This window comes from Oxalobacteraceae sp. CFBP 8761, assembly GCA_014841595.1.
In the GTDB taxonomy this organism is placed as follows: domain Bacteria; phylum Pseudomonadota; class Gammaproteobacteria; order Burkholderiales; family Burkholderiaceae_D; genus Telluria.
Genome location: JACYUE010000002.1, coordinates 229031 through 286701, shown reverse-complemented (window position 1 = coordinate 286701; position 57671 = coordinate 229031). Strand labels below are relative to the sequence as shown.

Annotated in this window: 52 protein-coding genes and 1 other RNA gene (2 of these 53 running past the window's edge); 14 read left to right on the top strand and 39 right to left on the bottom strand. The window is 64.5% G+C overall.

From position 1 onward, the window contains the following. The 5 genes from IFU00_13725 to secA form a co-directional block, all read right to left on the bottom strand. Positions 1-430, bottom strand: partial view of a D-amino acid dehydrogenase gene (locus tag IFU00_13725; protein ID MBD8543339.1) — the start only. The gene continues 872 nt to the left of window position 1, outside the view; 430 of the gene's 1302 nt are visible here — the first part of the coding sequence; its start codon is at positions 428-430; the stop codon falls past the left edge of the window. Between the two features lie 10 nt (positions 431-440). Beyond that, positions 441-860 carry an NUDIX domain-containing protein gene (locus IFU00_13720; GenBank protein ID MBD8543338.1) on the bottom strand — a complete coding sequence of 140 codons (420 nt, stop codon included), beginning with the start codon at positions 858-860 and terminating at the stop codon, positions 441-443. Then, positions 857-1744, bottom strand: coding sequence for an ATP-binding protein (locus tag IFU00_13715; protein MBD8543337.1), 888 nt, complete (start codon positions 1742-1744; stop codon positions 857-859). Before IFU00_13715 ends, IFU00_13720 begins: the two co-directional genes overlap by 4 nt. Positions 1745-1746: 2 nt before the next feature. Continuing rightward, the gene (argJ, locus tag IFU00_13710; protein ID MBD8543336.1) at positions 1747-2985 is read right to left on the bottom strand and encodes a bifunctional glutamate N-acetyltransferase/amino-acid acetyltransferase ArgJ; all 1239 of its coding nucleotides are present in this window, start codon (positions 2983-2985) and stop codon (positions 1747-1749) included. A gap of 330 nt (positions 2986-3315) precedes the next feature. Beyond that, positions 3316-6102, bottom strand: a complete 2787-nt coding sequence (gene secA, locus IFU00_13705) for a preprotein translocase subunit SecA (protein MBD8543335.1) — start codon at positions 6100-6102, stop codon at positions 3316-3318. A gap of 280 nt (positions 6103-6382) precedes the next feature. On the opposite strand from secA, the gene IFU00_13700 reads away from it, so the two are divergent. After that, positions 6383-6874: a DUF721 domain-containing protein gene (locus IFU00_13700; protein MBD8543334.1), complete on the top strand. Its 492-nt coding sequence runs from the start codon at positions 6383-6385 to the stop codon at positions 6872-6874. A 15-nt stretch (positions 6875-6889) separates the two neighbouring features. Here the strand turns inward: IFU00_13700 and IFU00_13695 are convergent, their stop codons facing one another. From IFU00_13695 to mraZ, 18 genes are all read right to left on the bottom strand, one after another. Continuing rightward, complete coding sequence (locus tag IFU00_13695) at positions 6890-7825, bottom strand: UDP-3-O-acyl-N-acetylglucosamine deacetylase (protein MBD8543333.1); 936 nt, start codon at positions 7823-7825, stop codon at positions 6890-6892. Between the two features lie 52 nt (positions 7826-7877). Beyond that, complete coding sequence (locus IFU00_13690) at positions 7878-8720, bottom strand: DMT family transporter (protein ID MBD8543332.1); 843 nt, start codon at positions 8718-8720, stop codon at positions 7878-7880. A 243-nt stretch (positions 8721-8963) separates the two neighbouring features. Then, on the bottom strand, positions 8964-9467 hold the full coding sequence (locus IFU00_13685) for a peroxiredoxin (GenBank protein MBD8543331.1): 504 nt from the start codon (positions 9465-9467) through the stop codon (positions 8964-8966). A 126-nt stretch (positions 9468-9593) separates the two neighbouring features. Beyond that, positions 9594-10793 carry a cell division protein FtsZ gene (gene ftsZ, locus IFU00_13680; GenBank protein MBD8543330.1) on the bottom strand — a complete coding sequence of 400 codons (1200 nt, stop codon included), beginning with the start codon at positions 10791-10793 and terminating at the stop codon, positions 9594-9596. Positions 10794-10956: 163 nt separating this feature from the next. Then, a complete protein-coding gene (gene ftsA / locus IFU00_13675; protein MBD8543329.1) occupies positions 10957-12189 on the bottom strand; it encodes a cell division protein FtsA in 1233 nt (410 codons plus the stop codon). 13 nt (positions 12190-12202) lie between these two features. Then, on the bottom strand, positions 12203-13039 hold the full coding sequence (locus IFU00_13670) for a cell division protein FtsQ/DivIB (GenBank protein ID MBD8543328.1): 837 nt from the start codon (positions 13037-13039) through the stop codon (positions 12203-12205). Between the two features lie 5 nt (positions 13040-13044). Then, positions 13045-14034, bottom strand: a complete 990-nt coding sequence (locus IFU00_13665; GenBank protein MBD8543327.1) for a D-alanine--D-alanine ligase — start codon at positions 14032-14034, stop codon at positions 13045-13047. 2 nt (positions 14035-14036) lie between these two features. Next, positions 14037-15425: a UDP-N-acetylmuramate--L-alanine ligase gene (locus IFU00_13660; protein ID MBD8543326.1), complete on the bottom strand. Its 1389-nt coding sequence runs from the start codon at positions 15423-15425 to the stop codon at positions 14037-14039. Next, on the bottom strand, positions 15422-16492 hold the full coding sequence (gene murG / locus IFU00_13655; GenBank protein MBD8543325.1) for an undecaprenyldiphospho-muramoylpentapeptide beta-N-acetylglucosaminyltransferase: 1071 nt from the start codon (positions 16490-16492) through the stop codon (positions 15422-15424). Before murG ends, IFU00_13660 begins: the two co-directional genes overlap by 4 nt. Before the next feature lie 11 nt (positions 16493-16503). Continuing rightward, positions 16504-17721: a putative lipid II flippase FtsW gene (gene ftsW / locus IFU00_13650; GenBank protein MBD8543324.1), complete on the bottom strand. Its 1218-nt coding sequence runs from the start codon at positions 17719-17721 to the stop codon at positions 16504-16506. Then, positions 17721-19214, bottom strand: a complete 1494-nt coding sequence (locus tag IFU00_13645; GenBank protein ID MBD8543323.1) for a UDP-N-acetylmuramoyl-L-alanine--D-glutamate ligase — start codon at positions 19212-19214, stop codon at positions 17721-17723. The genes ftsW and IFU00_13645 overlap by 1 nt, the downstream gene beginning before the upstream one ends. Further along, a complete protein-coding gene (locus tag IFU00_13640; protein ID MBD8543322.1) occupies positions 19214-20383 on the bottom strand; it encodes a phospho-N-acetylmuramoyl-pentapeptide-transferase in 1170 nt (389 codons plus the stop codon). The genes IFU00_13645 and IFU00_13640 overlap by 1 nt, the downstream gene beginning before the upstream one ends. 1 nt (position 20384) lies before the next feature. Continuing rightward, positions 20385-21755 (bottom strand): UDP-N-acetylmuramoyl-tripeptide--D-alanyl-D-alanine ligase, encoded by a 1371-nt coding sequence (murF, locus tag IFU00_13635; GenBank protein MBD8543321.1) that lies wholly within the window; start codon positions 21753-21755, stop codon positions 20385-20387. Continuing rightward, positions 21755-23290 (bottom strand): UDP-N-acetylmuramoyl-L-alanyl-D-glutamate--2,6-diaminopimelate ligase, encoded by a 1536-nt coding sequence (locus IFU00_13630; GenBank protein MBD8543320.1) that lies wholly within the window; start codon positions 23288-23290, stop codon positions 21755-21757. The genes murF and IFU00_13630 overlap by 1 nt, the downstream gene beginning before the upstream one ends. Next, entirely contained in the window at positions 23290-25065 is a 1776-nt protein-coding gene (locus IFU00_13625) for a penicillin-binding protein 2 (GenBank protein ID MBD8543319.1), read from the bottom strand. The genes IFU00_13630 and IFU00_13625 overlap by 1 nt, the downstream gene beginning before the upstream one ends. Next, positions 25062-25334, bottom strand: a complete 273-nt coding sequence (gene ftsL / locus IFU00_13620) for a cell division protein FtsL (protein ID MBD8543318.1) — start codon at positions 25332-25334, stop codon at positions 25062-25064. Before ftsL ends, IFU00_13625 begins: the two co-directional genes overlap by 4 nt. Beyond that, positions 25331-26290, bottom strand: a complete 960-nt coding sequence (gene rsmH / locus IFU00_13615) for a 16S rRNA (cytosine(1402)-N(4))-methyltransferase RsmH (protein MBD8543317.1) — start codon at positions 26288-26290, stop codon at positions 25331-25333. Before rsmH ends, ftsL begins: the two co-directional genes overlap by 4 nt. Before the next feature lie 7 nt (positions 26291-26297). Further along, the gene (gene mraZ / locus IFU00_13610; GenBank protein ID MBD8543316.1) at positions 26298-26726 is read right to left on the bottom strand and encodes a division/cell wall cluster transcriptional repressor MraZ; all 429 of its coding nucleotides are present in this window, start codon (positions 26724-26726) and stop codon (positions 26298-26300) included. A 503-nt stretch (positions 26727-27229) separates the two neighbouring features. Between mraZ and IFU00_13605 the strand changes: the two genes are divergently transcribed. The 4 genes from IFU00_13605 (at position 27230) to udk (ending at position 29694) form a co-directional block, all read left to right on the top strand. Beyond that, positions 27230-27865, top strand: a complete 636-nt coding sequence (locus IFU00_13605) for a response regulator (GenBank protein MBD8543315.1) — start codon at positions 27230-27232, stop codon at positions 27863-27865. Positions 27866-28025: 160 nt separating this feature from the next. After that, positions 28026-28415 (top strand): response regulator, encoded by a 390-nt coding sequence (locus IFU00_13600; GenBank protein MBD8543314.1) that lies wholly within the window; start codon positions 28026-28028, stop codon positions 28413-28415. A 283-nt stretch (positions 28416-28698) separates the two neighbouring features. Beyond that, the gene (locus tag IFU00_13595) at positions 28699-28956 is read left to right on the top strand and encodes a hypothetical protein (protein ID MBD8543313.1); all 258 of its coding nucleotides are present in this window, start codon (positions 28699-28701) and stop codon (positions 28954-28956) included. A 96-nt stretch (positions 28957-29052) separates the two neighbouring features. Beyond that, positions 29053-29694, top strand: a complete 642-nt coding sequence (gene udk, locus IFU00_13590; protein MBD8543312.1) for a uridine kinase — start codon at positions 29053-29055, stop codon at positions 29692-29694. 32 nt (positions 29695-29726) lie between these two features. Here udk and IFU00_13585 read toward each other — a convergent pair whose 3' ends face one another. Continuing rightward, positions 29727-30134 carry a response regulator gene (locus IFU00_13585; protein ID MBD8543311.1) on the bottom strand — a complete coding sequence of 136 codons (408 nt, stop codon included), beginning with the start codon at positions 30132-30134 and terminating at the stop codon, positions 29727-29729. 159 nt (positions 30135-30293) lie between these two features. Beyond that, positions 30294-31853 carry a diguanylate cyclase gene (locus tag IFU00_13580; protein MBD8543310.1) on the bottom strand — a complete coding sequence of 520 codons (1560 nt, stop codon included), beginning with the start codon at positions 31851-31853 and terminating at the stop codon, positions 30294-30296. A 270-nt stretch (positions 31854-32123) separates the two neighbouring features. Here IFU00_13580 and IFU00_13575 point away from each other — a divergent pair, with 270 nt between their 5' ends. Beyond that, positions 32124-34463 (top strand): EAL domain-containing protein, encoded by a 2340-nt coding sequence (locus IFU00_13575; GenBank protein ID MBD8543309.1) that lies wholly within the window; start codon positions 32124-32126, stop codon positions 34461-34463. Here the strand turns inward: IFU00_13575 and IFU00_13570 are convergent. From IFU00_13570 to IFU00_13535, 8 genes are all read right to left on the bottom strand, one after another. Then, on the bottom strand, positions 34427-35410 hold the full coding sequence (locus IFU00_13570; GenBank protein MBD8543308.1) for a spore coat U domain-containing protein: 984 nt from the start codon (positions 35408-35410) through the stop codon (positions 34427-34429). The genes IFU00_13575 and IFU00_13570 overlap by 37 nt on opposite strands. A gap of 4 nt (positions 35411-35414) precedes the next feature. Then, entirely contained in the window at positions 35415-37874 is a 2460-nt protein-coding gene (locus IFU00_13565) for a fimbrial biogenesis outer membrane usher protein (GenBank protein MBD8543307.1), read from the bottom strand. Between the two features lie 14 nt (positions 37875-37888). Continuing rightward, on the bottom strand, positions 37889-38614 hold the full coding sequence (locus tag IFU00_13560) for a molecular chaperone (GenBank protein MBD8543306.1): 726 nt from the start codon (positions 38612-38614) through the stop codon (positions 37889-37891). Between the two features lie 12 nt (positions 38615-38626). After that, on the bottom strand, positions 38627-39136 hold the full coding sequence (locus IFU00_13555) for a spore coat U domain-containing protein (GenBank protein MBD8543305.1): 510 nt from the start codon (positions 39134-39136) through the stop codon (positions 38627-38629). Between the two features lie 180 nt (positions 39137-39316). Next, a complete protein-coding gene (glpK, locus tag IFU00_13550) occupies positions 39317-40810 on the bottom strand; it encodes a glycerol kinase GlpK (GenBank protein ID MBD8543304.1) in 1494 nt (497 codons plus the stop codon). Positions 40811-40868: 58 nt separating this feature from the next. Further along, an RNA gene (rnpB, locus tag IFU00_13545) (RNase P RNA component class A) lies at positions 40869-41216 on the bottom strand. Between the two features lie 88 nt (positions 41217-41304). Beyond that, on the bottom strand, positions 41305-41862 hold the full coding sequence (locus IFU00_13540) for a hypothetical protein (GenBank protein ID MBD8543303.1): 558 nt from the start codon (positions 41860-41862) through the stop codon (positions 41305-41307). A gap of 10 nt (positions 41863-41872) precedes the next feature. Beyond that, entirely contained in the window at positions 41873-42298 is a 426-nt protein-coding gene (locus tag IFU00_13535) for a hypothetical protein (protein MBD8543302.1), read from the bottom strand. Between the two features lie 251 nt (positions 42299-42549). On the opposite strand from IFU00_13535, the gene IFU00_13530 reads away from it, so the two are divergent. From IFU00_13530 to yghU, 6 genes are all read left to right on the top strand, one after another. Continuing rightward, entirely contained in the window at positions 42550-44247 is a 1698-nt protein-coding gene (locus IFU00_13530) for a thiamine pyrophosphate-binding protein (GenBank protein MBD8543301.1), read from the top strand. A gap of 99 nt (positions 44248-44346) precedes the next feature. Continuing rightward, positions 44347-45477, top strand: a complete 1131-nt coding sequence (ftsY, locus tag IFU00_13525) for a signal recognition particle-docking protein FtsY (protein ID MBD8543300.1) — start codon at positions 44347-44349, stop codon at positions 45475-45477. Between the two features lie 23 nt (positions 45478-45500). Then, the gene (locus IFU00_13520) at positions 45501-46172 is read left to right on the top strand and encodes an ATP-binding cassette domain-containing protein (protein MBD8543299.1); all 672 of its coding nucleotides are present in this window, start codon (positions 45501-45503) and stop codon (positions 46170-46172) included. Continuing rightward, positions 46169-47089 carry an ABC transporter permease gene (locus IFU00_13515; GenBank protein MBD8543298.1) on the top strand — a complete coding sequence of 307 codons (921 nt, stop codon included), beginning with the start codon at positions 46169-46171 and terminating at the stop codon, positions 47087-47089. The genes IFU00_13520 and IFU00_13515 overlap by 4 nt, the downstream gene beginning before the upstream one ends. 585 nt (positions 47090-47674) lie before the next feature. After that, a complete protein-coding gene (gene rpoH / locus IFU00_13510) occupies positions 47675-48565 on the top strand; it encodes an RNA polymerase sigma factor RpoH (protein ID MBD8543297.1) in 891 nt (296 codons plus the stop codon). Between the two features lie 287 nt (positions 48566-48852). Continuing rightward, positions 48853-49695, top strand: coding sequence for a glutathione-dependent disulfide-bond oxidoreductase (gene yghU, locus IFU00_13505; protein ID MBD8543296.1), 843 nt, complete (start codon positions 48853-48855; stop codon positions 49693-49695). Positions 49696-49765: 70 nt separating this feature from the next. Here yghU and IFU00_13500 read toward each other — a convergent pair whose 3' ends face one another. The 6 genes from IFU00_13500 to pstS all read right to left on the bottom strand — a co-directional run bounded on the left by IFU00_13500 (position 49766) and on the right by pstS (position 56906). Further along, positions 49766-50284: a hypothetical protein gene (locus IFU00_13500; GenBank protein MBD8543295.1), complete on the bottom strand. Its 519-nt coding sequence runs from the start codon at positions 50282-50284 to the stop codon at positions 49766-49768. After that, positions 50251-51723, bottom strand: coding sequence for a hypothetical protein (locus IFU00_13495; GenBank protein MBD8543294.1), 1473 nt, complete (start codon positions 51721-51723; stop codon positions 50251-50253). Before IFU00_13495 ends, IFU00_13500 begins: the two co-directional genes overlap by 34 nt. Positions 51724-51728: 5 nt before the next feature. Beyond that, positions 51729-52298, bottom strand: a complete 570-nt coding sequence (locus tag IFU00_13490) for a hypothetical protein (GenBank protein MBD8543293.1) — start codon at positions 52296-52298, stop codon at positions 51729-51731. 111 nt (positions 52299-52409) lie between these two features. Continuing rightward, positions 52410-55103, bottom strand: coding sequence for an EAL domain-containing protein (locus tag IFU00_13485; protein MBD8543292.1), 2694 nt, complete (start codon positions 55101-55103; stop codon positions 52410-52412). 21 nt (positions 55104-55124) lie between these two features. After that, complete coding sequence (locus tag IFU00_13480; GenBank protein MBD8543291.1) at positions 55125-55787, bottom strand: winged helix-turn-helix domain-containing protein; 663 nt, start codon at positions 55785-55787, stop codon at positions 55125-55127. A 90-nt stretch (positions 55788-55877) separates the two neighbouring features. Further along, a complete protein-coding gene (gene pstS, locus IFU00_13475; GenBank protein MBD8543290.1) occupies positions 55878-56906 on the bottom strand; it encodes a phosphate ABC transporter substrate-binding protein PstS in 1029 nt (342 codons plus the stop codon). Between the two features lie 177 nt (positions 56907-57083). On the opposite strand from pstS, the gene IFU00_13470 reads away from it, so the two are divergent. Both IFU00_13470 and ggt read left to right on the top strand, forming a co-directional pair. Continuing rightward, the gene (locus tag IFU00_13470) at positions 57084-57512 is read left to right on the top strand and encodes a hypothetical protein (protein ID MBD8543289.1); all 429 of its coding nucleotides are present in this window, start codon (positions 57084-57086) and stop codon (positions 57510-57512) included. A gap of 56 nt (positions 57513-57568) precedes the next feature. Beyond that, positions 57569-57671, top strand: the beginning of a protein-coding gene (gene ggt, locus IFU00_13465) for a gamma-glutamyltransferase (protein ID MBD8543288.1). 1610 nt of this gene lie beyond the right edge of the window; only the first 103 of its 1713 coding nucleotides appear in the window; the start codon lies at positions 57569-57571; the stop codon falls past the right edge of the window.

The following is a 57671-nucleotide window of genomic DNA, read 5'->3' as shown; positions in this document are numbered from 1 at the left end:
GGGTGCGAAACAGCTGCAGCGTGCCCTGGCTGCGTTCATCGTAGGCAATGCCGGTGTCACGCCGCAGCTGCACCAGCACGTCGCGGCTGTATTCGGCCAGGCGCACCATGCGCGTCTTGTTGATCTGGTAGCTGTGTGTATTGCAGTTGGCAAGCATCTGCAGGATCCAGCGCCACTGGTGCACATCGAGCTTGGGCCGGATCACCAGGGGGCTGTGCTGCATCGTCAACCACTTGAGCGCCTTGGCCGGCACGCCCGGCCCGGCCCACGGCGTTGCATAGCCGGGCGAGATTTCGCCGGCGTTGCCGAAGCTCGTTTCCAGCCCCGAACCGGGCTGGCGATCGATGACGGTCACATCATGCCCGGCCTGGGCCAGGAAATACGCCGATGCGGTTCCGATGACGCCACTGCCGAGAATGATGATCTTCATGCGATGAACTTTACGTTATAGAGTCCGGATAGCGGACGCGGTCGAGCCATTGGAGCAACGGGATCGTTGCCGGCAGCAGCGGGCTGACGCCGTACGCGCCCTGCCAGGCAAACGCCTGCCCTTCCAGGCTTTGCGGCTCGCCAGTCCACTCGCGGCAGATGTAGAAATACAGGCGCACATGGGCGTGCTCGTAGACGTGTTCGACGCAGCACCAGGCCTCGCCGCTCACGACCTGGACCCCGAGTTCTTCCATGAACTCGCGCTGCAGCGCCGCGAAAATGTCTTCGCCGGCTTCGACTTTCCCGCCCGGGAATTCCCAGTAGCCGGCGTAGGGCTTGCCGTCCGGGCGCTGGCCGAGCAGTACGTCGCCATTCGGGCGCATCAGCACGCCGACGGCGACATCGACGGGTTTGGCTTTCACATTACTCATGCGTCTTGATCCGGCAACTTGCCCGCATAGTCCTTCGCGAACTGCCACGCTACGCGGCCCGAGCGCGAGCCGCGCTGCAAGGCCCACTGCAGCGCTTCGGGCCGCGCCGCCGTGATCTGCCCCGGCGTGCAGCCGAAGCTGGCGAGCCAGTGGCCGACGATGCCCAGGTAATCATCCTGGCGGAAGGGGTAGAACGACAGCCACAAACCAAACCGCTCGGACAGCGAGATTTTCTCTTCGACCGTCTCGCCCGGATGCAGGTCACCATCGGCGCCATGCTGGTAGCCGGCGTTGTCCGACATTTTCTCGGGCATCAGGTGACGCCGGTTGGACGTCGCGTAGATCAGCACATTGTCGGACTGCGCCGAGATGCTGCCATCGAGCGCCACCTTCAGCGCCTTGTAGCCGGCCTCGCCCTCTTCGAACGACAGGTCGTCGCAAAAGATCACGAAGCGCTCGGGCCGGCCCGCCACCAGGTCGACGATATCGGGCAAGTCGGCCAGGTCGGCCTTGTCGACTTCGATCAGGCGCAGGCCCTGGTCGGCGTAGCCATTCAGGCACGCTTTAATGAGCGACGATTTGCCGGTGCCACGCGCGCCGGTCAGCAGCACGTTGTTGGCCGGGCGGCGCGCGACGAACTGGCGCGTGTTCTGCTCGATCTGGCGCTTTTGCGCGGCGACATGGTGCAGGTCGTCCAGGTTGATGGTCGACGCGTGCAGCACCGGCTGCAGGTAATTGCCGGCGCCGCCAGCGCGCCGGCGCCAGCGGAAGGCCGTGCTGCGCTTCCAGTCCGGCTCGCGGGCATGCGCGGTCGGCAGCACGGCCTCGAGGCGCTCCAGCAGCCCTTCGGCCCGGCGCAGGAACTGGTCCAGTGGCGACGTCACGATCAGGACCGGTAGTCGGCGTTGATCGTGACGTAGTCGTGCGACAGGTCGCAGGTCCAGACCGTGGCCGTGGCATCGCCGCGCGCGAGCTTGACGCGTACCGTGATCTCGGACTGCTTCATGATGCGCTGGCCGTCTTCTTCCCTGTAGTCGGGATTGCGACCGCCCGCCTTGGCGACCCAGACGTCGTCCAGGTACAGGTCGAGCTTCGTCACATCCAGATCGTCCACACCGGCGTAACCGACGGCCGCCAGGATGCGGCCCAGGTTCGGGTCGGATGCGAAGAATGCGGTCTTCACCAGCGGCGAATGCGCGATCGCGTAGGCGATCTTGCGGCACTCGGCCACGTCGGCGCCTTCGTCGACGGTGATGGTCATGAACTTGGTCGCGCCTTCGCCGTCGCGGATGATCTGCTGCGCCAGGTTGCGCGAAATGTCGGTGACGGCGTCTTTCAACGCTTCGTAATCCGCACCTTCGGCCTTGTCGATCACGAGCGAACCGGCGCCGGTGGCGACAATGATGAACGAGTCGTTGGTCGACGTGTCGCCATCGATCGTGATCGCATTGAACGAATGGTCGGCCGCATGCTTGACCAGTTCATCGAGCACCGGCTGCGCAACCTTGGCATCGAACGCCAGGTAGCCCAGCATCGTGGCCATGTTCGGCTTGATCATGCCGGCGCCCTTGCTGATGCCGCTCATCGTGACGGTGTGCCCGCCGATGGTGACAGTGCGCGACGCGGCCTTCGGCTGCGTGTCGGTGGTCATGATCGCCTCGGCGGCGTTGTACCAGTTGTCGGCTTTCAGGTTCGACACCGCGGCAGGCAGGCCGGCGACGACCTTCTGCAGCGGCAGCTGTTCCAGGATCACGCCGGTCGAAAACGGCAGCACCTGGCCCGGCTCGATATCGAGCAGCTTGGCCAGCTCGGCGCAGGTGGCCTGCGCATTGGCCAGGCCTTCTTCGCCCGTGCCCGCATTGGCATTGCCGGTATTGACCACCAGCGCGCGAATCGGCGCGCCGCCATTCTTGACGGCGGCCAGATTGGCTTTGCTGACCTGGACCGGCGCGGCGCAGAAGCGATTGAGCGTGAACACGCCGGCGACCGTGGCGCCTTCGGCCACGCGCATGACGAGGATGTCCTTGCGGTTGGGCTTCTTGATGCCGGCTTCGGCGAAACCGATCTCGATGCCGTTGACGGGTTTCAGGTCGGCTGCGACTGGCAGGGGGGAATTGACGGCCATGGTGATCTCGTTGGAAAAATTGCGAATCTCTTATTGTAACGGCACGATCCTCCGGTACGAAATTGCGGGTCAAAATAAACCGGCCGCGCTTCCCACGTTTCCCGATGCTACGTAGGGTGGACGGGTCTTCCCGTCCACGCGGTGATGGTTGGCCGCCCGGTCATCCGGCAATAAAACGAAGGGCCGTTCGTGGTAGCAACCGATAACGATCACCGCGTGGACGGCATAGCCGTCCACCCTACGCCAGCCAGACCGCCGGAATATCAGCGCCGCCAATGAAAAACGGCCGGGTTTCCCCGGCCGCCTTTACATGCTACTTGCAATCTGCGCTTACGCCAGCTTGCCGTGGCACTGCTTGAACTTCTTGCCGCTGCCGCAAGGGCATGGATCGTTACGACCGACCTTCACGCCCATGTAGCTGCTGTGGTCTTCGGCCGAGACCGCGTCGCCTTCGCCACCCTTGTTCGGGTTCGGATTGAACAGTTCTTCCGGCGCGGCCGACGGGTTGTAGTCGGCGTGCTGGTAGTTGACGTTCTCGAGCTGGGCCGCCTGCGCCGCCATTGCCGCTTCGGCTGCTTCGACTTCTTCACGCGACTGGATGTGCACTGTCATAACGGTGCGGATCACTTCGTTCTTGATCAGGTCCAGCATGTTCGAGAACAGCTCGAACGCTTCGCGCTTGTATTCCTGCTTCGGGTTCTTCTGTGCGTAGCCGCGCAGGTGGATACCCTGGCGCAGGTGATCCAGCGCTGCGAGGTGTTCACGCCAGTGGGTGTCGACGCTTTGCAGCATGACGTTGCGCTCGAAACCACCGAACGATTCGCGGCCCACGATGCCGACCTTGCTGTTGTACGACGTTTCCGCCGCCGTCAGCACGCGCTCGAGCAGGTCGTCGTCGTTCAGGTTCGGCTCGTCCTGCAACATCTGCTGCAGCGGCACGTTCAGGCTCCACTCGCCCGCCAGCGTCGTTTCCAGCGTCTTGACGTCCCACTGTTCTTCGACCGATTCGGCCGGTACATGGAGGCGCACCTGGTCGGTGAACACGCCCACGCGCAGCGAATTGATCATCTCGCTGATGTCGGTCGCTTCGAGCAGTTCGTTACGCTGGGTGTAGATCACCTTGCGCTGGTCGTTGGCGACGTCGTCGTACTCCAGCAATTGCTTGCGCACGTCAAAGTTGCGGGCCTCGACCTTGCGCTGGGCCGACTCGATCGAGCGCGAGACGATGCCCGCTTCGATCGGTTCGCCTTCCGGCATCTTCAGGCGGTCCATGATCGCGCGCACGCGATCGCCCGCGAAGATGCGCAGCAGCGCGTCGTCCAGGCACAGGTAGAAGCGGGACGAACCTGGATCGCCCTGACGGCCCGAACGGCCGCGCAGCTGGTTGTCGACGCGGCGCGATTCGTGGCGCTCGGTGCCGATGATGTGCAGGCCGCCGGCATTGACCACGTGGTCATGCAGCGATTGCCACTCGTCGCGCAGCGTCTGCGACTGGGCGGCTTTTTGCTCAGGGGTCAGGTTGCTATCGGCTTCGATGAGCTGGATCTGCTTGCCCATATTACCGCCCAGGACGATGTCGGTACCACGGCCGGCCATATTGGTGGCGATGGTGATCATCTTGGGACGGCCCGCCTGCGCGACGATTTCCGCTTCGCGTGCGTGCTGCTTCGCGTTCAGGACGTTGTGCGGCAGGTTAGCCTTGGTCAGGATGCCTGACAGCAGTTCGGAGTTCTCGATCGAGGTGGTGCCCACCAGGACCGGCTGGCCGCGCTCGTAGCAATCGCGGATGTCCATGACCATCGCGTTGTACTTCTCGTCGGACGTCTTGTAGACCTGATCCTGGCGGTCCTTGCGCTGCGACAGCCGGTTCGGCGGGACGACGACGGTTTCGAGCCCGTAGATTTCCTGGAATTCGAACGCTTCGGTATCGGCGGTACCGGTCATGCCGGCCAGCTTGCCGTACATGCGGAAATAGTTCTGGAACGTGATCGAGGCCAGCGTCTGGTTCTCGTTCTGGATGCGCACGCCCTCTTTCGCTTCGACGGCCTGGTGCAGGCCATCCGACCAGCGGCGGCCCGTCATCAGGCGGCCGGTGAATTCGTCGACGATCACGACTTCATTGTTCTGCACCACGTAGTGCTGGTCCTTGTGGTACAGGACGTGGGCGCGCAACGCCGCGTACAGGTGGTGGATCAGCGTGATGTTGCCGGCGTCGTACAGCGACGCGCCTTCAGGCAGCAGGCCCATCTCGGTCAGGATCGCTTCGGCGTGCTCGTGGCCCGATTCGGTCAGCAGCACGGTGTGCGCTTTTTCGTCCTTCAGGTAGTCGCCCGGGACTTCGATCTTGCCCTTGCCGTCCGGGGTTTCTTCGCCGATCTGCTGGACCAGCTGCGGCGGCACCGCGTTCAGGCGGATGTACAGGTCGGTGTGGTTCTCGGCCTGGCCCGAGATGATGAGCGGCGTACGCGCTTCATCGATCAGGATCGAGTCGACTTCATCGACCACCGAGAAATTCAGGCCGCGCTGGACGCGCTCGCGCAGGTCGTAGACCATGTTGTCGCGCAGGTAGTCGAAGCCGAATTCGTTGTTGGTGCCGTACGTGATGTCCGAGCTGTAGGCTTTCTGCTTGCTGTCGTGGTCGAGCTGCGACAGGTTGACACCGGTCGTCAGGCCCAGCCAGCCGTACAGTTCGCCCATCTGGTCGGCATCGCGCTGCGCCAGGTAATCGTTGACGGTAATGACGTGCACGCCCTTGCCCGACAAGCCGTTCAGGTAGACCGGCAGCGTGGCCATCAGGGTCTTGCCCTCGCCCGTGCCCATCTCCGCGATCTTGCCTTGGTGCAGGACCATGCCGCCGATCAGCTGCACGTCGAAGTGGCGCATCTTCATCACGCGCTTGGCCGCTTCACGGCAGACGGCGAATGCTTCCGGCAGGATCTCGTCGAGGGTCGTGCCCTTGGCCAGCCGGTCCTTGAATTCAGGCGTCTTGGCTTGCAGTTCCGCGTCCGAGAGCTGCTCCATCTGTGGCTCGAGCGCGTTGATGACACGCACGGTCTTTTGATATTGCTTGAGCAGTCGCTGGTTGCGACTGCCGAAAATCTGGGTCAGGAATGACATGCTTGGTTTCTAGTATTAAATACGCCGCAATAGACGCCAATGAGGGAGCCAAGATGATATCAAACAGATTTCACCAAAGACCGCGTTAGGCAAATAACCACTGATTTTATCATGCGATTCGGCCACACTTGGGGATCGTGGGCAGGATAACAAGTCCCGCAGGGACAGAAACGTTATCAGACTGCCTCGTATGGCGTGCAAAATCCCACCCTGCATTGCCCGGAAGCCGACGCTGCGCCGGGGTTTCCCCATCTGCCGCGCGCTGTGGTATGTTCCGAGCATGCAGCAACCTCCCCCAAAGCGCCCGGTCCATATCTTCGGCACCAAGAACCGGCAGACCTCGCACGCCGCCACCGACTTCCTGCGCTCGAACGACCGCCTGGCCAGCCTGATGCCGGCCATCACGCGCATGGCGCGCCTGCAGGCCGACTGCGCCGCGGCGCTGCCGGCCGTGTTTCACAACTGCGATGTGCTGTCGTTCCAGGAAGGGGTATTGATTCTGGCCGTGCCCAGCTCGGCGCTGGCGGCGCGGCTCAAGCAGATGCTCCCCAAGCTGCAGAGCACACTCATCGGGCGCGGCTGGCAGGTAGAATCGACCCGCATCAAGGTGCAGGTCACGCGCGCGCTGCCCGACAAACCCGAGATGCGCACGCTGGAGCTGCCGCCGACAGCGGTGCGCGCGTTCGAGGAACTGGCTGCGTCACTGCCGGACGACAAGCACAATCACGACCTGGTGGCAGCGCTCAGGGCGCTGGCGGCAAAAAGAAGATAGACGGCAGCGCCGGGATCAGCTCTGCGCCCACTCCCGCGTCATCTGCTTGACGTACGACGGCGGCGCTGTATCGAGCGCATCGAAGCTGACGATCTCGTACGAATCCGGCTGCGCCAGCAAGGCGCGCAGCAGGTCGTTGTTGAGTGCGTGGCCCGACTTGTGGGCCGTGTAGCTGGCCAACAGCGGATGGCCCACCAAATACAAGTCGCCAATCGCGTCGAGGATCTTGTGGCGCACGAATTCATCTTCGTAGCGCAGGCCGTCGGCATTCAGGATGCGGTATTCATCCATCACGATCGCGTTCTCGAACGAGCCGCCGCGCGCCAGGCCCATGCCGCGCAGGCTCTCCACGTCCTGCATGAAGCCGAACGTGCGCGCACGCGCCACGTCGCGCACATAGGTGATGTCGCCGAAGTCCACGCTCGCGCGCTGCATCGTGCCATCGACCGCCGGATGATTGAATTCGATGAAGAAGTCGAGCTTGTAGCCATTGTGCGGCGACAGGCGCGCCCACTTTTCGTTCGCGCCGCTGCCCTGGCGCACTTCGACGTCCTTCAGCACGCGGATGAACTTGCGGGCCGACGACTGCTCTTGCACGCCGGCCTGCTGCAGCAGGAACACGAACGACGATGCCGAACCGTCCATGATCGGGATTTCCTCGGCCGTCACGTCGATGACGAGATTATCGATGCCCAGGCCGGCGCAGGCCGACATCACGTGTTCGACAGTCGAGACGCGCGCATCGTCCTTGATCAGGACCGACGCCATGCGCGTGTCGCCCACGACGTGCGCGGAGCTGGGAATGGACACGATCGGGTCGAGATCGACCCGGCGAAACACGATGCCCGTGTCCGGACCGGCCGGGCGCAGCGTGAGTTCGACCTTGCGGCCCGAGTGCAGTCCGACGCCCGTGGCGCGGACCAGTTCCTTGATGGTTCGTTGTTTCAGCATGGATCGATTATAGCCCAGCGTCTCCGGCGCTGCTGCGCCCCTCCCCTGCTCCTCAGGGATGCTCGGCTTCGACGTGCTCTTTCTCATGGCGGATCAGATACAGGCCGCTGCCGATGATGATCGCTGCGCCCAGCAACGTGTAGCTGTCGGGCAGCGCGCGCCACAGCAGCCAGTCCAGGCCCACGCCCCAGGCCAGGGCTGAATATTCGAATGGCGCCACGCTCGACGCTTCACCGCGCGAAAACGCTTCGGTGATCGCCAGCTGGCCGATGAAACCCGACACCGCCAGGCCGCACAGGATCGGGATTTCACGGGCCGACAGCGGCACCCAGTCGGGCGCCGCCAGGGCGCCGGCGCCAATGGCGATCAGCACCATCAGCCAGAACACCGTGTGTTCGCTGCGGTCGGTCCGTGACAGCACCCGCACCGTGATCGCCGAGACGGCGTAGCAGGCGGCCGACCCCAGCACCGCCAGGCCGCCCACCGTCAGGAAGCCCGCGCCGCTGGGGCGCAGCACGACCAGTACGCCAATCAGCCCCACGCCAATGGCGACCCAGCGCGCCAGGTCGACGCGCTCGCGCAGCAGCAGGACCGACAAGGCCGTGATCAGGGCCGGTGCGATGAAGAAGATCGAATAGGCTTCGGCCAGCGACAGCTTCTGCAGGCCGAAGGCGAACAGCGCCAGCATCAGGATGCCCAGCCCGGCGCGCAGCAGGTGCATCGGCCAGCGCACCCGGAAGATGCCGGCAAACGCCCCGCGCCAGGCCACGTACAGGGCAATCAGGGGCAGCGAACAGATAGCGCGCAATGCGGCCACCTGCAGCGCCGGATAGCGCGCCGACAGCAGCTTCATGGCCGTGTCCATCAGCGCGAACATGAAGACGGCGAGCAGCATCGCGTAGATGCTGTACAGGTTTCCGGATGGGCGCTTCACGGTGCGGCGTTCCTTGTTGGCAGTGATAAAAAAACGGCGCCGCGGCGCCGTTTGTCATGGGGGGGCGTAGGGTGGACGGGTTTTCCCGCCCACGCATCCAACGAACCTCAACGCGCCACAAAATCAGCTTGATCTGAACGCGTGGATGGCACAGCCATCCACCCTACGGCCAGCTGGATGCCGCGCCGGTCGTTGCAACAAAAATCAGCCCAGCTTTTCCAGCATCGCTTCGGCGCTCGACGCTTCGACGCCCTTGGCGTCGAGGTCCAGCGTCTTGACCACGCCGTCGTCGACCAGCATCGCGTAGCGCTTCGAGCGCACGCCCATGCCGTGGGCCGAGTAGTCGTTGTCCAGGCCCAGCGCCTTGGTGAACGTGGCGTTACCGTCGGCCATCATGCGCACGATGCCGGTGGCTTTCTGGTCGCGGCCCCAGGCGCCCATCACGAACGCGTCGTTGACCGAGATGCACCAGATTTCATCGACGCCCTTGGCTTTCAGCGCGTCAGCATGCTTGACATAGCCCGGCACGTGCTGCACCGAGCAACCCGGCGTGAACGCGCCTGGCAGGCCGAAGATGACGATCTTCTTGCCCTTGACCAGATCGGCGACCTGGAACGTGTTCGGGCCCAGGCTGCAGCCTGCGGTTTCGTTCTCGATGAATTCGGCCAGCGTGCCGTCGGGCAGGCGTTCGCCAATCTGGATGCTCATGTTCGCTCCTGTGAAGGTTGTGTGAATCCGGCCATTATCGCCGATCCCGGCCCCGAACGTAAAAAGGGCCAGCTCACGCCGGCCCTTTCAACGGCGGCTGGCTCGCGCCAGCCGTCATGCCAAAACTCAGTCCGCCTGCTTGCGCAGGAACGCCGGAATGTCGTAGGTCTCGACGCCATTGCGCTGCATTGCCTGCACCTGCTCGGATGCCTGCTCGCGGCGCCACACGGCCGGCTGCTTCATGCCGCCCAGCGCGTCGGCGCTGGCCTTGCCGGCGGTCAGGCCACCGGCCACCGCTGCGGCGCCCTGCATCACTGGCGCGTCGTAGGTACCGGTGCGCATCACTTGCTGCGGCTGGACCAGCTGGATCGACTTCTTGTTCTTGCCCAGGCCCGTTGCGACCACGGTCACGCGGATCTCGTCGCCCATCGAGTCGTCGTAAGCGATACCCTGTGCGATCGACGCATCCGGCGCGGCGAAGGCGCGCACGGCGGCCATGACTTCCTTGATCTCTTTACCTTTCAGGCCACGGCTTGCGGTCACGTTGACCAGCACGCCCTTGGCGCCCGACAGGTCGATACCGTCGAGCAGCGGCGAAGCGACAGCCTGCTCGGCGGCGATGCGTGCGCGGTCGACGCCGGCGGCGGTCGCGGTGCCCATCATGGCCTTGCCCTGCTCGCCCATGATCGTCTTGACGTCGTTGAAGTCGACGTTAATATGGCCCGGCACGTTGATGATCTCGGCGATACCGGCCACCGCGTTGTTGAGCACATCGTCGGCGTGCTGCATCCAGTCAAGCATGCTTTCGTCTTCGTAGATGTCTTCGAGCTTTTCGTTCAGGATGACGATCAGGGAGTCGACGTGCTTGGTCAGTTCTTCGAGGCCCGCTTCGGCCACGTCCATGCACTTCTGGCCTTCGTACGAGAACGGCTTGGAGACGACAGCGACGGTCAGGGCGCCCATCGACTTGGCCACTTCGGCCACGATCGGTGCGGCGCCGGTACCGGTGCCACCGCCCATGCCGGCTGCGATGAAGACCATGTGCGCGCCGCGCAGTGCGTCTTCGATGCGCGAGCGCGATTGTTCGGCGAGCTGGCGACCGACTTCAGGACGCATCCCTGCGCCCAGGCCCGAATCACCGATCTGGATGATGTTGCCGGCGCTCGATACGGCCAGCGCTTGCGCATCCGTGTTCGCGGCGATGAACTCGACACCGGATACACCTTTATTGATCATGTGCTGAACCGCGTTGCCGCCGGCGCCACCGACGCCCACGACCTTGATCACGGTCCCCAGTGCTGCGTTATCGACCATATCGAACTCCATGATGTGCTCCCTAATTTTCAAAGTGCAGTTACGGGAACGAGGCCTGTGCGTATCTGGTTCGCCGCCTCAAACCGGTATCTGCGATTGTATGTAAAAAACTGTAATTCGTGATGAAATTTCGCTACCTAATTTGTTACCAAGTGCTAGTGCGATTGCATGTGCGTCAGAAGTTCCCCGCGATCCACTCCTTCATGCGCTGCCAGACTGCCTTCACCGAACCATCCTGGCGCGTGACGATGTGTCCGCGCAGGTACTGTTTCTTTGCTTCGAGCAGCAAGCCAAGCACGGTGGCGTAGCGGGGGCTGCGCACCACATCGGCCAATTGCCCGCGGTAGTCCGGCGTGCCGAGGCGTGCCGGTTTGAGGAAGATGTCTTCCGCCATTTCGATCATGCCGGGCATGATTGCGCTGCCGCCAGTCAGGACGATGCCGGACGACAGCACGCCTTCGTAGCCCGATTCGCGCACGGCCTGGTGCACCATCGCGAACAGCTCCTCCACCCGGGGCTCGATCACGGCCGCCAAAGCCTGGCGCGACAGGGCGCGCGGGCCGCGGTCACCGAGACCTGGCACTTCGAGTGTCTCGCCCGGGTCGGCCAGCACCTGCTTGGCCACGCCGTAGCGGATCTTGATATCTTCGGCTTCGCCGGTCGGCGTGCGCAAGGCCATCGCGATGTCGCTGGTGATCTGGTCACCCGCGATCGGGATCACGGCCGTGTGGCGGATCGCGCCATCCGAGAACACCGCGATGTCGGTGGTGCCGCCGCCGATGTCGATCAGCACCACGCCCAGTTCTTTCTCGTCGACCGTCAGCACCGCGTCGGCGGACGCCATCGGCTGCAGGATCAGGTCCGAGACCTCGAGACCGCAGCGGCGCACGCACTTTACAATGTTTTGTACCGCAGAGACCGCACCGGTGACAATGTGCACCCGCACTTCGAGGCGGATGCCGCTCATGCCGATCGGCTCGCGCACGTCTTCCTGGTTGTCGACGATGAATTCCTGCGGCACCGTGTGCAGCAATTGCTGGTCGGTCGGGATGTTCACTGCCTTGGCCGTCTCGATCACGCGCGCCACGTCGGTCGCCGTGACTTCTTTCTCCTTGATCGCCACCATCCCGCTCGAATTGAACGAACGGATATGGCTGCCGGCGATGCCGGCGTAGACGTTGCGGATCTTGCAATCCGCCATCAGCTCGGCCTCTTCCAGCGCGCGCTGGATCGATTCGACGGTGGCCTCGATGTTGACGACCACGCCTTTCTTCAATCCCCTGGACTCGTGCTGACCCAGCCCGATCACCTCGTGGCGTCCGTCGGACATCACTTCGGCGACCACGGCCACCACCTTGGAGGTGCCGATGTCGAGACCGACGATCAGGTTTTTCGCGTCTTTTGTCATTGCTGTAGCCTGCTCAGATTTGCTTGGTTGTTGTATTGGTTTTTGTATTCGGTGCGGCTTTGGGTTTCTTGGCTGCCTTGACCGGCTTCGTCGCATCCAGCGGCACGTTCAGCGCCGCCGACGACAAGGCCAGTCCGTTCGGATAGCGCATATCGATCGTATCGATACGGCCCTCCTGCAGCCGGGCCACCAGCTGCGGGTACACGCCGACCAGACGCGCGACGCGCTTGTTCAACGTGTTGCGATCCTGTTCGCGTCCCAGTTCGACGCTCATGCCATTATCCAGCTTCACGGTCCATGCATAGCGATTCGATAGCGACAACGCGTGCGGCACCAGCGCCACCTTGGCAAACGCCGTGCGCAGTTCATTGAAGCGCGCCAGCACATCCTTCTCGCTGCCCACCGGTCCATCGAACTCCGGGAGCGTCTGTTCATCGTCGGCTTCGGCAATATTGGCCGTAAACACGTCGCCCTTGACCGACAGCAGGCGGCCTTCGTCGCCCCAGGTGCCGAGCGCCTCGTGCTCTTCGACTTCGACCACCAGCGCATTGGGCCATTCGCGGCGCACCGTGGCGCGGCGTACCCAGGGCACGGTCTCGAACGTCGCGCGCACCTGTTCCAGGTCGGCGGTAAAGAAGTTGCCGCGAATTTTACCGACCACGCCGTTGCGCACGGTCAGTTCGTTCACGTGTTTCAGGTCGATCCCGTACATGCTCTCCACCGTCACCGAGCCCAGTGCGAACATCGGGCGCTGCGACAGCCACCAGACGCCGGTCACCAGCGCGGCGAGCACCGTCAGCGCCGTCAGGAAGCTGGCGGTTGCATTGAGGGAGCGGACGTCATGCCACATTGCGCTCAGTCCTTCACGTCGGGTTTCGCACCCCGGTTGCCCATCTTGAGCCGGGCCGAACGCAGGATCTCGACGCACAGGTCTTCGTAGCCGATGCCCACCGCGCGCGCCGCCATCGGCACCAGCGAGTGCGTCGTCATGCCCGGGGACGTGTTCACCTCGAGCAGGAACGGCCGCATGTCGCTCTCGCGCACCAGCACGTCAACGCGGCCCCAGCCTTCGCAACCGATCGCGCGGTAGGCGTTCACCGCATGACGCTGGATCTCCTGCGTCAGTTCGTCGGGCAGCGGCGCCGGGCAGTGGTATTGCGTGTCGTCGGTGAAGTACTTGTTCTGGTAGTCGTACTTGCCTTCGGGCGCGACGATCTCGACGATCGGCAGCGCGCGGGCGGCGGCGCCCTGCCCCAGCACGGCGACCGTGAATTCACGGCCGGTCACGAACTGCTCGGCCAGCACCGCGTCGTCCATGCTGGCCACGAGCGCGATCGCGTCGGCCAGCTGGTCACGCTCAAGGACCTTGGTGATGCCGATGCTCGAGCCTTCGAGCGGCGGCTTGACAATCAGCGGCAGGCCCAGTTCGGCGACCAGCGCATCCAGGTCGGTATCGGCGTCGACCGTCGCGTATTTTGGCGTTGGCACGCCTTCCATCAGCCACAGCTTCTTGGTGGTGATCTTGTCCATGCCGACGCTCGAGGCCATCACGCCGCTGCCGGTGTACGGAATGCCCAGCTGCTCGAGGGCGCCCTGCAGGCTGCCGTCTTCGCCATAGCGGCCGTGCAGCGCGATGAACACGCGATCAAAACCCTGCGCAGCCAGGTCGGCCAGGCTGTGCGTGCCCGGATCGAACGGGTGCGCATCGATGCCGCGGCTTTTCAGGGCCTGCAGCACGCCGCTGCCTGAAATAAGCGAGATTTCGCGCTCGGCCGAGCGGCCGCCGAACAGGACGCCGACCTTGCCGAAGACGGTGGCATCGAGAAGTTGAATGGTCGTCGTCATGCTCAGCCTTTCGCGTTGGTCAGTTGTTGCGGAATGCCGCTGATCGAGCCGGCGCCCATCGTCAGCACGACGTCGCCGTCGCGCGCCACGTTCAGGATGGCGTCGCGCATGTCGGCGATCGACTCGACGAAGATCGGTTCGATCTTGCTGGACGTGCGCAGTGCACGCGCCAGCGCGCGGCCGTCAGCGGCCACGATCGGCGCTTCGCCGGCCGGATACACGTCGGCCAGCAGCAGCACGTCCGGCGTGGCCAGCACCTTGACGAAGTCTTCGAACAGGTCGCGCGTGCGGCTGTAGCGGTGCGGCTGGAAGGCCAGCACGAGGCGCCGGCCCGGGTAGGCGGCGCGCGCCGCGGCCAGCGTGACTTCGGTTTCCACCGGGTGGTGGCCGAAGTCGTCGACCAGCGTGAAGCTGCCGCCGGACGCCAGCGCCACGTCGCCGTAGCGCGTGAAGCGGCGGCCCACGCCGCGGAACTCCAGCAGGCCCTGGGCGGTGGCAGCATCGTCGATGCCGATTTCGCGCGCGATGGCAATCGCCGAGCAGGCATTGAGCACGTTGTGCATGCCGGGCTGGTTCAGCACGAACTTGGTGTCGGCATAGCCTTCCTGGCGCACGGTGAAGTGCATGTGCGTACCATCGGCGTACGCATCCAGCGCGCGCACTTCGGCTTCTTCCGAAAAGCCGTAGGTGGTAACCGGCTTGGTCACCTGCGGCAGGATCTCGCGCACGTGCTTGTCGTCGATGCACAGCATCACGCGGCCGTAGAACGGCAGGCGGTGCGTGAAATTGACAAACGCGCTCTTGAGTTTCTCGAAGTCGTGCTCGTAGGTTTCCATGTGATCGGCGTCGATGTTCGTGATCACTTCGATCATCGGCGACAGGTTCAGGAACGACGCATCCGATTCATCGGCTTCGGCCACGATGTAGTCACCGCTGCCCAGCGCCGCATTGGCGCCGGCGGCAGTCAGGCGGCCACCGATGACGAAGGTCGGATCGAGCCCGCCCTGCGCCAGCACCGATGCGACCAGGCTGGTGGTCGTCGTCTTGCCGTGCGTGCCCGCAATCGCGATGCCGCGCTTCAGGCGCATCAATTCGCCCAGCATGATCGCACGCGGCACCACCGGCACTTTATTTGCGCGCGCCGCAACCACTTCCGGGTTGGCTTCGTTCACGGCGGTCGAGGTCACGACGACGTCCGCGCCCGCCACATTGTCTTCGTGGTGGCCCAGGTGCACGGTCGCGCCCAGGTCGGCCAGGCGCTGGCTGGCGGTATTGCTGCCCAGGTCCGAGCCCGACACCTGGTAGCCGAGATTGAGCAGCACTTCGGCGATGCCGCTCATGCCGCTGCCGCCGATGCCCACGAAGTGGATGTTCTTGATCTTGTGTTTCATGCTGCTTTTACCCTTGCTGCCAGTTGTTCGAGTTCGCGCGCGATCGCCTCATTGGCGTCGCGCTGGCCGACGCGCGCTGCCGCCTGCGCCATGACCAGGCACTGCTCGCGCGTCGTTTGCAGCAGACTTTTCAGTCGCTGCGGATTCAGTTCACCTTGCGGCAGGTGCACGGCCGCGCCTTGCCCGTCCATCCAGATCGCGTTGTCGCGCTGGTGGCTGGTGGTGCTGGCCACGAACGGCACCAGCACGCTGGCCACGCCGGCCGCCGTCAGTTCGGACACCGTGATCGCGCCGGCGCGGCAGATCACCAGATCGGCGTCGGCGTACGCCGCCGCCATATTGTCGATGAAGTCGACCACATTGGCCTGCACGCCAGCCTGTGCATACGCGGCGCGCAGCGCATCGATATTCTTCTTGCCCGACTGGTGCGTGACGATCGGCCGTGCCGCCGGGTCGATCAGGCTCAGGGCCGCCGGCACGCCATCGTTGAGCACCTTGGCGCCCAGGCTGCCGCCAACGACCAGCACGCGCAGCACGCCGGTGCGGCCGGCGAAGCGTTCGGCGGGCGCTGGCAGATCGAGGATCTGCTGGCGCACCGGATTGCCCGTGACGACGGCCTTGCCGGCCGCCTTGCCGAAATCGGCCGGGAAGCCGAACAGCACGCGCTGCGCCAGCGGCGTGAGCGTCTTGTTCGACAGCAGCAGCGCGGCGTCGGCATTGATCAGGGCCAGCGGAACGCCGGCGGCGCGCGCCATCATGCCGCCCGGCACCGTCACGTAACCGCCCATGCCCAGCACGACGTCCGGCCGACGCGCAGCCAGGTAGCGCCGGCAGGTCGCAAACGCGGCCGCCATCTTGAACGCGCCCTTGATGGTGTGCGCCAGGCCCTTGCCGCGCAGGCCGGCGAAGTCGATCGTGTCCATCGCGATGCCGGCTTTCGGCACCAGATCGGTTTCCATGCCGTGAGCGGTGCCCAGCCAGCTCACGTCCCAGCCGCGCGCGCGCATTGTCTGCGCGATTGCGATACCGGGGAAGATGTGGCCACCGGTGCCGGCGGCCATGATCATCAGCTTCTTGGTCATGTGCGGCCTCCGCGCATGCGCACGCGATTTTCGTAATCGATGCGCAGCAGGATCGCCAGGCCGACGCAGTTGAACAGCACGCCCGAACCGCCAAAGCTCATCAGCGGCAAGGTCAGGCCCTTGGTTGGCAACAGGCCCAGGTTCACGCCCATATTGATGAAGGTCTGCACGCCGATCCAGATACCGATGCCTTTCGCGGCCAGGCCGGCGAATACCTGTTCGAGCGCGATCGCCTGGCGGCCGATGTCGAAGGCGCGCTTGACGAGCCAGTAGAACATCGCCACCACGACCAGCACGCCGACCAGGCCCAGTTCTTCCCCGATGACCGCCATGATGAAGTCGGTATGCGCTTCGGGCAGGTAGAACAGCTTTTCGACCGAGCCGCCCAGGCCCACGCCAAAGAATTCGCCGCGACCGAACGCGATCAGCGAGTGCGTCAGCTGATACGCCTTATCCAGCGCATTGCCCTCTTCCCACGGGTTCAGGTAAGCGAACATGCGCGCACGGCGAAATGGCGAGAGCGCGATGATCGCGCTGAAGATCACGACCAGCAGCGCGCCGATGCCGCCGAACCAGATGATGTTGATCCCGCCCAGGAACAGGATGCCCATTGCGATGCAGACGATCACGCCGAAGGCGCCCAGATCCGGCTCCATCAGCAGCAGGCCCCCCACCAGGCCAATGGCCACGACCATCGGCACGAAGCCCTTGGTCAGCTTGTGCATGTACTCTTGCTTCCTCACCGTGAAGTCGGCCGCGTACAGCACCACGGCGATCTTCATGATTTCGGACGGCTGCACCATGAATACCTTCAGCGACAGCCAGCGGCGCGCGCCGTTGACCGACACGCCCAGGCCCGGAATCAGGACCAGCACCAGCAGCACCAGCGTGCCGATGAAGATCATCGGCGCATGGCGCTGCCAGACCGCGATCGGCACGCGGAACACGACGGCCGCCGCCACCATCGAGACGAGGATGTAGACCGCCTGGCGGTACAGGAAGTATTCGTTGCGGTCCTGCAGATAGCGGAATTTCGGCGAATCGGGCAGCGCGATCGACGCCGAGTACACCATCACCATCCCGAACAGCATCAGGAGCAGCGTGACCCAGACCAGCGGCTGGTCGTAATCCATCATTTTCGACGGCCGGCTGCGCCCGTCGACAGTGGCGTCGACGGCGTTGCCGGAAAACTTGAAGGGCAGCTGGAAGGCCATCAGATCTCCTGCCCTTTATCGAGTGCGATGTCGCGCACGGTGTCGACGAACACCTGTGCGCGGTGCGCGTAATTGGTGAACATGTCCAGGCTGGCGCACGCTGGGGACAGGAGCACTGCGTCCCCGGAACGCGCCAAACCGGCCGCGCGGCGCACGGCCTGCGGCAAGTCGTCGAGGTCGAACGCCGGCACGCCGGTCGCATCGATCGCGGCGCGCACGGCGGGCGCATCGCGGCCGATCAGCAGCACGGCGCGGGCATATGCCGCCACGGGCTGGGCCAGCGGCGAAAAGTCCTGCCCCTTGCCGTCGCCACCGGCGATCAGCAGGATCTGCTGGTCGGCGCCAGCAAAGGCCTTGCCCAGGCCCTGCAGCGCAGCGACGGTGGCGCCGACATTGGTGCCCTTGCTGTCGTCGTAATAGTCGACGCCGTCGATGGTGGCCACCAGCTCGACGCGGTGCGGCTCGCCCGCATACTCGCGCAGGCCGTGCAGCAGCGGCGCCAGCGGCAGGCCGCAGGCGCGGCACAGGGCCAGCGCGGCCAGTGCATTGGCGGCATTGTGCAGGCCGCGAATCTTCAGCGCATCGGCCGGCATCAGGCGGCCCACGATGGCGTCGACCTGTTCGCGGATTTCACCGCGTTTGAGTTTCTTGTCACTTGCCTCGCCCGCAACCGCATTGGCCAGCCACAGCACGCCGCGCTCGTCGATCAGGCCGAAGCTGTCGGCGTCCTTCGGTTCATCGGTGCCGAAGGTGAACAGCGGCGCATCGACCGCCATGCGCATCACGCGCGCATCGTCGCGATTCAGGACGCGCACGGTATCAGGCCCGAAGATGCGCGCCTTGTCGGCTGCATAGGCATCCATCGTGCCGTGCCAGTCGAGGTGATCCTGCGTCAGGTTCAGCACCGTCGCAGCGTCGGCATTGAGACTGAATGTTGTATGCAGCTGGAAGCTGGACAACTCCAGCACCCAGGCTTGCGGCAATTCGTTCGCATCGATCGACTCGCGCAGCACGTCCAGCGCGGCCGGGCTGATATTGCCAGCCACGCGCGTGGTCAACCCCGCGCGGCGGCACAGCAGGCCCGTTAGGCTCGTCACCGTCGTCTTGCCGTTGGTGCCCGTGATCGCGATGACTTTCGGTGCATAGCCGCTCTTCTCGCGCAGCTGCGCCAGCGCCTGGGCGAACAGTTCGATTTCGCCCCAGACGGGAATGTCGCGGGTAGCAGCGGCAGGCATGATGGCGGCCAGTTCGCGATCCGGGGCCAGGCCCGGGCTGACGGCGACGAAGTCGACGCCATCGAGCAGGTCGGCGCCAAATTCGCCGGCGACGAATTGGGCATCCGGCGCGGCCGCGCGCAGCGCCGGCAGACGTTGTGGTTCCGCACGCGTATCGGCCACGCGCACGCGTGCGCCACCCCGCGCCAGCCAGTGCGCCATCGCGAGCCCGGATTCACCGAGGCCAAGTACCAGTGCGAGTTTGCCGTCGTAGTTCATTAACGCAGTTTCAGTGTAGAGAGACCGACCAGGATCAGCACGATGGTCACGATCCAGAAGCGGACCACGACCTTGGTTTCGTTCCAGCCCTTTTGTTCAAAGTGGTGATGCAGCGGCGCCATCAGAAACACGCGGCGGCCGGTGCCATAGCGCTTCTTCGTATACTTGAACCAGGTCACCTGGATGATCACGGACAGCGTTTCGGCCACGAACACGCCGCCCATGATGAACAGGACGATTTCCTGGCGCACGATGACGGCGATCGTGCCCAGCGCGCCGCCAAGGGCCAGCGCGCCGACGTCGCCCATGAACATCTGGGCCGGGTGCGCGTTGAACCACAGGAAGGCCAGGCCCGCGCCGGCCATCGCGCCGCAGAAGATCAGCAGTTCGCCGGCGCCCGGGATGTACGGGATCAACAGGTATTTCGAGAACGTCACGCTGCCGGTGAGATACGCGAACAGGCCCAGGGCCGCGCCGACCATCACGGTCGGCATGATCGCCAGGCCATCGAGGCCGTCGGTGAAGTTCACGGCGTTGGACGCACCGACGATCACGCAATAGGTCAGCGCGATGAAGCCCCAGACGCCCAGCGGATAGCTGATGGTCTTGAAGAACGGGACGATCAGGTCGGCCTTTGGCGGCAGGCTCATCGAGAAGCCCGACTGCACCCAGGCGTAGAACAGTTGCGCGACTTCCCATGGATTGGCGGCCGAGACCGAGAATGCCAGGTACAGGGCCGAAGCGATGCCGATCAGCGACATCCAGAAGTATTTTTCGCGCGAGCGCATGCCTTCCGGGTCCTTGTAGACCACCTTGCGGTAATCGTCGACCCAGCCGACGGCGCCAAAGCCCATCGTCACGACCAGCACTGGCCAGATCAGGCGGTTCGACAGGTCGCACCACAGCAGCGTCGAGATGCCGATCGCGATCAGGACCAGCACGCCGCCCATCGTCGGGGTGCCGTGCTTGGTCAGGTGGCTTTGCGGGCCGTAGGTACGCACGGCCTGCCCGACTTTCAGTTCGGTCAGTTTGCGGATGACGATCGGGCCGGCCACGAGGCCGATGGTGATGGCCGTGATGGTGGCGAACACCGCGCGGAACGTGAGGTAATTAAACACGCGCAGCGGACCGAGATAGTCCTGAAAGTATTGTGCGAGCCAGAGAAGCATATTAGTGGGCGTCCTTGCCAAGGGGGGTTGATCCGGTCAGGTGCAGGACCACGCGTTCCATTTTCATGAAACGCGAGCCCTTCACCAGCACAGTCGCGTCCGTATTGCTGCCCAGTTTTTTATCCAGTGCTGCCAATAACTCGTCGAACTGCTCGTAATGCTGTGCTCCCGACGCGGCCAGATGGCGCGCCAGCTCGCCTGTCGCGAGCACGGTGTCGATGCCACGCGTGTGTGCGTAAGCCCCGATTTCTTCGTGAAATTCTTTGCCCTGCGCGCCGACCTCGCCCATGTCGCCCACCACCAGGATGCGCGGCGCAGGATACGCGGCCAGCACGTCGATGGCAGCGCGCATTGAATCGGGATTGGCGTTGTAGGTATCGTCGATGACGGTCGCGCCGCCGGCGGCCTGCTTGCGCTGCAGGCGCCCGCCGACCGGTGCAAAGGCTTCGAGGCCGCGCACGATGGCGTCCGGTTTGACACCGGCGCCGAGAGCACAGGCAATCGCGGCCAGCGCATTGCGCACATTGTGTTCGCCGGCCGCGGCCAGCTTGATGGCGAACTGCGCGCCGCGTGCGCTCACCTGCAGGTCGCTGCCGAAACCATTGCTCGTGTAGTCGGCGCGCACGTCGCAGGCGTCAGTCAGGCCAAACGTGATGACGTCGCAGGCAGCCAGGCCGCGCCACAGGTCGGTGTACACGTCGTCGCCCGGGAACACGGCCACGCCGTTTGGCGCGAGGGCTTGCAGCACCGCGCCATTTTCGCGCGCCACCGCTTCCACGGTGTGCATGAATTCCTGGTGCTCGCGCTGCGCATTGTTCACCAGCGCGACCGTCGGCGCGGCGATGGCCGCCAGGCGGGCGATCTCGCCCGGATGGTTCATGCCCAGCTCCACCACCGCGGCGCGATGGGAGGCCGTCAGGCGGAACAGCGTGAGGGGCACGCCGATCTCGTTGTTCAGATTACCCTGCGTGGCCAGGCGCGCTTCTTCGCCCACTGCCGCCGCCAGGATCGATGCGATCATTTCCTTGACCGTCGTCTTGCCGTTGCTGCCGGTGACGCCGATGACGGGCAGATCGAACCCCGTGCGCCAGGCATGCGCGATGCGGCCCAGCGCAACCAGCGTGTCGGGCACGACGATCGCCGGCAGCGTCCAGCCTTCCGGCAGCGCCGACACGACCACCGCCGCGACGTCGCGCGCGGCGACCTGGTCGAGGAAATCGTGGGCGTCGAACGACTCGCCGCGCAGCGCGACGAACAGCGCGCCGGCGTCGACCTTGCGGCTGTCCGTCGACACGCCACCAAAGGCGACATCCGCGCCGACGAGGCGCGCGCCGGGAATGGCCGCCACGAGTTGTGCCAGGGTACCGCGCATCAATGCGTCCTCAACATGGTAAGCCGCGCCGTCAATGCGAGCGAAGCGTGGTCCGTATCCGAAAACGGCATCTTGCGTCCCTTGATTTCCTGGTAAGGCTCATGGCCCTTCCCGGCCAGCAGGATCACGTCCTGCCTGGCGGCCTGTTTCACGGCCAGCAGAATGGCCGACGCGCGGTCTTCCACCGTCTGCAGGCGCGAGCCTGGTGCGTTGGCGTCCATCCCCGCCACGATCTGGGCGATGATGGCCGCCGGCTCTTCGCTGCGCGGGTTGTCGCTGGTGACGAGCACCTGGTCGGCGGCCTGCGCGATGCGGCCCATTTGCGGGCGCTTGCCCGGATCCCGGTCGCCCCCGCAGCCAAACACGCACCACAGCTGCCCGCCGCGGTCAGCCGCCACCTGGCGCAGCGCATCCAGGGTTTTTTCCAGCGCGTCCGGCGTGTGCGCGTAGTCGATCACGACCATCGGCGCATCCTGCCCGCCCATCTGCTGCATGCGGCCCGGCGCCGGGACCAGCGATTCGATCGCCTCGACCGCGCTTTTGAGCGCCACGCCCCGCGCCAGCAAGGCGCCCAGCACCGCCAGTGTATTGCTCACGTTGTAGTTGCCTACCAGGCGGCTGCGGATGGTCGCGCTGCCCGCGGGCGTCTCGACCTGGCATTCGGTGCCGGCGTTCTTGCTGCGCATGCCGCTGGCGCGCAGGACGGCCACGCCATCCGGCACAGCAGCAGTGGCGTCCAGCGTATAGCCCGTGACGGCCAGCGCCGGGAAGTTCGCGCGCAGATGCGCCACCAGGCGCTGCCCGGCTGCGTCATCCAGGTTCACGATCGCGTGCTTCAGGCCCGGCCACTCGAACAGCGTGACCTTGGCCGCCTCGTAGCTCGCCATGTCGCCATGGAAGTCGAGGTGGTCGCGCGTCAGGTTCGTGAAGATCGCCACGTCGACATGCATGCCGGCCGTGCGCTGCTGCACCAGGCCGATGGACGAGGCTTCGATTGCCAGCGCCGTGGCGCCCTTGCCATTCAGCTCCGCCAGCGTCTGCGCCAGCAGCACGGCATCCGGCGTCGTGTAGCCGGTGACGTCGAACTGCGCTTCAGTCTTTGCCTTGGGCGCGATGACGCCCACGCCCAGCGTGCCGATCACACCCGCGGTCTCGCCCAGGCGCGCCAGCGCTTGCGCGGTCCACAGCGCGCACGAGGTCTTGCCGTTGGTGCCAGTGACGGCGACGGTAAACATCGCGCTGTCCGGCTGGTCCAGCACCGCATGCGCGATCGGCCCGGCCAGCTGTTTGAGGCCGGCCACGGCCAGGTGCGGCGTCGTGACGGTGTCAGGCCAGGTGAAGTCCTGGTCGTCATACACGATGGCGGCGGCGCCCGCGTCGGCAGCCGCGCCGATGAAGCGGCGGCCATCCTGCGCATCGCCCGGATAGGCAAAGAACACGTCGCCCGGCTGCACGCGGCGCGAGTCGGAAACGAGACGGCCGCCCGGTGCGGCGGCAGCGATCCAGTTGCGGATGTCGTTCAGGCTTGGGCTCATCACATGCTCTCCTCTAATGGGACTTCAGGAATGATGATGTCCGTGATGGAGGAATCGGGCGGCACGTTGGCTGCGCGCAGCGCGCTGGCAAACAGGTCGGCAGCCGTCGGTGCGGCGACGCTGCCGCCGGTGCGCAGGGCGCCGCTCGGATCGTCGACCATCACGGCGATGATGAAGCGCGGCTTGGACATCGGCCCGATGCCGGCGAAATAGCCGATATTGTTGGTGCGCGAGTAGCGGCCGTTGACGAGCTTTTCGGCCGTACCGGTCTTTCCGCCGATGCGGTAGCCGGCGACCTGCGCTTTGGACGCCGTGCCCTGCGGGCCAACCACCGATTCGAGCATCGTGCGCACCTGCGCTGCGGTCTTGGGCGAAATCACCTGCTGGCCGACCGGCTCTTCGTTGACCTTCACGAACGACAGCGGAATGATGTCGCCGTTGCGCGCGAAGATCATGTACGAGCGCGCCATCTGCAGCAGCGAGACCGACAGGCCGTGGCCGAAGGCCATGTTCGCGTACTCGATCGGGCGCCACGATTTCCATGGCCGCACGCGGCCGGCGGTCGCGCCCGGGAAGCCGAAGCGCGGCGCCTGGCCGTAGCCGACCTTGGTGTACATCTCCCACATTTCCTGCGGCGGGATGCGCTGCGACACCTTGACGGCGCCGATATTCGACGACTTCTGGATGATGCCGCTGACCGTCTGCACGCCATAGTTGTGCGTGTCGCGAATGCGCTTGCCGGTGATCGTCATCCAGCCCGGGTTATTGTCGAACACCGTGTCGGGCGTGATGCGGCCCGTGTCCAGGCCCAGGCCGATGGTGATCGGCTTGATCGTCGAACCCGGCTCGAACGTGTCGGTGATGACGCGGTTGCGCAGCTGCTCGCCGGTCAGCTTGGAGCGGTCGTTCGGGTTGTAGGTCGGGTAGTTCGCCAGCGCCAGCACTTCGCCGGTGTGCACGTCGAGCACCACGGCGGCGCCGGCCTTTGCATTGAACTTCTCGACGGCGTTCTTGATACTGGTAAACGCAATGTATTGCAGCTTGCTGTCGACCGACAGCGTCAGGTCGCGCCCCTGGTGCGGTTCACGGAACATGCCCAGATCTTCGGCGATGTGGCCCAGGCGGTCCTTGATCACGCGGCGGCTGCCAGGCACGCCCATCAGCGTTTTCTGGTGTTGCAGCTCCATGCCTTCCTGGCCCTTGTCTTCCACATTGGTGAAACCGACCAGGTGGGTGACGACTTCGCCCTGCGGGTAGAAGCGCTTGTATTCCTTGCGCGTGTCGAGGCCATTGATCTTGAGCTTCTCGATTTCGGCGATCACCGGCATTTCGACCTGGCGTTTCAGGTAGACGAAGGTGCGGTCCGAGTCGAGCTTCTTGCGGATGTCGGCTTCGGGCATGCCCAGCAGCTTGGCCAGTGCAGTGATTTTTTCCGGTGGCGAGGCCAGCACGTCTTCGGGGATCGCCCACACGGCGCGCACCGGCAGCGACGTGGCCAGCACGGCGCCGTTGCGGTCAAGGATGCGGCCACGGGTAGCCGGCAGTTCAAGTGTGCGCTCGTAGCGGCTCTTGCCCTGGCTTTGCAGGAACTGGTTCGACACGCCCTGCAGCCAGACGGCGCGCACGGCCAGCGCGGCAAACGACGCGAACAGGACGAACAGCACCATGCGCGAGCGCCAGTCGGGCAGGCGCACCGCGAGCACCGGGCTCTTGGTGAATGCAACGCCCTTCGAGGCAGCAACGCGTGCGCCGGATTTGGAAGCACCGCGCGTCATGGGGCGCCTTCGGTCAGGTATTGGGTACGGGCGGGCGTGAGCGGCGCCATATTCAGTTCGGAACGGGCAATCTGCTCGATGCGATCGTTCTTGGCCAGGCGCGACTGGTCGAGCTGGAGCTGGTCCCAGTCGACGTCGAGCTGGCGCGCGTGCTGCTGCAGGCGTTCGAGTTCGATCAGCAAATGGCGCGCCTGGTAGCGGGCGTTGACGACCGACAGCGCGCAGCCGACCAGCAGCGTGGTAAGAAACACGTTGACCTTCACGCTCATGTCGGCGTTCCCAGGCGTTCGGCGACGCGCAGCACGGCGGAGCGCGAGCGCGGGTTGTCCGACACTTCGGCATCCGATGGCTTGATCTTCGTGATCAGCTTCATCAACGGCTGCGGCAGATCGACGGCGCGGATCGGCAGGCGGCGGTCGGGCTGTTCGACATTGGCTTTGGATGCGAAGAATTGCTTGACCATGCGGTCTTCCAGCGAGTGAAAACTGATCACCGACATGCGGGCGCCAGGCGCGAGCATGCTGTAGGCAGCGGTCAACCCCGCTTCGAGGTCTTCAAGCTCTTGATTGATGAAAATCCGGATAGCCTGAAAGGTCCTGGTTGCCGGATCCTTGCCTTTCTCCCTGCTTTTGACCGTGCTTGCCACGATTGCGGCAAGCTGTCGTGTGCTTGAAATTGGTTCGACTGCGCGGCGAGCAACAATCGCCTTTGCAATCTGAAAAGCAAACCGCTCTTCTCCATAATTGCGTATCACCTTTTCCAAATGGTTTTGCTCTGCCGTCGCGACCCATTCGGCCGCCGACATGCCGCGCGTGGTGTCCATGCGCATGTCGAGGGGGCCGTCCTGGCGGAAGCTGAAGCCGCGGCTGGCGTCGTCGACCTGGGGCGAGGAAATGCCCAGGTCAAGCAGGATGCCGTCGACCTGATGAATGCCGCGCGCGGCAAGCGCGTCGGCCATCGTGGCAAAGCTGTCGTGAACAATGCTGAAACGCGGATCGTCGATCTGCTCCGCGGTTGCAATGGCTTGCGGGTCCTTGTCGAACGCGATCAGGCGCCCCTCGGGGGCCAGGCGCGACAGCAGCAGGCGGCTGTGACCGCCGCGACCGAAGGTCCCGTCTATATACGTACCGGAAGCACGTGCGCCGCTCAGCTCGAGCGCATCGACTGCTTCGTCAAGTAGCACCGTGCGATGCTGATAATCAGGCACCGTCAAAGAATCCGTCATCGGCGCCTCAGAAAGAAAAATTGGAAAGTACATCCGGCATGCCGCCAGCCACAGCTGCGGCCTCGTCCTCGGCCAGTTTGGCGGCGTTCCAGATTTCGAAGTGGCTGCCCATACCGAGCATCATCACTTCCTTCTCGAGCCCGACTGCAGCGCGCAGCTCGGGGGAGATCAGGATCCGTCCGGCGCTGTCGAGCTCGACATCGACGGCATTGCCAAGGAAAATACGCTGCCACGAACGGGCCGACATCGGCCAGGCAGCGATCTGCTTGCGATGCTCTTCCCACACCGGGCGCGGAAAGAACAACAGGCAGCCCTGTGGGTGCTTGGTCAGCGTGACGCGACCTTCGCACTGAAGTATCAGGGCGTCACGATGCTTGGCTGGAATGGACATCCGCCCTTTTGCATCGAGGTTGATCGCTGACGCGCCCTGGAACACGTAAATGCCTAGCTTGGAGAATTCGGTTGGTCGTTGTTGTCTGGCGCCGGGATCTGGATTTCTTCCCACAAATCGACACTTTTTCACACTGTTTCCCACTTTAGTGGAAGCAATGTTGACGGTCAAGCGAAATCCCAACCGTGCTTTCCTAATTTTGCCAATGAAACCAATGACTTAGGTGTATGTTTGGGGTACTCGACAATTCAAAATATTCCTTTAAATTAGGGACTTAGCCGTTACAGTGAAGGTCGGGCCTCATTCTGCAACCACATATTTACGTTTGTGCAAGCGCAAGGCAAAGAATAAAATTGACGTAAAGTAACAACCGGCGTGCGTTTGAAACCACTGTACGGGCATCCAGCACTCTGATGTAACCCAAGAACTTGCCAATGCGCTATGCTCCGCTTTGCAGCACCGGATAACGACTTTTGGTTTAATGAATCATTCATTTTTCCGGTTAACTATTTTGACTTTGGGAAACTTAAAACGTAACATCAGTAAATATGAAAAATTCACCCGACCTGCAGCCGGCCGCACCGTACAACGCCGCCGACTATTGCTCAACCAAGGAGGCGGCAGCGGTCCTTGGCGTGTCGCACCGCACGGTGCAACTGTGGGTCGAGAGCGGCACGCTGCAGGCGTGGCGCACGGCTGGCGGCCATCGCCGCATCACGCTGGAATCGGTCAACCGCCTGGTCGAAGGGCGTCGTATTGCCATTGCCGCGCACGCGCCGCCACCGGCCGCGCCGGTCGCCTCGGCGTCATCGACGCGCCGCGTACTCGTGGTGGACGATGATCCCCTGATGCTGCGCCTGTACGAACTCGAGATGGCCGGCTGGGGCATGGACCTGAACGTCGTCAAGGCCAACAACGGCTTCGAGGCCCTGATCCGCATCGGCGAAGAGCGGCCCGACCTGCTGGTGAGCGACCTGAACATGCCGGGCATGGACGGGTTCCGCATGATCCGCACGCTGCGCGAAGACAGCGGCAGCGCTGGCATGAGCATGATCGTGGTGAGCGGCCTGGACCGTGCAACGATCAAGGCCATGGGCTTGCCGGCCGATATCCCGGTGTTCCCGAAGCCGGTGCCGTTTGGCGAACTGCGCGCCGCTGTCGAACACGGTCTGGCGCGCGCTTGATCAGCAACTGAACTGCTATGCTCGGCGCACCGACGCGCCTTCGATGCCAGCCCATCCATGACCGCCACCCTGGCCTTCCTGCCGATCCTGCCCCTCCCGTCGACACTGCGGTTCGACCCGGCCGGCGTCATCGGCCCCTACCCACGGCAGGAGCACGGCGATGCCCGCTAATACCATTCTTGTCGTCGATGACCAGGACGAACTGCGCCTGCTGATTTCACTGAGCCTGCAGGCTCTGGGCCGCATCGTCGAAGCGGCCAACGCCGAGCAGGCGCTCGCGAGGTTTGCAGCGGAGCGGCCCGACGTCGTCATGCTCGATATCTGGCTCGGCCCCGGCGAGAGCGGCCTGGACGTCTGCGCGCGCCTGCGGCAGGATCCCGCCAATGCCGGCGTCAAGATCGTGCTGCTGTCGGCCTGCGGCCAGCAAAGCGACGTCGCAGCCGGCATGGCGGCTGGCGCCGATCTGTACATCGTCAAGCCGTTCAGCCCGATCGAACTGGTCGACGCGGTATCGGGATTGCTGGCGAATTTGCCTGAAAACACGCTCTAATATTTCTTTACTGAAACTAATGTTTCTTTTAGAGACTATTCTCTAATTCGCTGTAAAACCGCAAAATCGACAACTGTGTTTACCTTTATCGCAATTTTCAGGCGTCCAGTGCGCGACTTGCGCGACACATCCGGTCGAACCGGCAAATAAATACCGCCAAACCCGAAATACCGCTACATTCCCTGCTTGCACTGTCCCGCACTGCGTTCGCGCACGCCACTGCCAAAGTGGCTATGATGGTCTTCATCGATCATCTACCGGCTATTTGCCCCGAACACAAAGCATGTCGCGCTCCCTCCGTTTCCTTGCTGCTCTGCTGGCCACCGCCACCCTGACCTTGCCGGTCGGTGCGGATGCACGCGTGGTGTCGGCAAGCTTCGAAGCGCGCCTGACGATCGTGGCCACCTGTTCGATCAATGCCGGCGCCGCCGTGCAGGTGCAGTGTGCCAGCCCGGCCACACCGTATCTTCTGGACGTCCCGGCGGCGCCATCGCTGCGCAGCGCCGGCCCGGACGCCGCCCGCGTCACCGTCTACTTCTGATGCACTGACAATCGAGCAAGGTCAGAGCCAGGTCATTGCCAAGTCATTGCCTGGCCTGCCCTGTCGGCCTGCGCGCCTCTCCGGTATCATGCAGGGATGAATTCCATTCCTTTTATGCCGTTCGTCATCGGGGTCGCCGGTGGCAGCGGCAGTGGCAAGTCCACGGTCTCCCAGCAGGTACTGGCGTCGTTCGGTGCCGACATGGTCTCGATCGTGATGCAGGACGATTACTACCGCGACCAGTCCGACCTGCCCCCTGAAGTGCGCCGCAAGCAGAACTACGATCATCCGCACGCGTTCGACTGGCCGTTGCTGATCCAGCACGTCCAGGCGCTGCGCAATGGCGAGGCGATCGCAATGCCCGAGTACGATTTCACGATCGACAACCGCTCGGACAAGACCATTCCCGTCAAGCCGGCACCCGTGATCGTCGTCGAAGGGCTGTTCGCGCTGTACGACGCCGATCTGCGCGACATGATGTCGCTGAAGATCTTTGTCGATACGGCGTCCGACGTGCGCTTCATCCGCCGCATGCAGCGCGATATTGCCGAACGCGGCCGTTCATTGGAGAGCATCGTCAGCCAGTACCTGGACACGGTGCGGCCGATGCACAAGCAGTTCATCGAACCCACCAAGCGCAATGCCGACGTGATCCTGCCCCATGGCGCAAACGGCCCGGCGGTCGACATGATCACCACCAAGGTCGCGAGCATCATCGGCCGGTCGAAGCGGCCCTGAATACCGCACGGCGCGCGGCGCGCACGGGCAATTCAGGCGCGCATGTGCTTTTCAACGGCGGCCTGCAGCGCGGATCTGAACCCGGCCAGGTCGCCCGACTTGTGGACATAATCGACGGCGCCAAGCGTGCGGGCACGCTCGCGGTCGGCGTCGAGATCCGAGTTGGTCAGGATGATCAACGGCACCTCGTGCTGTAACTGGTAGCCCCGCATCAGGATCATCGTTTCGAACCCATCCATCCGGGGCATCTTCAGGTCCATCAGGATGAGGTCGAAATGACGTTGCTTCATCAGGACCAGCGCATCCCAACCGTCGCGCGCGACATCGACATCGAATCTGCCTTCGAATTTTTCCAGCGCCTGCAATGTAAATTCAGCGTCAAACGGAAGGTCTTCGACCACCAGGATGACTTTTTTGGCAGCATTGTCTGTCTTGGTCATTGCACAGTCTGGCTTCCGGTAAATCGCTTTGGAGGGGTCCTGCTGGTTGTTGGCATCATCAATACAGTATAGACGAGCAACCAGCGTGGCGTTGCGGCATGTCCGGCCGATGTCCCGACAATGTGAGGCAATCGTTCAGCCCCACGCTGCCGGCCGCTGCTACGGACCGGCGACCAGGCGATTGCGCCCGCCCATCTTCGCCTGGTACAACAGGCGGTCAGCGGCTTCGATGGCGGCCAGCGGCCCCGCGCACGTGCCATCGGCCTGGTTGCAGGTATGGACCCCGAGACTGATGGAAACGTGGCCGTAGGCACTCCCCTCGTGCGCCAGGCCGAGCGCCTGCACGGCGCAGCGGATGTTCTCGGCCACCGCGCGGGCGCCGTCGTTGTCGGTATCCGGCAGGATGATCGCGAACTCTTCGCCGCCATAGCGCGCCGTCAGGTCGGTCGGGCGCCGCGGCCCTGACGCGATCGCCTCGGCAACCCGGCGCAGGCACGCGTCGCCGGCGACGTGGCCATAGCGGTCATTGAATTTCTTGAAATGGTCGACATCGAGCAGGATCAGCGAAAACGGCAGCCCGCTGCGCCGCCCGCGCTCGTATTCCAGGGCCAGCACTTCATCGAAGCGGCGCCGGTTGGCCAGCCCGGTCAGGGCGTCGACGTCGGCCAGGTGGCGCAGCGATACATTGTGCAGTTCGAGCGCACTGCGCGCCGCGCGCAATTCGGACTCCAGCGCCTCGCGCAGGCGCAACTGGCTGATCATGCGGTGCCCGCCCCAGCCGAGCATGCACACGGCGAACACGACGACGCAGCTCATCTTGATCACCGCCATCCACCAGCCGTCCAGGATTTCGTCCTTCGCCTGGGCGGTCGCCACCAGCAGCGGAAAGCCGTCCAGGTGGCGGTAGCTGTACAGGCGCTCGACGCCATCGATTCTGGACCTCATCATCCCGGTGCCGACCGGCCCCGATTTGGCATAGGTCTGGAACACGGGGCCGTTGCTGATGCTCGTCCCCACCATCGCGGCATTGAACGGGCGGCGGTACAGCAAGGTGCCGTCGTCGATGGCCAGGATGATCGTACCGGTGCGGCCGACATCGAAACTGTCGTAGAACTTGCCGAAGAAATCGAGATTGAGCGAGGCCATCGCGACGCCGCCGAAACTGCCATCAGGGCGATTGATCCGGCGCGACACGGGAATGGTCTGGATGCCCGTGGAACGGCTGAAGATCGGCTTGCCGATGCGCGTGCCCAGGTCAGTATGGGTCATGTGATACCGAAAATACTCGCGGTCCAGGATGTTGCCCGGCAATACCGATGGCAGCGAGGTCGCCAGGCGCTTGCCCTCGGCGTCGTAGATGAACACCTCCCGCACCTCTTCGCTGGTGCGGGTGATGCGCGCCATCCGCGCATGCAGGCGCGCGAGGTCGAGCGGCGTGGTCGCTGACAGCTCGACCCGTTCGACCATCTCCGCCAGGACCGAGTCGGCGACCGTCAGCGAGCGCTCGGCGTGGGACGCCAGGGCACGCGCCATGTTCTCGGTACTGATCGCCGTCTGGTCCAGTTCGCCCTGGCGCGATGCCCACAAGCTCCACGCATGCAGGCCGATCAGCAACAGGCAAAAGCCTGCCATCAAAATGATCGAGCGCACGACCAGCGGTCTGCGCCGCTCGTCGAGGCGTTGCAGGCGAAGCACATCTGGATTGGCGGTGGGTGGCATGGGCAGGTGCAGTACGGCAAGTGAGATTATTTCCCGACAGCTTAATAGTTATCGGGAGGAATGTATTGCCGAGAAGAACGTAAACTCGTGCTCTGTTCATGGCTTAAGACGCATGCAATAACGACGAGCATGGGCTTGACAGCGCTGGTCGCAAATGCGCAACACGATGGAAACAAGCGCCGTGTGCCACCCGAAAGTCAGGATACAAAGTGATAGAATGTTTCTCAGATGAAATTAAAATGACAATCGTTGGATTATTGGATAGCCTGGATGCCCCATAGAATCAATCAGGACCTGCTGAGGTGGCGCGTACGCGCGTTCGCCACGCTGATGTCGGCCGTGCTGGTACTGGCACTGGTCGTTGCCGTGCCAAACGCGCTGGTCGCCGCCTATCAGGGTTACCCGCAGGTCGCCTTGATGGACACCCTCGCACTGGTATGGATCCTGGCGATCTGGCGTCTCGACCGCCTGCCGCACACGACCAGGGTGATCAGCTTCCTTGCCATGATGTTTTTCGTCGGCGTCGGTTCGATCGTGATGGTCGGCGCGGTCGGCCTTTGCTACCTTCTTGCCACACCCGTCATCGCCGTGATTCTGCTGGGCCAGCGCGCTGCGTATGTGACGATCGCGGCCGGCGCGCTCTCGATGGTGGGACTTGGCATGGCCGGCCACAGCGAACTCACCATCGGCAACTTCGCGCGTGACTCGGCCGTGGGCATGCTGATTTTCACCCTGAACTATGTGTGCGTCGGCACGCTGGGGACGCTGACCGCAGGCAGCGTGCTCAAAGGCTTGTCACGCTCGCTGAACAAGGCTGACGCCGTGTCCGAATCGCTCGAGCAGGAACGCATCGCACTGCGCCGTGTAAACCAGGAATGGCGCCTGACCTCGGCGGCACTCGCGGGCCTGCACGACATGGTGCTGATCGTCCAGGCGATTCCCGGGACAACCTCGCATCAACCGATCATCTTCGCGAACGCCGCGTTCGAGCGCCACAGCGGATATCGCATCGACGAAATCATGGGGCAAAGCCTGCATGCCCTGCACGGACCGGAAACCTGCACCGACACCGTCGCCGCCCTGTCGGATGCAATGGCGCGCTACGAACCGGCGTCGGCGCAACTGATCAATTACACGAAAGCAGGCGAACCCCGCTGGGTGGAAGTCGATATCGTGCCGTTCGCCGGCGAAGGCGGACCGATCACGCACTGGGTGGCCGTCGGCCGCGACATCACCGAAAAGCGCCAGTCCGCCGAATCGATCCGCAAGCTGGCGTTCTACGACGTGCTGACCGAATTGCCGAACCGGCGACTGCTGATGGAGCGCCTCAGTACCCTGGTCGACAAGGCGCAGCGTGGCGACGGCATCGGGGCCGTGCTGTACCTCGACCTCGACAACTTCAAAAGCGTCAACGATGCCCGCGGCCATGCGACCGGGGACGCCCTGCTGAAACACGTGGCCGGCATCCTGCGCGAGACCGTCCACCGGCGCGATACCGTGGCGCGCCTCGGCGGCGACGAATTCGTCGTGCTGGCCGAGCACCTGGGCGACGACGCCGCCGCTGCCACCGCTGCTGCAGTCGCGTTGGCCGAGCGCGTCGGCACCGCCCTGCGCCGGCCCATCGAGATCGATGGCCAGGTTTACCAGTCGTCAGGGAGCGTGGGCATTTCGCTGCCCACCCGGCCCGAGCAGACCGCCCAGGACCTGCTGCGCGAAGCCGATACGGCGATGTACCATGCCAAGGCTGCGGGGCGCAATGGCGCCGCCCTGTTCGAGACGACCATGCTGGCCGCCGCCGAAAATACGCTGATGCTCGAACGCGACCTGGGCAATGCCCTCGACAACGACGAGTTCGCGCTGCACCTGCAGTTGCAGGTCAGCCCCGATGGCCAACCGATCGGTGCGGAATCGCTGTTGCGCTGGCGCCGTGCCGACGGCGTACTGGTGCCACCCGACATATTCATTCCGATCGCCGAAAAAACCGGCTTGATCGTACCGCTGGGAACCTGGGTGCTGCGGCAGGCATGCCTGTCCTGGCTGCACCTGTCCCGCGCCGGCCACGCGCTGCCGCTGTCGATCAACGTCAGCCCGCGCCAGTTCCAGCAAGCCGACTTCGTCGACGTGGTGCGCTCGATTCTTGCCGAAACGGGCGTGCCCGCCACCCAGCTGATCTTCGAACTGACGGAGGGCCTGCTGGTCGAGAACATGGAGGCAACCGTCGCCCGGATGCATGTGCTGGCCGGGCTGGGCATCCGGTTCTCGATCGACGACTTCGGCACTGGCTACTCGAGCCTGGCCTACCTGCAGAAAATGCCGTTGTACGAACTGAAGATCGACAAGGGCTTCATGCGCGACATGCCGCACGACGTGAATGGCACGGCACTGGTCAAGTCCATCCTCGCCATGGCCGGCCAGCTTGGCCTGCGCGTCGTCGCCGAAGGCATCGAAACCCGCGAGCAGGCGCAGTTTCTCGCATCGCACGGCAAACCCTGCATGCAGGGCTTCCTGTTCTCCCGCCCGATGCCGCTGGGCGAACTGATCAGCCAACTCGAAGCCGCCCTCCCGTCACACCATCAGAACATCAGCAACACCGTCACCGTGTCGCGGTAGTCGCCCGGCGTCGGGGCGCGCTGGCTTGGCACGATCCCGTGCATCATGACGTTCTGCGCGCTGCCGGTGCCGGTGCCGCTGTAGACCGTGGTGCCGGCCTGCCCGTCGCCCCAGGCCTGGCCGTCGGGCGTGGCCGAGATGCGGTAGGTCAGCGTTTCCCCGGTCACGCTGTTCTTCATGGTGCGCGCACCCGGATTGTTCGACACGCCGCCGTTCAGCGCGATCTGGTACGTGCTGTTGGCCGTGCAGGCCACGCTCAGCGGCGCGCTGATGCGCTGGTCGGTGATCGGGCTGCCGCTGGCAAAGGCCAGGTTGCTGGTGCTGATCAGGCAATTATTGACTGCCGTGGCGCGCGCCTGGAACGAGAATGCCGCGCTGGCCCCGCCCGTGCACGGCACGCTGCCAAAGCCGTACTGCACGGTGCCGTGGCCAGCGAAGCTGGCGCCATAGAGCGTATCGGCATTGCCGACCGTGGCCACGCCCACCAGGCTCGCCGCAGCAATCTTGCCGTACACGGTGAAGCTTTGCGTCACCCCGCCCAGGCCCAGCAAACCCACCAGCGTTCCGTTGATCGGCCTGGCGCCAATGGTGCTGGCGGTACTGCCCCAGATCTTGGCCGCCGTGTACGAGCTGTCGGTGTAGAGGTTGAAGGCCAGGCGGTTGCTGCCGTTGAGCAGGTAGCGCGGGGCGCCGGTGCTGCCGCCCGGGCCCACGCCCAGGTTGACGCACACGTTCGCCGCCGGCAGCAGCAGCGGATTGGTCCCGATGGTCCAGTAGCAGGTGACGGTCAGCGTGCCGCTGGCCGTGACGTCGCTGCCCGCAATGGGGCTGACGACACCGAAGTCGACATCGGTCATCGTGGCCACGCAGTTGTCGGCGCGCGCCGCGGTGGCGGCCAGCAACCACAGCGTGACGGTCATCAGGATCAGGCGGCAGATTGCGGTCATTTGGTCATTCTCCTTGCAGGGGCTGGCAAACCAGCGGTCCGATCACGGGCAGTTCGCCCGCCACCGGCTTGTAGTCGAAACGCACTTCGCACACCGCCTTGCCGCTGCCGACGCGCACGCGGTTCTGCGCGCGCAGCCCTTCGATGAACAGCACGCCATCGTACCCGACCATCGCCGTCAGTTCGCTGCCATCCAGGCGCGCAAGCGTGCCGACGTCGGGCACCGTGCCATCGGCGCGCACCAGCGTGAGCGTTGCGGCCGCATAGCGTTCGATCGCAAAGCGCGCCACCACGCCGGCATTCTGACGCGGCACGATCTCGAGCACCGTGTGCGGGATGCGGGTATCGGATGGCAGCGACGACGGGTCGATCGCGATCCGGCTGGCGGCGTATGGTTGCAGGTCGGGCACCAGGAGGCGCCCGTTGCGGTCGGTGCGGCCGATCGGACGATTGTCCTGCAGCACCGGCAGATCGGGCGCGCCGCTCGAGACGAGCGCGAAACCGCGCCCGACATTGCGCGCCGTGATCAGGGCGCCATCCATCGCGACGATGGCGCCGCTGACATCCAGGCTCGTGTTGCGGCTCTCGCCCACGCGCTGCGTCGATACGATCGCGCGGCCGTGCGCGCCCAGGTATTGCACCTGGGCCTGGTCGTAGCGCTGCGCCCCGGTCTTGCCTGCCTGGACGGCCCAGCCGAGGCCACCGTCGAAGTCCGGCGCGCGCCCCATCGACACCGACGCCACCTGCTCACCGCGCTGGCGCCCCGCATTGGCATTGACCGCCACGCGCGAATCGAAGGCCATGCTGAAGGTAGCCGTGATGCCCCGTTCGGCACGCCGCTCGAGATCCTGGAACGCGCCCAGGCTGAAGTAGCCGCGCAGGCCGACGCTGCGCGACCAAGCCAGCGACACGGTGCGCGTTACCAGGGCCGGGCTCGCGGACAAGGCTGGGACCGGCGCGGCCAGCCTGTTCAGCGGGTTGCCGAACGGATCGAGCACCGGCGCGACGCCCGCCACCAGTGGCGTGCGCAGCTGAATCAGGTTCATGCTGAAGCTGTTGCCGCCGAACGCGGTGCTGATGCTGGCCCGGTCGAGCGCGCGCGGCACCGGCGTGCCTTCGAGCGTGCCCAGGTCGCCGAAGCCGGCGCTCGCGCGGATCGATTGCAGGTCGAGCGCGAAGCGTGGCGACACATACTGGTACCCAAGCGTGGCTTGCCAGCCCCGGTAACGGCCGGCACTGGCCGCCAGTGCGCCACTGGCCACGCCGGCGCCCGGCACGCGCGCGAGCACGCCGCCGCCCAGCAGCACTTGGCCACTGCCCGCTTCGGCATGTCCTTCCAGCGTCAGGCGGTCGGTCCAGCCATGGCGTATCGAACCCACCGCCGCCGGACCGCCGTAACGGAACGATGCCACGCCATAATCGCGCCGCAGCGCGCCAAGGGAGACGGCAAAATCGGTCAGGCCGCGCGCCAGCAGGCGCGTGTCGACGTACAGCGGCAGCGTGGTGGCCACTTCGCGTCCCAGCGCATCGCGCGTGATGACGGTGGCCTGGCCGGCGCCGTTCAGGCCCGCCACCTGGTCGACCACGAACGGGCCGGTGGGCACGCTGGTGCTGAACTGGCGCACGTTGTTCACGAACAGGTCCACGCTCGTGGGGACGACTGCCGAACCGGCAATCGAGGCCACCGGATAGGTCACCAGGTCCGGGCGCAGCTCGAAGTTGCGGCGCCACTCGATGCCGCCCAGGCGCAGCGCGCGCGACCAGCTCAGCGCCGGGGTGACGGTGTCGCCCAGTTGCACGGTGGTCAAGCGGTCCTGGTTGGCGTAAGTCCAGGTGGTGTCGTAACGCGTGTAGCCGCGTTCTTCGCCGCGCAGGATGGCCGCGCCGGTGCTGGTCAAGCTGCCGTGCGGGTCGAAATAACGCAGGTCGAGATTGCTGGCCACCGAGCCGCCGCTGCTCTGGGCGAACACGTTGTAGTTCAGCAGCATGCCGCGGCTGGCCTGGCCGGCGCCGCTGGCGCGCACCGTGCGCGCGCTGATCACGCGCGCGACGCGCAGGCGATCCGACAGGGTCAGCGCCAGCGTCTGGGCGGCGCCGTCGTAGCGCCAGGTCATGCCGTCGATCTCGTCGAGCAGAAAATCCGTGCGGTCGGCCACGCCGAAGCGCGCCGGGTCCAGGCCCAGTTCGCGCAGGCTCTCGACCGTCATGCGCAGGCTGGCGTCCTGCTGGATCACGGAGACGAGCAGACCCGTGGGCTGACCATCGATCGAGACGTCCAGATACAGTTCGGTGGGTTGGGCGGCAACCAGGCCGGCCTGCGCCTCGAGCGCGGCCAGCGACGCCGACGCCGGCGCAGCGGCAACCATGGCGGCCGCTGCCGCGATGGGGGTGACGCTCAAGGCCAGCAGGCAGGTGGACAGGGACGACGACCTCAGGGCCCGCCACGCCCGGTGGCGCGTGTGCATGGCGGCCCCGGTCGTCAGTCGCGCGCGACGGCCGCCTTGGCGGACTGCGGCTTGGCGTTGACGTTGGTGTCGATGGCGAGCGGCGCCGGCAGTGCAGCGGCGACGTCGGCAGGCAAGGCCCATTCGCGCGTGCGGCCCGGCAGCGCGTAGCCCAGCAAGCCTTTGCTGAGCACGACGTCGCGGCTGCCGACCGTCACGCTGGTGGCGCCGATCTGCGCATGCAGCGCGCCGGTATTGCGGGCGCGCAGGTGCCAGGCGCCGGCGCGCTGGAAGGTGCTCCATTCGAGCTGCGGGGCAGCTTGCGTGTCGCTCGGCAGCACGAAGGCCGGGACCGAGTACTGCAGGCGGATCGCGACATTGCCCTGCTGGGGGTCGCCACGCGGCAGTTCATCGATCAGGATGCGGTAGGTCTGTTCTGCACTGCCAGGAGTTGCCGGGGTGCCGGCGCGGCGCACGAGGCGGATTGTCTGGGAACTCTTGCCTGCAATCTCGATGATCGGCGGGCTGGCCACGAGCTGCGTGGTCGGGGTCAAGGCGTCGATGCCGTCACGCTGGTCCCAGGCATACACCCGGACCTGGCCATACAGCGGCGTGTCGCCATTGTTCTGCAACTGGATGCCGGCCGCATTCTGGCCCGGCTGGAAGCTGATCGACACCGGTGAAATCTGCAGGTTGGCGCCATGTGCCGCCGTACCGGAACACAGTGCCGCCGCCAGCGCAATGGAGAAGAAACCCCGCATGCACGACTCCTATCAGAAGTAGATGGTCGCGGTGATCGTCGATTTGTAGTTGTCCGGCGTCGGTGCCTTCTGGACCGGGATTTCACCGTACACGGTCAGCGTCTGCGCAGTGCCGGTACCGGTGCCGGCCAGCGTGTCGGTGCCCTGGGTATTGCCCCACAGGCTCGAGCCCGCAGTGCGGTACAGGTTGACGGCGACGGTATCGGCGTTCGCGCCGGTACCGCTCAAAAAGCGCGTGGTGCCGTTCGAACCGGCGCCGGTGCCGGCGTCCAGGCCCACATTGTAGGGAGTGGTATTGGTGCAGGTGACATTGATGTTCGACGAACCCGTGATCGCCGAGGTGATCACGCCGGTCTGGCCGAAGTCGATGCCGTTGGCAGCGATGGTGCAGTCGGCCACGACGCGCATCGTGACGTCAAAGGTGCTGGTCTTGCTCTTGGAATACACCGCGGCGCCCGTTGTGAAAGGCATGACAGCAGCCAGGACAGCAGCCATGACACGGATACGTTTCGAAGTGCTCATCATCATATTCTCCAGATTCAAGGGCGCTGTCACCGCGACGCGCATCGTCTTGCTCAACTCAGAAAATATGATACATGTGTTTCCGGGTGGAATCAAAGTGCTTTTTTCAATTCTGCCGAATCTGCGCACTTTGCTGGTTTTTTGCAACACTCGTTGCATCGTTGTCATCCAGCGGATGACTTAATCCATCGGTTCGGTCCAGGACCGTGCATGTGCAACGGCCCGTGCCCAGCGCGCCATCAGTGCCGCACGGCGCTCGTCCTCCATGCGGGGCTCGAAACAGGTATCGACCTGCCACTGGTGTTCGAGTGCGGCGTGCGACTCCCAGACGCCGCACGCCAGGCCGGCAAGCCAGGCGGCGCCCAGCGCCGTCGTTTCGGTCACACGCGGGCGCACCACGGGGATGCCGAGGAGGTCGGCCTGGAATTGCATCAGCAGGTCGTTGCGCGCCGCCCCGCCATCGGCGCGCAGTTCGGTAACGGCGCAGGCGGCGTCCTTCTGCATCGCGGTAAGCAGTTCGGCGCTCTGGTAGGCAATCGCCTCGAGCGCGGCGCGCGCGATGTGGGCAGCGGTCGTGCCGCGCGTCATGCCGAGGATGGTGGCGCGGGCATACGGATCCCAGTGCGGCGCGCCCAGGCCGGTGAACGCCGGCACCAGCATCACGCCGCCGCTGTCGGGCACGCTCGTCGACAGCGCCTCGACGTCGCGCGACTGGCGGATGATGCCCAGGCCATCGCGCAACCACTGCACCGTCGCCCCACCCATGAAGACGCTGCCTTCGAGCAGGTAGTCGGTGCGCCCGCCAATCGTCCAGCCAACGGTCGAGAGCAGCCGGTGATGCGATACCGGAGGCGCGGCGCCGGCATGCATCAGCATGAAGCAGCCGGTGCCATAGGTATTCTTGGCCATCCCCTTGCGATGGCACGCCTGGCCGAAGGTGGCTGCCTGCTGGTCGCCGGCGATGCCGGCAATCGGGATGGCGTGCCCGAACCATTCAGCGGCGGCATACCCCACCAGGCCGCTGCTGGGCACGATCTCGGGCAGCACCGCGCGCGGGATGTCGAACAGCGCCAGCAAAGCGTCATCCCAGGCCAGCGTGTGGATGTTGAACAGCATCGTGCGCGCGGCATTGCTGGTATCGGTCACGTGACGCCCGCACAGGCGGTACACCAGATAGCTGTCGACGGTGCCAAACGCCAGCTCGCCCCGCTCGGCCCGCTTGCGGGCTCCCGGGACATGGTCGAGCAACCATTGCAGTTTGGTGGCGGAAAAATACGCGTCCAGTTCCAGGCCCGTCAGTTCGGCGATCACGGCCGCCCTGCCCGCCTCGCGCAGCCGGTCGCAGGCGCCGGCCGTGCGCCGGTCTTGCCAGACGATGGCGTTGGCCACGGGTTCGCCCGTAGCGCGGTCCCACAGGAGCGTCGTCTCACGCTGGTTCGCGATGCCGATCGCGGCGATGCGCGCAGGGTCGACGCCGCTGTCGGTCAGCGCAGCGCGCGCACAGGCAAGCTGGCTGGCCCAGATGTCCGCCGGATCGTGCTCGACCCAGCCGGGCTGCGGGAAATGCTGGGGAAATTCGCGCTGGCAGCTGGCCACGGCCGTACCGGCGTCGTCGAACACGATCGCCCGCGAACTGGTGGTGCCCTGGTCGAGGGCGAGGATGTAGTGGGTCAATGCGGTCTCCGGAACGACCGGGGAAAACGCGCACCGAGCGGTGCGCGTCATGAATTATGTGTAAAGCAGGCCGATAGGCCGGATTCTGTGTAATGCCACCTTGCGGCGACACTTGGACAATCATTCCTCTAGGCGCTGAATTACTCCAGCGCTCAAGCTTCCTACCCGCACGCTCCGCGAGCAACATCAACGCGTGCCTATTTGGAATTGCTCCGAGTGGAGGTTACCGCGTTTCACCGTAACTAAATACGCTCGTCTCTGTGGCCCTATTCCTCGCCTTGTACCACTGGCTTGCGCCAGCGGATTTCGGCGGACGGCCGTTAACCGTCACCCTGCTCTATGGAGTCCGGACCTTCCTCCCGTCCACGACCTTGCGGCGTGGACCAGCGACTGCCTGGCCTGCTTCACGGGGCGTATTGTACCCGTTTGAAGAAGTGATCAGGGAATCGTCGTCGCATGGCAGACCTGCTGCGCGAATCCCTGATGGAGAACTGCTAATTGAGCGCAATCGATTCGGCGCCAAGGCCAAATAATTCTTCAATCAACTTGGCAATATTCGCGCGTACCGCACCTTCATTGGCGACCCGAAGACGCTCGACACCAGAAAATGCCTCGCCGAATGATGCTGTGTACGGCACCGAGATGTGACGATTCAGGCGCTCCTTGCCGGTCGCACGCTCGACCAGGGAATACATCACGCCAACAGTCACGGTCATATCCAAGCCGATCATCGGCTGGTCGACACGCTCCAGGTGCGCCACCAGCATGTACTTGCCCATTTGCTTGCCGTTAGCCAGCAGGCCAACTTCTCTCAGCGACCCTTCCAGAGCCTGTTCGAATTCGCTGTTACCAACATTGGACACCCACATGGGGTTCGTTTCTTTTCCCCCTGTGACATCGCGGACAGCAATATTGGTGCGCAGTGGCGTCGGTGCGATCCGTTGTTGTGGCGAGGAATGGGCAATCATCTGATCAATACGCGCTGGCGCAGCGCAGCCAGACAGGATAAGCGTCAGAGCAAGCGCTGCCGCAGTCAGAGTCATTTTCGACATCGATATCCTCTCAGAACGCTGCGGCAGTGGCGTTGGCCGGGGCAACGCGCGCTGGCCCGATCAGACTGGCGGATGTGCCAACCGCTCCCGGGCATTTCTTCAGGATGGCCGCCTGATGGGTTGCTTCATACTCGCCCCGAAGACGGGCATAGTCCGCTTCCTGTTGCTTTGTACCGCCCAGTGCAAACAGCGCAGGCCAGAACAGAATGATGCCGACACCGGCGATGGCCTTGTCGTTCGATGCTGCTTCATCCAGACGACTTCCCAACTGCCCCACACGCGACTGGATACGCTGGATTTCACTGCCCAGCTGATCGCAGTCGTAAGACTGATATTGCATCGGTGACGTGTAGGCGATTGGCACATCTTTCGATGCAGTCGCACAGCCAGCCAGAGCAATCGACGCGGCTACTATGGATGTCATGGTCTTTTTCATTCCGTGTTCCCTATTGGCGTTATATTTTTTAGCAACAATCGTCGCACCGCAAATGTAGGTTTCACAGTATGTACACGTCAATCTGAAAAGAAATATTTCCTCTATGCCATTCTTCACGCATAAAGCCGTTGTTTATCAACAACTCCGCATGTCGCGACGAATCTGAAATTTAGTGTCGTTATTTCAAAAGCCGTGTTCTAAACGCTCACATAGAATGCCTTGCAAGCGAACCCCATAAGGACGACCCTCCCATGACGCACCCTTCCCGCACCGGCGGCCAGATTCTGGTCGATGCCCTCTCCATTCACGGCGTCGATACCGCCTTCGGTGTCCCGGGTGAAAGCTACCTAGACGTGCTCGACGCGCTGCACGATTCGAACATCCGGTTCGTGATCAACCGTCAGGAGGGGGGCGCGGCGTTCATGGCCGAGGCCTATGGCAAACTCACCGGCAAGCCGGGCATCTGCTTTGTCACGCGTGGGCCGGGCGCCACCAATGCGTCGATCGGCGTGCACACGGCGTACCAGGATTCCACGCCGATGATCCTGTTCATCGGCCAGGTGGGCAACGACTTCGTCGACCGCGAGGCGTTCCAGGAAATCGACTACCGCCGCATGTACGGCCAGATGGCCAAGTGGGTGGCCCAGATCGACCGCGCCGACCGCATCCCCGAATACCTGGCGCGCGCGTTCCAGGTCGCCACCAGCGGCCGCCCGGGCCCGGTGGTGCTGGCGCTGCCCGAAGACATGCTGGTGTCGCTGGCGGAGGTCGCCGACACGCGCGCCTATGCGCCAGCGCACGGGGCGCCATCCGCCGAGCAGATCGCGCAACTGCGCACGATGCTGGCCGAGGCCAAGCGTCCGGTCGTGCTGCTGGGCGGCGGCACCTGGACCGCGCAGGCCTGCGCCGACCTGGCGCAGTTCGCCGAGCGCAATCACCTGCCGGTGGGCTGCACGTTCCGCTTCCAGGACCTGCTCGACAACGCGCACCCGAACTACATTGGCGACGTGGGCATCGGCATCAATCCGAAGCTGGCCGCACGCGTGAAAGAGGCTGACCTGGTCATCGCAATCGGCCCGCGCCTGGGTGAAATGACGACCGGCGGCTACACCTTGCTTTCTGCACCCGTGCCGGCCCAGCGCCTGGTGCACATCCACCCCGATCCCGAAGAACTGGGTAGCGTGTACCAGGGCGAACTGATGATCGCGGCCGGCATGCCGCAGGCGTGCGCCATGCTCGCCGCGATGGACCCGGTTGACGCAAGCTGGCAGGCCAATGTGACGCAGGCCAGGGGCGATCTGGCTGCGTGGCAGGCGCAGCCTGCCCTGCTGCGCGAAGGCGTCCCGCTCGACCTGTGGCAAGTGGTGCAGGATCTGCAGGATGCGCTGCCACCAGACGCGATCATCACCAACGGGGCCGGCAACTACGCCTCGTGGGCGCACCGCTTCTACCGGTATGGCGGCATGCGCACGCAGCTGGCCCCGACCAATGGCGCGATGGGGTATGCGGTGCCAAGCGGCGTCGCGGCCAAGATCGTGCATCCCGAGCGCGCCGTGGTGACCTTTGCCGGCGACGGTGAATTCATGATGACGGGCCAGGAACTGGCCACCGCCGTGCAGTACGGCGCCGGCGTCGTGATCCTGGTCTTCAACAACAATATGTTCGGCACGATCCGCATGCACCAGGAGCGCACCTATCCGGGCCGGGTGTCGGGCACCAACCTGCACAATCCGGATTTCGCGGCGCTGGCGCGCGCCTATGGCGGCCATGGTGAAGTGGTCGACCAGACCGCCGACTTTGCACCGGCGCTGGCGCGCGCGCTGGCCTACACGGCACAGGAACAGCTGCCCGCCGTGATCGAGCTGCGCTACGACGGCAATCTGATCACGCCGAACGCCACGCTCGAGATGATGCGTGCGCAGGCCGAGGCCGCAAAAGGAGCACGCTAACGCGCAAAGCGGGAACGTATTGCTGCTCTGGTAAAATATTCGCACGTTTTTTCATCGCCGGCCCCGCCGGCGTTCGCACGAAGTCCCCCACCAGACACTATGTTCAGCTTCTTCAAAAGAAAGAAAGCGCCCGATACCCCGGCGCCGGAACCTGTTGTACCTGCTGCACCCGCGGCGCCTGTCACCAGGCCGGCGCCACCTGCGCCAGCCGTGGCCAAGCCCGACATCAAGAAGGACGCCAAGCCCGAGGTCAAGACCGAGGTCAGCGTGCTGCACGAAGGCGGCAACCTGTTCCCGGAAACCGCCGAGCGCCCCACCACCGAGCTGGAAAAGAAGCAATCGTGGATGGCGCGGCTGAAGGCCGGCCTGTCCAAGACCTCGAGCAACCTGTCGCTGCTATTCGTCGGTGCGCGCATCGACGAAGACCTGTACGACGAGCTCGAAGCGGCGCTGTTGATGTCCGACGCCGGCATCGGCGCCACCGAACACCTGCTCACCGAACTGCGCCGCAAGGTCAAGGAAGACAAACTGCTCGACGCACCCGCTGTCAAGACGGCGCTCAAGAGCCTGATGATCGAGATGCTTCTGCCATTGCAAAAGCCGCTCGAACTGGGCCGCCACGACCCGTTGGTGATGATGATCGCGGGCGTCAATGGCGCCGGCAAGACCACCACCATCGGCAAGCTGGCCAAGCACATGCAAAGCTTCGACCAGTCGGTGCTGCTGGCTGCGGGCGACACGTTCCGCGCCGCCGCGCGCGAGCAATTGATGGTGTGGGGCCAGCGCAATAACGTCACCGTGATTTCGCAGCAGTCGGGCGATCCGGCCGCCGTCGCGTTCGATGCGGTCCAGTCGGGCAAGGCGCGTGGTACCGACGTCGTCATGATCGACACGGCCGGCCGCCTGCCAACCCAGCTGCACCTGATGGAAGAGCTGAAGAAGATCAAGCGCGTGATCGGCAAGGGCATGGCGGGTGCACCCCATGAAATCCTGCTCGTCATCGACGGCAACACGGGCCAGAACGCGCTGGCGCAGGTCAAGGCGTTCGACGATGCGCTGGGCCTGACGGGCCTGGTCGTTACCAAGCTCGACGGCACCGCCAAGGGTGGCGTGCTGGCCGCGATCGCCCAGAACCGCCCGATTCCCGTGTACTTCATCGGCGTGGGCGAAAAGCTGGAAGACCTGCAGCCATTCAATGCCGAAGAATTCGTCGACGCGCTGCTCGGCTGAGCGGCTGATCGAACAAGGACACCATGATTGCATTCCAGTCAGTATCGAAGCAGTACACGCACGGCGACGCGCAGGGCAGCTACGCGCTGCACGACGTCACGCTCGCCATCGGCAAGGGCGAGCTGGTCTATCTGGCCGGCCCGTCGGGCGCGGGCAAGTCGACCCTGATGAAAATGGTCGCCGGCGTCGAGCGGCCCACCAGCGGCAAGGTGATCGTCAGCGGGCATGACGTCGGGCGCATCAAGCCAGCCGGGATCCCGTTCCTGCGTCGGAATATCGGCATCATCTTTCAGCAGCAGCGCCTGCTCAACGACCGTAATATCCTCGCCAATACGATGCTGCCAATGCTGGTGACTGGTGCGCGCACGGCCGAAGCCGAGCAGCGCGCCCGCGCCGCGCTCGACAAGGTCGGCCTGCTCGACCGCGCCCGCGCGATGCCGCTGGAACTGTCCGGCGGCGAACAGCAGCGCGTGGCCGTGGCCCGCGCGATCGTCAACCGGCCGCAGATCATCCTGGCCGACGAACCGACCGCCAACCTCGACCGCGTCGCGGCCGACAAGGTGCTCGATGCGCTGCGCTCGTTCCATGCGGTGGGCGTCACGTGCGTCATCTCGACCCACGACGATTACGTGCTGGAGCGCGCCGAGCGCGTCATCCGCCTGGAAAATGGCCAACTGGTCGGAGGTGCAGCATGAGCCCGTGGTTGCGCCAGCACCGTTTCGCCCTGGTGGCCGCGCTGTCGACCGTGCGCAAGTCGCCCGGCAGCTTCCTGTTCAACGTGCTCGTCGTCGCGCTGGCGCTCACGCTGCCGTTCGCGGGCCTGACCCTGCTCGACAATGTACGGCCGCTGTCCGAGCAATTGTCGGTCGACCCCGAAATCAGCCTGTTCATGCGCGAGGATGTCAGCCGGCCCGATGCACAGGCCTTGCTGCCGCAGATTCGCCAGATCGTCGCGCAGGGCAAGGGCGAAGTCATGTTCGTGCCGCGCGAGGAAGCCCTGGAATCGCTCAAGGCACGCAGCAGCCTGGGCGGGGTGCTGGAAACGCTGGGCGAGAACCCGCTGCCGGACAGTTACGTGATGAAGCTGGGCGGCTTTGCCAGTGCCGGCGCCGCCGCGCAGGTCGACGCCATCACCGAGCGCCTGCGCGCCCTTCCCGGCGTCGAGACGGTGCAGGTCGACTCGGCCTGGGTCAAGCGCCTGGCCGCGCTGCTCGGCATCCTGCGCCTGGCCCTCTTGCTGCTGGCCGGTACGCTCGGCATCGTCGTCATCGCTGTGGTATTCAACACCATCCGCTTGCAGGTGCTGACGCAGAAAGAAGAAATCTCTGTCTCGCAACTGCTCGGCGCGACCAATGACTTCATTCACCGCCCGTTCTTCTACACGGGCGCCCTGCTCGGCCTATGCGCCGGCGGCGTCGCCCTGGGCGTGGTGGCGCTGGCCTTGCACCCGCTGAATGGCGCCATCGCCGAATTTGCGCGGCTGTATGGCTCGCAATTCCAGCTGATGGCGCTGGGAGGGCTGGAAATTGCCGGCTTGCTGGCCGTCAGTGCCGGACTGGGCCTGATCGGCGCCATGCTGTCGGTACGGCGTCATCTGGCGCGCGGACGCTGACGGGCACAGGGGTGCCGGCAGCGGCACTCCTACAATATTGCTGAATAAAAAAGATTGATTCAGGGTGTTGAAAATGCCGGAAGTGTCACCACTTCCAGAGCAGGGCGAGGCGGCTGTTGTGCTGCCTCCCCAATTACCTGGCTGTCGGAATGCGCCGCAGTGCGCCCATACTCCTATGGTCACGTCGCACTTCCCTACGCTGTCTTGCGTAGAACTCCTACAGGCCTCCCCAGTCGTACGTGCGCCATTCAACAGAAAGCTTGCCTGTTGCGCCTTACTCTGAACCTGTACGCGATTTCCAGTGTTTATCGGCTCGGTTTTGAGCTGAATCAAACGAATATTCAAGTGCTGTTCTACAGTAAGTTTGCTTGTGGATTTAATTCCTATAGGCAATACTTTGGACAGTCTTAAGTTCTGGCCACGTTCTGGCACTCTCTCTGGGGGAGTGCTAATATATGGTCCAAGGCAATCAAATTTCAAGCAAAAGTATCCGCATGACGAAGCGATATTCGCTTCAGGATGGCGTCACCGGCATGAGGCCGAGGCCTGTCAGGATGCAGCAAGATTATTAAAAGGGAAATAAACATGTCCGCACAATCCGCATTGGTCCCGACCGGCAATCGTGCTCTGGGACTAGGTTTCACCGGCAATCTCGGCAATATCGATGCGTACATTTCGGCAGTGAATCGCCTGCCAATGCTGACGCACGAAGAAGAGATGTCGCTGGCAAAGCGGCTGCGCGACGATAACGATCTCGACGCAGCGCAAAAGATGGTGTTGTCGCACCTGCGCTTGGTGGTGTCGATCGCGCGTGGCTATCTGGGCTACGGCCTGCCACACGCCGACCTGATCCAGGAAGGCAATATCGGCTTGATGAAGGCAGTCAAGCGTTTCGACCCGAACCAGGGCGTGCGCCTGGTGTCATACGCGATGCACTGGATCAAGGCCGAGATGCATGAGTACATTCTCAAGAACTGGCGTCTGGTCAAAGTCGCAACGACGAAGGCGCAGCGCAAGCTGTTCTTCAACCTGCGCAGCAACAAGACCGGCCTGGATGCGATGTCGCCGGGTCAGGTTGATGATCTGGCCAAGCTGCTGGGCGTGAAGCGCGAAGAAGTGATCGAGATGGAAACCCGTCTGTCGGGCCGCGATATCGCGCTCGAGTCGCCAACCGACGATGAAGACGACAAGTTCTCGCCGATCGCCTACCTGTCGTCGGAGCAGCAGGAGCCGACCAAGGTCATCGAAGCGCAGCAGGTCACGCGCCTGCAGTCCGAAGGCCTGGAATCGGCGCTCGGCAAGCTGGACCCGCGTTCGCGCCGCATCATCGAAGCGCGCTGGCTGGCCAACGACGACGGTTCGGGCGCCACGCTGCACACGCTGGCGGAAGAATTCAGCGTGTCGGCCGAGCGTATTCGCCAGATCGAGTCGGCCGCACTCAAAAAGATGAAGGGTGCGCTGACGGCGTTTGTCTGAGTCGCCCTGCCATCTCCCAAACCCCGCTTCGGCGGGGTTTTTTCTTATGCGGTTTTGCTTTCTCCGACGTCGCCTCGGCAGATTTTTGTTGCGTTGAACGCGTGGGCGGCATAGCCGCCCACCCTACGGTATTTTTTCTGTAGGGTGGACGGGTTTCCCGTCCACGCGTTCAACAAAACGTGGCCGCCACAAAACCGGGGTAACTTGAACGCGTGTAGCCGCCGCCGACACGTTTGCCGCCCATTGGCTAGAATGGTTCTTCTGACACGTCAGCTCAAGGAAAAGCCATGCCTGATTCAACGCCGTATGTCCCACCAACTGTCTGGACCCCGCCCGCCACTCCGGGCGGCGCCTTTGCCAACATCAATCGCCCGGTCGCCGGACCGACGCACGACCAGGCGCTGCCGGTGGGCGAGCATCCGCTGCAACTGTATTCGCTGGCCACGCCCAATGGCGTGAAGGTCTCGATCATGCTCGAAGAACTGCTGGCCGCCGGCCATGCCGGTGCCGAGTACGATGCCTGGCTGATCCGCATTAACGAAGGCATGCAGTTCTCGAGCGGCTTTGTCGACGCCAACCCGAATTCGAAGATTCCTGCCCTGGTCGACCGCAGTGGCGCCGAGCCCGTGCGTGTGTTCGAATCGGGTGCGATCCTGGTGTACCTGGCCGAGAAGTTCGGCGCGTTCCTGCCGAAAGATGGCGTGGCGCGCACCGAAACGATGAACTGGCTGTTCTGGCAGATGGGTTCGGCGCCATTCATGGGCGGCGGCTTCGGCCACTTCTATGCGTATGCGCCGGAAAAGCTGCAATACCCGATTGACCGCTACGCGATGGAAACCAAGCGCCAGCTCGACGTGCTCGACCGCCATCTGGCCGACAACCGCTACATGGCCGGCGACGACTACACGATCGCCGACATGGCCATCTGGCCATGGTATGGCGGCATGGTGCTCGGTCAGTTGTACGACGCGGCCACATTCTTGGCGGTGCACGAATACAAGCACGTCAAACGCTGGGCCGATGCGATCGCGGCGCGGCCCGCCGTGGTGCGTGGACGCAAGGTCAACCGCTCGTTCGGACCGGCGGAAGACCAGGTGCTGGAACGCCACAGCGCTGCCGACCTCGACTGACCTCGACTGACATACCCGCCCTTCCCTGGGCATGCTCCGCTGCATGCCCATCCACCGTACCCGCCCTGCCTCATGATCTGGGCGTGCGCTTCTTGTCCTGACGCTTCGTCGCGCGCGCCTTGTGCTGCTCCCAGCGTGCAGCGGGCAGACGCGCATCTTGCAGCGCGCTGACGCGCGTGTCCTGGTAGTACGGCACATCGGCCCACGCCACTTCGACCACGACTTCACGGACATCAGAGAATTGCTGCGTCTCGAACGCCAGTTCGCCAGACCCAACAGCGCGCGACAGCTTGACGATCTTGTCGGGCACGCTCAGGTGGATCTCGGCCTGACTGCCCGGATCGACATGCCGGAACACGGGCAGTTTGCCCGCCAGGCCCGGGATGACTTCGCGGCCTTCGTCGGACAGGGCCAGTGTCAGGGTGCGCGTGGCCGGGTCGTAGCGCGTCGCGCGCACTTCGGCCACATAATGCAGCGCCCGTGCTGCCTTGTTTTGCAACCGCACGACGACCTGAAGATGCGTGTCCACCGGCACCACCGACTGGATGGCTGCGGTCAGGTCGTCGGGTTTGCTGTCGTCGCTCGCCATGTATCCCCCTCGTCCAATGCCTGCACTCGGCCCAGCACGCGAGCCACGGCCGTGATATCGGGAAAACGCTCGCCCAATCGTTGCCGGAAGCGGGTTTTGCTCTTTGTGGTCTGCAGCAGCGCCCGTTCGCAAAACCCCAGCTCGCGCCGCACCTGCGCGGCCGGCAACGCCGCCCACAAGGTGCTGATCGGTACCTCGGGCGCCCATGCGTCGAGCGCCTCGGTGAAGGCACGGCCGATCGCCGGGGCGTCGGCGCCGGCCAGATACCGGGTCAGCAGCGCGTGCATCAGCCTGACTGGCGCGACGAGCGCCCACTGCATGTAGGGGCTGGGCCAGGCACGGTCGCGCAGCAATGCCAGCAACGGTGCTGGCGCGTCGGTGGACTGCCCTGCCCCGCTGTCCCAATAGGCGCTGGTACGGAGCAAGGCGGCGTGGCGACCTTCGGCATGAAGACGATCGGGGTGCAGCGCGATAAAGGCGGCGCCCAGTTGCGTGCTGCTCATCACGCGACGGCCCCGCTCGACCATGACGTTCCAGAAGTCGAGCAAAGGGTCGACGAAGCCTTCGAGCAGCTGACGTCGCAGCGGCTGGTCGCCCGCCATGAGCGTGCAGGCTTGCGGTGAGAACGCATAATAGTCGTGAAAGAAATGCTCGAAGAACGCATGACCGACGTCGGTGCCGCGCACGAAATGGTCGCGCGCGCAGCGTAGCATCTGCACTTGCCGCGACCCGGGCGACCTGGACACGAGCGTGGCAATGATGCAGCAGCTTTCGCAGTCCGAATCAGTTTTGCCGCAATGGTTACCCGGGTCGCGCAGCGTTGCGCTGGCGCCCTGCCGGCTGGCCAGATCGGTGCGCAGATCGTTCTCGTCGATGATCGCGGCGCGTTCTTCCGGCGACGACGGGTCGCAGATGCCGGTCACGGCCAGCAGGCTGTTGGTAACGACGCGAAACGCATGGGAAAACTCGTGGTACAGCGCGACAGGCGGGGAGACCGGCAAATCGAGCGAGCCGCCCGAGCCGGCTCTAGCCACGCAAACGGTCAGCTTCGTATCGTAGATGATGAGGCATTGCTCGGTGGGATTGAGGCTGGCGCCGGGCAAGCCGCTCGACCTGGGGGCCAGGACGGTGGCATTGTTGGCCATCAACGAGCCATCGCCGAGCACCAGCGACTTGAGGCCGGCGACGACGATCGTGTCGACGTTGTTCGCACCGCTGCCGTAATTTGGCGAAAACGCCGTGTTGATCATGGCGTCGAGACGCAGCCGGGGCGGGCCGTTGCCGGTGCGGGTGTAGGTCATGCGCTGCTTGCCGGCGGCCGGATCGGCAATGCCCAGCCCCGTATCGTTGGCGATGATCGACATGTCGATGAAGCCTTGTGCCGGATCGAGGTCGTCCGACCCGATGCCGGTCGCATCCTGCAGGATGAACGTGGCCATGGCGGCTATCCGATCGGCCGTTGCGGCGGTGGCAAAGGCTTCCAGTCCTGGCCCGTCGGCTGGCGCTCGCGGTACACCGGTGGCGGGCATACGGCGGGACAAGGCTCTTGCGGCGGGGGATCGGGTGGGCAGCAGGCCTGCACCTGCCCGAGGAGTTCGCGATGGCGGTCGACATCACCGGCTTCGAGCGCATGGACGCGCTCGCTGATGCCTTCGATGCGTGCCAGTGATGCTTGCAATGCCTCGTCAATGCGTAGTTGCAGCGCCAGCTTGCGCAGGATGTTGCACAGCAGCGTATTGCTGTTGGCCAGCTCGCAGATGATGGTGTCGTTCTGCTTGCGGTTATGGTCGAGCAGGCCGGCGGCAATGATCTGCACCTGAATCAGCGCAAACACCCCCTGTGACAGGTTGGCGAAACCCGTCGTCAGCGTGGCGTCGATCTGCGCCAGGCGGCTGTTGGTCTGCACCAGTTCGTTGCGGACATCGGCCGTGTTGTCCGCCGTGGCCGAGGTGTTGGTCGAGATCTGGTCGAGTCGCGCATTGATCTGGTCGGCGACATCCTGAAGGTTCGGCATGGGATCCTTTCACACCGGGCATGTCCGGTGCAGCTACTCTAGGCCCCACCTTGCATCGCCGGACCAATGCCGCTCAATCGTCACCACGGAACTTCGCTGCCAGGCCCCTGCTCACGACGCCGACGCCGTGACCTCGAGCAGGTAGCGCTGCGTCATCAGCACCGCCATCTCGTGCGCCGGCATCGGGCGCGCGATGAAGTAACCCTGCACTTCATTGCATTCCAGGCCGCGCAGGATTGCCAGTTGTTCAGCGGTTTCCACGCCCTCGGCCACGACCGACATGCCCAGCGCGTGCGCCATCGAGACGATCGCCTGGAAGAAGACCTTGCCCTCTTTCGATCGGGCCAGCTCGTTCGTGAACGCGCGGTCGACCTTCAGCACATCCATCTTCAGGCGCTGCAACTGCGACAGCGACGAGTAGCCTGTGCCAAAGTCGTCCACGTGCAGCTTCACGCCCAGCGCACGCAGCGCCGCCAGTTCGGCCAGGATGTCGTCCTGGTCGCCCATCATCGCCGACTCGGTGATTTCCACCTCGATCAGGCTGGCCGGCACGCAGTGGCGCACCATCGCCGCGCGCAACTGCCGCTGCACGCCGCCGCGCAGGAACTGCTTGGGCGAGACATTGATCGACACGGGCACCAGCGCCACGCCGGCCTCGCGCCACGCGGCCAGTTGCGCGCACGCCTTGTCGATCACGACTTCGCCGATGCGCACGATCAGGCCGGTCGATTCGGCCAGCGGAATGAAGTCGCCCGGCGCCACGATGCCCAGCGTTGGATGGTGCCAGCGCACCAGCGCCTCCATGCTCAGCAACTCGCCGCTGCGGGCATCGACGCGCGGCTGGTAGTGCAGCACGAACTGGTCGCCCTCGAGCGCCTCGAGGATGTGCTGCTTGAGGCGCGCGCGCGAATTGAGCGTCGTCGACAGCGACGGATCGAAGAAGCGGTACTGGCCCTTGCCGTCGTTCTTGCCGACATACATGGCGATATCGCTGTGGCGCACCAGCGTCTCGGCATCGGCGCCGTCGCGCGGGTACATGCTGATGCCGATCGATGCGCCCACCGCGTGCAGTTCGTCACCCAGCAGGAACGGCACCCCGAACGCCTCGACGATGCGCGCCGCGACAGACGCTGCCTGGCGCTCGCCATCGCAGGGCGTGAGCAGGACAACAAATTCGTCACCGCCAAAGCGGGCCACCTGGTCTGACGGGCGCAGCAGCGACAGCAGGCGCTGGGCCGCACACTTGAGCACGCCGTCGCCGGTGGCGTGCCCGTGCGAATCGTTGATGTGCTTGAATTCGTCCAGGTCGATGAACAGCAGCGCCGCCCCCATGTCGGTGTTGTGCGCCTGCGCCAGCATCGCCGGCATGCGTTCCAAAAACGCATGCCGGGTGGCCAGGCCGGTCAGCGAGTCTACGTTGGCCAGGCGCTCGAGCTGCGACTCGTGGGCCTTGCGCTCGCTGATGTCCTGCAGCGTGACGGCCAGGCCGTGACCGACCCGCACCAGGCGACGCCGGCCCCAGCTGATGTTCAGGCGATTGTCGCTCGGCATTCTGCGGTCGTCTTCGTGGAAGCCCGCCTCCATCGCCTTGCGGTAGGTGGCCAGCAAGTCTTCGCCGAACAGGCCGGCGTCGATCTCGGTCAGGCTCGCACCGACCAGGTCGTCGCGGGTCATGCCGTAGAAGAAGGCGCCCCGTTCGTTGCAGTCGACGATGCGAAAGTCGACGATCTGCCCATCGCGCCCGCGCACGGCCGCCGCCATGTAGAAGCCATCGTTGCCGCTTTCGGTGGCGGTGCGGTAGGCGCGCCGCACATCGTCCTGTTCGGTGCCGCGCTGCAGCGCGCGCTGCGCCAGCACGGCGCCGACCGCACCGAGCAGCATCAGGCACAGCGTGACGGCGATGGCGCGGTCGCGGCTGTCGGTCCAGTAGGTATTGGTTGCGGCCAGCGTATCGGCGCGAGGCAGGCCGACCAGCGCGACCAGCGGATAGACCGGCGACTGGCGCCAGCCCAGCACGCGCGACTGGCCGTCGGCAAAGCCATTGGCCCCATCGAGCTCGCGCACGCCCTGTTCGCCCGACCAGGCAGCGCCGCGGCGCGGCAGCGTGGCCGTGTCGAAGAACGCGGCGCCGTCGCTGCGCTGTTCGACGCGCAGGCGTCCTTCGCTGCCGGCCAGCGCCACGATGCCGCCGGCGCCGAGCGTGGCCGGGCTGACGAACGACGTGAAGTAGCGCGCATCGACCGCCATCATGATCACGCCGTCGAACTCGTCTTCGCGGTCGTCGAGACGGCGCGTGAACAGCACCACGTCGTCGGCCGCGCCGAACTGCACCGGCGTGGTGCCCAGCCGCAGCGCCGTCGAATTGTTATCGCGGTGGCGGGAAAAATACGGACCGTCCGCCAGGTCGGTGCCAATCAGGCCGGGCCGCGTGCTGGAACGCACAATGCCACGGCGATCGAGCACGGCGACCACGTGGAAAGCGCTGTCCGTGAACATGCCGTCACGCCGCATGTCAGGCAAAAGTTCCGGCTTGCGCGAGTTCTCCCAGCTGAACTTGAGCTGCATCGTGATCTGGTCCATCTGCGCAACCGAGCGCGTGATGTACTGCTCGTAGGCTTCGGCGTAGGCGGCGGCGTCCTTGCGGATCTGGCCGGCAACGCGCCCCTGTTCGGCGTCCACCCGTACCAGGGTCGCGCCCCACAGCGCGATGCAGGCCAGCAGCGCAAGCAGCGGCCATGCCAGCACCAGGTAGCGCTTGCTGCGGTGAGGCGTAACGGAAGGGGCAATACGGGGGTGGTGGCTCATGCTGCCAGCGAACGCTGCATGTCAGGTCGGTGCCAGCATGTAACCGGCGCCACGCACGGTCTTGATCAGCGATTTGGCGCGGCCCAGCGCCTTGCGCAGGCGCAGCACGTGGACGTCGACGGTGCGCTGGTCGAGCGACTGGTGCGCGTCCCAGAGCTGTTCGAGTAATTGTGAGCGCGAGAAGACCTGGCCCGGATGGCACAGCAAAAAACGCAGCAGACGATATTCGGCGTGGCGTACTTCGACGCGGCTGTTGCCGACCTTGACGCTGCAGCTGAGCGGATCGAGCACCAGGCGACCCGAGCGCAGCACGCGCGATTCGGGCGACAGTTCGCGCGCCTCGCCGATCGGCGCCTGCGGGATGAATTCGGGATGCGCGACCGGTGCCGGCAATGCCAGCGGACGCTCGCCTTCGGCACATTCGGCCGCCAGCAGGATCACAGGTTGTTCGCGCAGGCGCCGGTCGCCGCGCAGGCGGGCCAGCAGGCGCATGCCGCCTTCGTTGCGCAGCATCGATTCCTGCAGCAGGAGTTCGGGCCGTTCGCGCCCGATGAAGTCCCAGGCTTGCGCCAGGCTCGGCACGTTGTGCCAGACCCACTCGTCCTCGTGCAGTGAAAATTTGAGCAGTTCGGCGATGGCCGGCTTGTCGTCAATCACCAGGACGATCGTGTTCGCCATTGTCATGGGATACCCAGTCTGTGAGATGCCGAGGTTGGATGTGCTGATAAAAAAATCCGGCAGTCGCGCTGCCGGATCGTTACTTCACCTGCCTGATTACATGATCGCTTTGCCGGAAGCGTCTTTCAGGTTGGCTTTCCAGGCATCCTGCACTTGCTTGACGACGCTTGCTGGCATCGGGACGTAGTCCAGTTCAGCCGCTGCTGGTGCACCGTTCTTGAAGGCCCAGTCGAAGAACTTGACGACTTCCTTGCCCTTTTCGGCGTCAGCCTGTGCCTTGTGCATCAGGATGTACGACACGCCGGTGATCGGCCAGCTCTGCTTGCCGGCGCCGTCGGTCAGGACCACGCCGAAGCCTGGGGTCTTGTTCCACTCGGCGTTCGCGGCAGCTGCCTTGAACACGTCGTCGCTTGGCTGCAGGTCGACGCCTTCTTTATTGCGCAGCTGGGTGTGCGACAGCTTGTTCTTTTTCGCGTAAGCCCACTCGACGTAGCCGATCGAACCCTTGATACGCTGCACGTTGGCGGCGACGCCTTCGTTGCCCTTGCCGCCCACGCCCACGGCCCACTTCACGGTGGTGCCCGAGCCGATGCTTTCTTTCCAGGCCGGGCTGGTTTTCGCCAGGAAGTCGGTCCACAGGAACGAGGTGCCCGAGCTGTCGGCGCGGTGCACGACGGTGATGTCGGTATCCGGCAGCTTGACGCCCGGGTTCAGCGCGGCGATCGGTGCAGCATTCCACTTGGTGATCTTGCCCATGTAGATGTCGGCCAGGACCGGACCGGTCATCTTCAGCTGGCCTGGGGTCACGCCCTCGACGTTGACCACGGCAACCACGCCGCCCATGATGGCCGGGAACTGCATCAGGCCTTCCTTGTCCAGCTCATCTGCCTTGAGTGGCATGTCCGACGCGCCGAAGTCGACGGTCTTGGCCTTGATCTGCTTGATACCGGCGCCCGAACCCACCGACTGGTAGTTCAGGCCATTGCCGGTCGCTGCCTTGTAACCCTCGGCCCACTTGGCGTAGATCGGGTACGGGAAGGTAGCGCCTGCACCGGTCATGTCGGCGGCAAACGAGGTCGTCATCACGAGTGCGGCAGCGGCGCCGGCGAGGATCTTTTTGAACATTGTTATTCCTTAGTTGAGGGATATGTTTTGCACTACGGGACAAAGAATAGCCTGCGAATATGACCTGTTTATGACTTCACAATCGCCGCGTTCATGACGCCCGGGCGCATCATGCCGCGCCGCTGCGCTTGCGCTTTTGCTATCATGGGTTTTCCCTGCCAAACACTGGATGACACCATGCGCCCCTCGATCTTCCGTCCGGCCCGCGTCTTCTGCACCGCTGCCGTCTGCCTCGGCGCTGGCCTGTTGTCCGGCTGCGCCGCGCCCGAGCGCCTGCCGGACGCGCAATACAATCTCAGCGAGAGCCAGAGCCTGCTGCTGGCGCCCGAGCAGCGCCTGAGCCTGACCTACGAAGGCGCCGACGACACGCGTTGCCCGGACAATGCCCGCTGCATTGTGGCCGGGCGTGTCGCCTACCGCTTCACGCTGCGCATCCAGAACGTGGCGCAGGCATTCTGGCTGGTGCCGGGCAAACCGGGCTTCACATCGCCGGCGCTGCGCGGCGCGCGTGTCGAACTCGACCGGTCGTTCGAGCCGCCGGCGCGCGGCATGATCGAGGCAAAGCCGGCGTCGTATCCGGTGGTGCTCAATATGTACGGTACGTAATCGTGCCGGCCCGCTCGCCGGTCACCGCCGCACTGGCCTGCGGCCTGGTCCTGTCGATCGTCATTGTGCCCGCTACCGGCGCGCCTGTTGCGACGGGGTACGGTGGCGCCGTTGCCACCATCAGCGCACAGGCCTCGCAAGCGGCGCTGACCATCCTGA

What these genes read in the sequence shown, in the direction of transcription:
- IFU00_13720 (MBD8543338.1), bottom strand. Translation starts at nt 860, where the DNA reads ATGAGTAATGTGAAAGCCAAACCCGTCGATGTCGCCGTCGGCGTGCTG.
- argJ (MBD8543336.1), bottom strand. Translation starts at nt 2,985, where the DNA reads ATGGCCGTCAATTCCCCCCTGCCAGTCGCAGCCGACCTGAAACCCGTC.
- secA (MBD8543335.1), bottom strand. Translation starts at nt 6,102, where the DNA reads ATGTCATTCCTGACCCAGATTTTCGGCAGTCGCAACCAGCGACTGCTC.
- IFU00_13700 (MBD8543334.1), top strand. Translation starts at nt 6,383, where the DNA reads ATGCAGCAACCTCCCCCAAAGCGCCCGGTCCATATCTTCGGCACCAAG.
- IFU00_13695 (MBD8543333.1), bottom strand. Translation starts at nt 7,825, where the DNA reads ATGCTGAAACAACGAACCATCAAGGAACTGGTCCGCGCCACGGGCGTC.
- IFU00_13690 (MBD8543332.1), bottom strand. Translation starts at nt 8,720, where the DNA reads ATGCTGCTCGCCGTCTTCATGTTCGCGCTGATGGACACGGCCATGAAG.
- IFU00_13685 (MBD8543331.1), bottom strand. Translation starts at nt 9,467, where the DNA reads ATGAGCATCCAGATTGGCGAACGCCTGCCCGACGGCACGCTGGCCGAA.
- ftsZ (MBD8543330.1), bottom strand. Translation starts at nt 10,793, where the DNA reads ATGGAGTTCGATATGGTCGATAACGCAGCACTGGGGACCGTGATCAAG.
- ftsA (MBD8543329.1), bottom strand. Translation starts at nt 12,189, where the DNA reads ATGACAAAAGACGCGAAAAACCTGATCGTCGGTCTCGACATCGGCACC.
- IFU00_13670 (MBD8543328.1), bottom strand. Translation starts at nt 13,039, where the DNA reads ATGTGGCATGACGTCCGCTCCCTCAATGCAACCGCCAGCTTCCTGACG.
- IFU00_13665 (MBD8543327.1), bottom strand. Translation starts at nt 14,034, where the DNA reads ATGACGACGACCATTCAACTTCTCGATGCCACCGTCTTCGGCAAGGTC.
- IFU00_13660 (MBD8543326.1), bottom strand. Translation starts at nt 15,425, where the DNA reads ATGAAACACAAGATCAAGAACATCCACTTCGTGGGCATCGGCGGCAGC.
- murG (MBD8543325.1), bottom strand. Translation starts at nt 16,492, where the DNA reads ATGATCATGGCCGCCGGCACCGGTGGCCACATCTTCCCCGGTATCGCA.
- ftsW (MBD8543324.1), bottom strand. Translation starts at nt 17,721, where the DNA reads ATGGCCTTCCAGCTGCCCTTCAAGTTTTCCGGCAACGCCGTCGACGCC.
- IFU00_13645 (MBD8543323.1), bottom strand. Translation starts at nt 19,214, where the DNA reads ATGAACTACGACGGCAAACTCGCACTGGTACTTGGCCTCGGTGAATCC.
- IFU00_13640 (MBD8543322.1), bottom strand. Translation starts at nt 20,383, where the DNA reads ATGCTTCTCTGGCTCGCACAATACTTTCAGGACTATCTCGGTCCGCTG.
- murF (MBD8543321.1), bottom strand. Translation starts at nt 21,755, where the DNA reads ATGCGCGGTACCCTGGCACAACTCGTGGCGGCCATTCCCGGCGCGCGC.
- IFU00_13630 (MBD8543320.1), bottom strand. Translation starts at nt 23,290, where the DNA reads ATGAGCCCAAGCCTGAACGACATCCGCAACTGGATCGCTGCCGCCGCA.
- IFU00_13625 (MBD8543319.1), bottom strand. Translation starts at nt 25,065, where the DNA reads ATGACGCGCGGTGCTTCCAAATCCGGCGCACGCGTTGCTGCCTCGAAG.
- ftsL (MBD8543318.1), bottom strand. Translation starts at nt 25,334, where the DNA reads ATGAGCGTGAAGGTCAACGTGTTTCTTACCACGCTGCTGGTCGGCTGC.
- rsmH (MBD8543317.1), bottom strand. Translation starts at nt 26,290, where the DNA reads ATGACGGATTCTTTGACGGTGCCTGATTATCAGCATCGCACGGTGCTA.
- IFU00_13605 (MBD8543315.1), top strand. Translation starts at nt 27,230, where the DNA reads ATGAAAAATTCACCCGACCTGCAGCCGGCCGCACCGTACAACGCCGCC.
- IFU00_13600 (MBD8543314.1), top strand. Translation starts at nt 28,026, where the DNA reads ATGCCCGCTAATACCATTCTTGTCGTCGATGACCAGGACGAACTGCGC.
- IFU00_13595 (MBD8543313.1), top strand. Translation starts at nt 28,699, where the DNA reads ATGTCGCGCTCCCTCCGTTTCCTTGCTGCTCTGCTGGCCACCGCCACC.
- udk (MBD8543312.1), top strand. Translation starts at nt 29,053, where the DNA reads ATGAATTCCATTCCTTTTATGCCGTTCGTCATCGGGGTCGCCGGTGGC.
- IFU00_13585 (MBD8543311.1), bottom strand. Translation starts at nt 30,134, where the DNA reads ATGACCAAGACAGACAATGCTGCCAAAAAAGTCATCCTGGTGGTCGAA.
- IFU00_13580 (MBD8543310.1), bottom strand. Translation starts at nt 31,853, where the DNA reads ATGCCACCCACCGCCAATCCAGATGTGCTTCGCCTGCAACGCCTCGAC.
- IFU00_13575 (MBD8543309.1), top strand. Translation starts at nt 32,124, where the DNA reads ATGCCCCATAGAATCAATCAGGACCTGCTGAGGTGGCGCGTACGCGCG.
- IFU00_13570 (MBD8543308.1), bottom strand. Translation starts at nt 35,410, where the DNA reads ATGACCGCAATCTGCCGCCTGATCCTGATGACCGTCACGCTGTGGTTG.
- IFU00_13565 (MBD8543307.1), bottom strand. Translation starts at nt 37,874, where the DNA reads ATGCACACGCGCCACCGGGCGTGGCGGGCCCTGAGGTCGTCGTCCCTG.
- IFU00_13560 (MBD8543306.1), bottom strand. Translation starts at nt 38,614, where the DNA reads ATGCGGGGTTTCTTCTCCATTGCGCTGGCGGCGGCACTGTGTTCCGGT.
- IFU00_13555 (MBD8543305.1), bottom strand. Translation starts at nt 39,136, where the DNA reads ATGAGCACTTCGAAACGTATCCGTGTCATGGCTGCTGTCCTGGCTGCT.
- IFU00_13540 (MBD8543303.1), bottom strand. Translation starts at nt 41,862, where the DNA reads ATGTCGAAAATGACTCTGACTGCGGCAGCGCTTGCTCTGACGCTTATC.
- IFU00_13535 (MBD8543302.1), bottom strand. Translation starts at nt 42,298, where the DNA reads ATGAAAAAGACCATGACATCCATAGTAGCCGCGTCGATTGCTCTGGCT.
- IFU00_13530 (MBD8543301.1), top strand. Translation starts at nt 42,550, where the DNA reads ATGACGCACCCTTCCCGCACCGGCGGCCAGATTCTGGTCGATGCCCTC.
- ftsY (MBD8543300.1), top strand. Translation starts at nt 44,347, where the DNA reads ATGTTCAGCTTCTTCAAAAGAAAGAAAGCGCCCGATACCCCGGCGCCG.
- IFU00_13520 (MBD8543299.1), top strand. Translation starts at nt 45,501, where the DNA reads ATGATTGCATTCCAGTCAGTATCGAAGCAGTACACGCACGGCGACGCG.
- IFU00_13515 (MBD8543298.1), top strand. Translation starts at nt 46,169, where the DNA reads ATGAGCCCGTGGTTGCGCCAGCACCGTTTCGCCCTGGTGGCCGCGCTG.
- rpoH (MBD8543297.1), top strand. Translation starts at nt 47,675, where the DNA reads ATGTCCGCACAATCCGCATTGGTCCCGACCGGCAATCGTGCTCTGGGA.
- yghU (MBD8543296.1), top strand. Translation starts at nt 48,853, where the DNA reads ATGCCTGATTCAACGCCGTATGTCCCACCAACTGTCTGGACCCCGCCC.
- IFU00_13500 (MBD8543295.1), bottom strand. Translation starts at nt 50,284, where the DNA reads ATGGCGAGCGACGACAGCAAACCCGACGACCTGACCGCAGCCATCCAG.
- IFU00_13495 (MBD8543294.1), bottom strand. Translation starts at nt 51,723, where the DNA reads ATGGCCACGTTCATCCTGCAGGATGCGACCGGCATCGGGTCGGACGAC.
- IFU00_13490 (MBD8543293.1), bottom strand. Translation starts at nt 52,298, where the DNA reads ATGCCGAACCTTCAGGATGTCGCCGACCAGATCAATGCGCGACTCGAC.
- IFU00_13485 (MBD8543292.1), bottom strand. Translation starts at nt 55,103, where the DNA reads ATGAGCCACCACCCCCGTATTGCCCCTTCCGTTACGCCTCACCGCAGC.
- IFU00_13480 (MBD8543291.1), bottom strand. Translation starts at nt 55,787, where the DNA reads ATGACAATGGCGAACACGATCGTCCTGGTGATTGACGACAAGCCGGCC.
- pstS (MBD8543290.1), bottom strand. Translation starts at nt 56,906, where the DNA reads ATGTTCAAAAAGATCCTCGCCGGCGCCGCTGCCGCACTCGTGATGACG.
- IFU00_13470 (MBD8543289.1), top strand. Translation starts at nt 57,084, where the DNA reads ATGCGCCCCTCGATCTTCCGTCCGGCCCGCGTCTTCTGCACCGCTGCC.